The sequence below is a fragment of the Pseudomonas sp. P7759 genome, assembly GCF_013386445.1.
Lineage (GTDB): Bacteria > Pseudomonadota > Gammaproteobacteria > Pseudomonadales > Pseudomonadaceae > Aquipseudomonas > Aquipseudomonas azotoformans_A.
On the sequence record NZ_JACART010000039.1, the window covers coordinates 1 to 54,545 of the forward strand.

Below are 54,545 nucleotides of genomic sequence, written 5' to 3' on the forward strand. Positions count from 1 at the left end.
TGGGGTTTTGTTTTGGGCGGTCGAAAACACAAAGTCGGTCATTTCGACGACCTTCAGTGCTAAAGTCCTGCCTTTCTATGCAATGACCCTGCGCATGGCTATTATGCGTGCCTCATTGTGAGGCGATATTTGCATGCTGACGCTGTTAAAACTTCTGAAAGATGGCCGATTCCACTCGGGTGAAGCGCTTGGCGCCGCCCTGGGTGTCAGTCGCAGTGCTGTCTGGAAGCAACTCCAACACCTGGAAGCGGAACTCAATCTGCCCCTCCATAAGGTGCGAGGTAAGGGGTATCAGTTGGCGTCACCGCTGGTGTTCTTGACTGCTGAAGATATTGCGTTGAATGCGCCCTCCTTAGCGTGGCCCATCCATATCTCTGACTCCGTTGACTCCACGAATGCCGAAGCTTTGCGTCTTGTTGGTGCCGGTTGCGCGGCGCCGCTCCTAGTGCTTGCGGAGCAGCAAACGGCCGGTCGGGGTAGGAGAGGACGGAAGTGGGTAAGTCCGTTCGCACAAAATGTGTATTACAGCCTCGTATTGCGTATTGAGTCGGGCCTTCGGCAGTTGGAGGGACTGAGCCTGGTTGTGGGCTTGGCGGTCATGCAGGCCTTGCGCGAGTCTGGTGTGCGGGACGCCACTCTGAAGTGGCCAAACGACGTTCTGGTAGGGCAGAAGAAAATTGCCGGGATTTTGCTGGAGTTGGTAGGAGACCCTGCAGATATCTGCCACGTTGTCCTTGGAATAGGTATCAACGTGAATATGCAAAGGGCTGACGAGGTGGACCAGCAATGGACTTCGGTGCAGCTGCAGACCGGTTCTCCGGTGGATCGCAATACGCTCGTGGCGCAGTTGGGGTTGCAGCTGCAAAGCTACCTTGAGCGGCACCGGGAGGGTGGTTTTGTCGCACTCAAGGATGAGTGGGAGCAGAATCACGCCTGGCAAGGAAGGCCGGTGTCGCTTATCGCGGGTATCAGCCAAGTCGATGGCATTGTGCTGGGTGTAGATCACCAGGGGGCGCTGCGCTTGAGCGTCGACGGTGTTGAGAAAATATACAGTGGTGGTGAGTTAAGCCTGAGGTTGCGTGATGATTCTTGAGCTCGACTGTGGGAATAGCTTTATCAAATGGCGTGTACTTCATGCCGACAGTGCTCACGCCTCTTCGGAAGGGATTGTTGGTTCGGATCTGGCTTTGATCGAAAGCCTCGTGGCGCTTCCGGGATTGTTGCTGACGCGTTGCCGGCTGGTGAGCGTTCGTGCCCTGGAAGAAACAAGCAAGCTGGTTGCGGCCCTGCATGAGGCTTTCGGCGTTGCTGTCTCCTGTGCGGCTCCCGCGCGCGAGATGGCCGGAGTGCGTAACGGCTACGAAGATTTTGAGCGTCTGGGCCTTGATCGTTGGCTGGCAATGCTGGGGGGGTTCAAGTTAGCGCGCGGTGCTTGCCTGGTGCTCGATTTCGGCACAGCAGCCACGGCGGATTTCATCGCGGCGGATGGTGAGCACCTCGGTGGATTCATCTGTCCAGGTATGCCGCTCATGCGCAACCAACTGCGAACTCATACACGCAAGATACGGTACGACGATGCCGCTGCTGAAAGGGCGCTGGAGCGCCTCTCTCCAGGTCGTACGACCGTAGAGGCAGTGGAGCGAGGTTGTACGCTTATGCTTCGAGGGTTTGTACTCACTCAGTTAGAGCTGGCGCGAAGCTACTGGGGTGATGACTTCACTGTGTTCCTTACGGGAGGGGACGCCGATTTGGTGGCAGATGCGGTGCCACAGGCCCGACTCGTTCCAGATTTGGTTTTTGTCGGTTTGGCGATGGCTTGTCCTTTGTCTTGAGGTGAATATGCGTTGGTTGTTTTTGCTTTTACTTGTCCTCAACGCCTTCTACTACATCTGGCATCAGCAAGAAGCACCGTTGCGCGCCAAAGATGTCACGCCCCTGAGTCTTTACAAGGGGTCGCAGCAGGATATTCGCCTGCTCAGTGAATCGTCTGATGCGGTGATGCGCAGAGATCGTGCAAAAGCATCTGATGCGCAGAATATGTGTTTGTATATCGGTGGTTTTGCGGACCAGCGGCAGGCGCAGTCTGTTGAGCAGCGCCTCACAAGCCTGGATATAAAGGTCAAGATCCAATTGCTCAATACTGCTGAAGCCTCCGGCTATTGGCTGCGCGTAGCCCCTGAAAGCCGACGCCTGGCTGAGGATCTGCCATTTGAAAACCTTGCTAAGGAATTCAATGAGTTAAAACATAAAATAATGTTGTGCGAAGGCGTTGCATCTCTCGAATAGTTTGCATAGAATGGCGCCCGCTTCGCAGTGAAGACCTTTAAGGCCTACAGTGTGAAGCGAAGGTCAACGCAGCTAACCTCATATTTTTAAATGAGAAAATGCTTGACAGAAGGTCGGCGTAATGTAAAATGCCGGCTCGCTTAGGAGGGGTTCCCGAGCGGCCAAAGGGATCAGACTGTAAATCTGACGTCTACGACTTCGAAGGTTCGAATCCTTCCCCCTCCACCATTTTTAGCGTGAGCTGCAAGCTCCGCGGGTATAGTTTAGTGGTAGAACCTCAGCCTTCCAAGCTGATGATGCGGGTTCGATTCCCGCTACCCGCTCCAAGTTTGCAGGTTGTGCAAGGTGTTTCGCTCTTGTAGCTCAGTTGGTAGAGCACACCCTTGGTAAGGGTGAGGTCAGCGGTTCAAATCCGCTCAAGAGCTCCATATGACAAGGCAGATATGAAAATATCTGCCTTTGTTTTAACAGCTGCCTCGGCTTGTTGGTGTTGCGTCTGGCTTTATTGTCGGGTGATTTCAAGTCTAGTGGGGTTGGTTGTTGTAAAGTCTTTTTCAGGCCTGCATAATGGTCGGCCTGATTTTGTTTTAGGTCAGTAGCTCAATTGGCAGAGCGACGGTCTCCAAAACCGTAGGTTGGGGGTTCGATTCCCTCCTGACCTGCCAGATTCACGTGGTGTATCTGGCTTTCTTTTCACAGGATCTTCATAGATGACTCCTAAGGCTGAAGCTCAAAGCTCTCGTTTCGATCTGGTCAAGTGGCTCGCTGTAGTTGCCTTGGTGGTCGTAGGCGTTGTTGGCAATCAGTACTATTCTGCTTCGCCGATCCTGTACCGCGTCCTCGCTTTGCTTGCCCTTGCTGCTGTAGCTGCCTTTGTAGGCCTGCAGACTGCTAAAGGCAAGTCTTTCGCGGTCCTGGTAAAGGAAGCTCGCACCGAAATCCGTAAAGTCGTTTGGCCGACTCGCCAAGAAACCACGCAGACCACGTTGATCGTTGTGGCTGTTGTTCTGGTTATGGCGTTGCTGTTGTGGGGGCTTGATTCCCTGCTCGGCTGGCTTGTTTCCTTGATTGTTGGCTAAGGGTGTCCCGTGGCTAAGCGTTGGTACGTTGTGCATGCTTACTCGGGTTACGAGAAGCATGTTATGCGCTCTTTGCTAGAGCGCGTAAAGCTGGCAGGCATGGAAGATGGCTTCGGCGAAATTCTGGTTCCCACTGAAGAAGTGGTTGAAATGCGGAATGGTCAGAAGCGCAAAAGCGAACGCAAGTTCTTTCCTGGCTATGTGCTGGTTCAGATGGACATGAATGAAGGTACTTGGCACTTGGTCAAGGATACCCCTCGTGTCATGGGTTTCATCGGCGGTACCGCTGATAAGCCTGCTCCTATCACTGACAAAGAAGCAGAAGCTATTCTGCGCCGCGTTGCTGATGGTAGCGACAAGCCTAAGCCGAAGACGTTGTTCGAGCCGGGTGAGGTTGTTCGTGTCACAGATGGTCCGTTTGCTGATTTCAACGGTACTGTCGAAGAAGTTAACTACGAAAAGAGCCGGATCCAAGTGGCAGTGCTCATTTTCGGTCGCTCTACTCCGGTAGAGTTGGAGTTCAGCCAGGTCGAGAAGGTCTAGCTGAGCAAGCATCCCAACCCCGCAGCCTTAGGCTGTGGGGTTTTGTCGTCACTGGGATAAACGCGCAAGTAACCGGGGAGCCTTTCGAGGCGTTTGAACCCGTAATTGGAGTGCCTCATGGCCAAGAAGATTACCGCTTACATCAAGCTGCAAGTGAAGGCCGCTCAGGCCAACCCTAGCCCACCCGTCGGTCCAGCTCTGGGTCAGCACGGCGTGAACATCATGGAATTCTGCAAGGCCTTCAACGCCCGTACTCAGGGTCTTGAGCCAGGTCTGCCGACTCCAGTGATCATCACTGTATACAGCGACCGTAGCTTCACCTTCGAAACCAAGTCGACCCCGGCTTCGGTTCTGTTGAAGAAAGCTGCTGGTCTGACTAGCGGTTCCGCTCGTCCGAACACCGTTAAGGTTGGCACCGTAACTCGTGCTCAGCTGGAAGAAATCGCGAAAACCAAAAACGCGGATCTGACTGCAGCTGATATGGATGCAGCCGTGCGTACCATCGCCGGTTCTGCTCGTAGCATGGGCCTTAACGTGGAGGGTGTGTAATGGCTAAGCTGACCAAGCGTCAAAAGGCTATCGCCGGCAAAATCGAAGCAGGCAAGGCCTACAACTTTGTAGACGCCGCTGCCCTGCTGGCTGAGCTGTCGACCGTCAAGTTCAGCGAGTCCGTAGACGTTGCTGTAAACCTGGGTGTTGACCCACGTAAATCCGACCAGGTCGTTCGTAGCGCAACTGTGCTGCCACACGGTACTGGCAAGACTGTACGTGTAGCTGTCTTCACCCAAGGCCCGGCAGCTGAAGCTGCTCTGGCCGCTGGCGCTGATCGCGTTGGCATGGACGACCTGGCTGCCGAAATGAAAGGCGGCGACCTGAACTATGACGTCGTTATTGCTTCCCCGGATGCAATGCGCGTTGTAGGTCAGTTGGGTCAGATCCTCGGTCCACGTGGTCTGATGCCTAACCCTAAAGTCGGCACCGTAACCCCAGACGTAGCCACCGCGGTTAAAAACGCCAAGGCTGGTCAGGTTCGTTATCGCACCGACAAAAACGGCATCATTCACACCTCCGTTGGCAAAGTCGGCTTCGATGCCGTCAAGCTGAAGGAAAACGTTGAAGCCCTGATCGCTGATCTGAAGCGTATCAAGCCAGCTTCCTCGAAAGGTATCTACGTCAAGCGCGTTACCCTGAGCACCACTATGGGCCCAGGTCTGGTCATCGACCAGGGCTCGCTGGACGTATAAGACACAAGTTGACGCGAGAGATCGCGTCAATTGAAAAAATTGGGGTCCCTGCCTGGCGGGGGCTATCCAAGACCGTAGGCGACGCAAGTCTTAAACCACAAGCCTACGCAGATGGTGCTCCCGGTTCCTTACCGAATCAGACACCAAAACGACATCCGGCTCCGGCCAGATGAAACGGTAACAAGCAGGAGTTAAACCCGTGGCAATTAATCTCGAAGACAAGAAGGCCATCGTCGCTGAAGTCAACGAGGCTGCCAAAGCTGCTCTGTCCGCTGTCGTGGCTGATGCCCGTGGTGTGACAGTAGGCGCTATGACCGGACTCCGTAAAGAGGCTCGTGAAGCTGGCGTATACGTACGTGTTGTACGTAACACCCTGCTCAAGCGCGCTGTTGCTGACACTGAATACAGTGTCCTCAACGACGTGTTCACCGGCCCGACTCTGATCGCGTTCTCCAAAGAACATCCAGGCGCTGCTGCCCGTTTGTTCAAAGAATTCGCCAAGAGTCAGGATAAGTTCGAGATCAAGGCAGCTGCGTTCGAGGGCAAGTTCCTCGCAGCTAACCAAATCGACGTACTGGCAACACTGCCGACCCGCGACGAAGCCATTTCGCAGCTGATGAGCGTGATTCAAGGCGCTACCAGCAAGCTGGCTCGTACTCTGGCTGCAGTTCGCGAGCAAAAAGAAGCTGCCGCAGCCTAAGGCTGAGCAACTTCTCTCGCGTATTTTTGTTTATTTCGATGGCCGCGTAGGCCGTCCCCCAATTCAGGAAATACAGCAATGTCTATCTCCCAAGACGATATCCTCAACGCCGTAGCTGAAATGTCGGTTCTGCAGGTTGTTGAGCTGATCAAAGCTTTCGAAGAAAAATTCGGCGTTTCCGCTGCCGCTGCTTCCGCTGGCCCAGCTGTTGCTGCTGTTGCTGCTGAAGAGCAAACCGAATTCAACGTCATGCTGCTGGAAGCTGGCGAGAAGAAAGTAAACGTGATCAAGGCAGTACGTGAACTGACCGGTCTGGGCCTGAAAGAAGCCAAGGCTGTAGTTGACGGCGCTCCTGCCCAGGTTCTGGAAGCAGTGTCGAAAGACGCAGCTGACAAAGCCAAAGCAGTACTGGAAGAAGCAGGCGCTAAAGTCGAGCTGAAGTAAGCATCGACCTTGCGTCTCCAGCCCAAGCGTTAAGCTGAAGGCTGATGGCTGGTGGCTCTTGCCACCGGCCTTTTTCCGTTCTTGGCTGTCGACTCGGTCGCCGCCATTAACGCGCTGTAGCCACCCGATGCGGTGGTGCAAACCATGGGGTTTGCAAGATTTTCTGGCTGCTCCCGTCGGGAGGGCCAAACAAGCAGGTGACCAAGCTGGGGAACGCTGATGGCTTACTCATATACTGAGAAAAAACGTATCCGCAAGGACTTTAGCAAGTTGCCGGACGTCATGGATGTCCCGTACCTTCTGGCTATCCAGCTGGATTCGTATCGTGAATTCTTGCAGGCGGGAGCGACCAAAGATCAGTTCCGCGACGTGGGCCTGCATGCGGCCTTCAAATCCGTTTTCCCGATCATCAGCTACTCCGGCAATGCTGCGCTGGAGTACGTCGGTTATCGCCTGGGCGAACCGGCATTTGATGTCAAAGAATGCGTGTTGCGCGGTGTTACTTACGCCGTACCTTTGCGGGTAAAAGTGCGCCTGATCATTTTCGACAAAGAATCGTCGAACAAAGCGATCAAGGACATCAAAGAGCAAGAAGTCTACATGGGTGAAATCCCATTGATGACCGAGAACGGTACCTTCGTTATCAACGGTACCGAGCGTGTGATCGTTTCCCAGCTGCACCGTTCCCCGGGCGTGTTCTTCGACCACGACCGCGGCAAGACGCACAGCTCCGGCAAACTCCTGTACTCCGCGCGGATCATTCCGTACCGCGGTTCGTGGTTGGACTTCGAGTTCGATCCGAAAGACTGCGTGTTCGTGCGTATCGACCGTCGTCGTAAGCTGCCGGCCTCGGTACTGCTGCGCGCGCTCGGTTACACCACTGAGCAAGTGCTGGATGCCTTCTACACCACCAACGTATTCAGCCTGAAGGATGAAACCCTCAAGCTGGAGCTGATCGCTTCGCGTCTGCGTGGTGAAATTGCCGTTCTGGACATCCAGGATGAAAAAGGCAAGGTCATTGTTGAAGCTGGCCGTCGTATCACTGCGCGCCACATCAACCAGATCGAAAAGGCCGGTATCAAAGAGCTGGAAGTGCCTCTGGACTACGTCCTGGGCCGCACCACCGCCAAGGTCATCGTTCACCCGGCTACAGGCGAAATCCTGGCTGAGTGCAACACCGAGCTGAACACCGAGATCCTGGCCAAGATCGCCAAGGCTCAGGTTGTTCGCATCGAGACCCTGTACACCAACGACATCGACTGCGGTCCGTTCATCTCTGACACGCTGAAGATCGACTCCACCAGCAACCAATTGGAAGCGCTGGTCGAGATCTATCGCATGATGCGTCCTGGTGAGCCGCCAACCAAAGACGCTGCCGAGACCCTGTTCAACAACCTGTTCTTCAGCCCTGAGCGCTATGACCTGTCTGCGGTCGGCCGGATGAAGTTCAACCGTCGTATCGGTCGTACCGAGATCGAAGGTTCGGGCGTGCTGTGCAAGGAAGACATCGTCGCGGTATTGAAGACCCTGGTCGACATCCGTAACGGCAAAGGCATCGTCGATGACATCGACCACCTGGGTAACCGTCGTGTTCGCTGCGTAGGCGAAATGGCCGAGAACCAGTTCCGCGTTGGCCTGGTACGTGTTGAGCGTGCGGTCAAAGAGCGTCTGTCGATGGCAGAAAGCGAAGGCCTGATGCCGCAAGACCTGATCAACGCCAAGCCAGTGGCTGCGGCGGTGAAAGAGTTCTTCGGTTCCAGCCAGCTTTCGCAGTTCATGGACCAGAACAACCCGCTCTCCGAGATCACCCACAAGCGCCGTGTTTCTGCACTGGGCCCGGGCGGTCTGACCCGTGAGCGTGCTGGCTTTGAGGTTCGTGACGTACACCCGACGCACTACGGTCGTGTTTGCCCGATCGAAACGCCAGAAGGTCCGAACATCGGTCTGATCAACTCCTTGGCCGCTTATGCGCGCACCAACCAGTACGGCTTCCTCGAGAGCCCGTACCGTGTGGTGAAAGACGCTCTGGTCACCGACGAGATCGTATTCCTGTCCGCCATCGAAGAAGCTGATCACGTGATCGCTCAGGCCTCGGCCACGATGAACGACAAGAAAGTCCTGGTCGACGAGCTGGTAGCTGTTCGTCACTTGAACGAGTTCACCGTCAAGGCGCCGGAAGACGTCACCTTGATGGACGTATCGCCGAAGCAGGTAGTTTCGGTCGCTGCGTCGCTGATCCCGTTCCTGGAGCACGATGACGCCAACCGTGCGTTGATGGGTTCCAACATGCAGCGTCAAGCTGTACCGACCCTGCGTGCTGACAAGCCGCTGGTAGGTACCGGCATGGAGCGTAACGTAGCCCGTGACTCCGGCGTTTGCGTCGTGGCTCGTCGTGGCGGCGTGATCGACTCCGTTGATGCCAGCCGTATCGTGGTTCGTGTTGCCGATGACGAAGTAGAAACTGGCGAAGCCGGTGTCGACATCTACAACCTGACCAAATACACCCGCTCGAACCAGAACACCTGCATCAACCAGCGTCCGCTGGTGAGCAAGGGTGATCGCGTCCAGCGCAGCGACATCATGGCCGACGGCCCGTCCACCGACATGGGTGAACTGGCACTGGGTCAGAACATGCGCATCGCGTTCATGGCATGGAACGGCTTCAACTTCGAAGACTCCATCTGCCTGTCCGAGCGTGTTGTTCAAGAAGACCGTTTCACCACGATCCACATTCAGGAACTGACCTGTGTGGCACGTGACACCAAGCTTGGGCCAGAGGAAATCACTGCAGACATCCCGAACGTGGGTGAAGCTGCACTGAACAAACTGGACGAAGCCGGTATCGTTTACGTAGGTGCTGAAGTCGGCGCAGGCGACATCCTGGTCGGTAAGGTCACTCCGAAAGGCGAGACCCAACTGACTCCGGAAGAAAAACTGCTGCGTGCCATCTTCGGCGAAAAAGCCAGCGACGTTAAAGACACTTCCCTGCGCGTGCCGACTGGCACCAAAGGTACTGTCATCGACGTACAGGTCTTCACCCGTGACGGCGTTGAGCGTGATGCTCGTGCACTGTCCATCGAGAAGACCCAGCTCGACGAGATCCGCAAGGACCTGAACGAAGAGTTCCGTATCGTTGAAGGCGCGACCTTCGAACGTCTGCGTTCCGCTCTGGTAGGCCACAAGGCTGAAGGCGGCGCAGGTCTGAAGAAAGGTCAGGACATCACCGACGAAATTCTCGACGGTCTTGAGCACGGCCAGTGGTTCAAACTGCGCATGGCTGAAGATGCTCTGAACGAGCAGCTCGAGAAGGCCCAGGCCTACATCGTTGATCGTCGCCGTCTGCTGGACGACAAGTTTGAAGACAAGAAGCGCAAACTGCAGCAGGGCGATGACCTGGCTCCAGGCGTGCTGAAAATCGTCAAGGTTTACCTGGCAATCCGTCGTCGCATCCAGCCGGGCGACAAGATGGCCGGTCGTCACGGTAACAAAGGTGTGGTCTCCGTGATCATGCCGGTTGAAGACATGCCGCACGATGCCAATGGCACCCCGGTCGACGTTGTCCTCAACCCGTTGGGCGTACCTTCGCGTATGAACGTTGGTCAGATCCTTGAAACCCACCTGGGCCTCGCGGCTAAAGGTCTGGGCGAGAAGATCAACCGTATGATCGAAGAGCAGCGCAAGGTCGCAGACCTGCGTAAGTTCCTGCACGAGATCTACAACGAGATCGGCGGTCGCAACGAAGAGCTGGACACCTTCTCCGACCAGGAAATCCTGGATCTGGCGAAGAACCTGCGCGGCGGCGTTCCAATGGCTACCCCGGTGTTCGACGGTGCCAAGGAAAGCGAAATCAAGGCCATGCTGAAACTGGCAGACCTGCCAGAAAGCGGCCAGATGCAGCTGTTCGACGGCCGTACCGGCAACAAGTTCGAGCGTCCGGTTACTGTTGGCTACATGTACATGCTGAAGCTGAACCACTTGGTAGACGACAAGATGCACGCTCGTTCTACCGGTTCGTACAGCCTCGTTACCCAGCAGCCGCTGGGTGGTAAGGCTCAGTTCGGTGGTCAGCGTTTCGGGGAGATGGAGGTCTGGGCACTGGAAGCATACGGTGCTGCTTACACTCTGCAAGAAATGCTCACAGTGAAGTCGGACGATGTGAACGGTCGGACCAAGATGTACAAAAACATCGTGGACGGCGATCACCGTATGGAGCCGGGCATGCCCGAGTCCTTCAACGTGTTGATCAAAGAAATTCGTTCCCTCGGCATCGATATCGATCTGGAAACCGAATAACACGTGACGCGAATCGAGAGCGGGGCTGTTTAGCCCGCTCTCTGCTCCGCCAGGAGGAAAGGCCTTGAAAGACCTACTGAATTTGCTGAAAAACCAGGGTCAAGTCGAAGAGTTCGACGCCATCCGTATTGGGTTGGCATCGCCTGAGATGATCCGTTCGTGGTCGTTCGGTGAAGTTAAAAAGCCGGAAACCATCAACTACCGTACGTTCAAACCTGAGCGTGACGGCCTGTTCTGCGCCAAGATCTTTGGCCCGGTAAAGGATTACGAGTGCCTGTGCGGTAAATACAAGCGCTTGAAGCACCGTGGTGTGATCTGCGAGAAGTGCGGCGTTGAAGTTGCACTGGCCAAGGTTCGTCGTGAGCGCATGGCGCACATCGAACTGGCTTCGCCGGTTGCCCACATCTGGTTCCTGAAATCGCTGCCGTCCCGTATCGGCTTGCTGATGGACATGACCCTGCGTGATATCGAACGTGTTCTCTACTTCGAGAGCTATGTCGTTATCGATCCAGGCATGACCACCCTTGAAAAAGGTCAGCTGCTGAACGACGAGCAGTACTTCGAAGCGCTGGAAGAGTTCGGCGACGATTTCGATGCCCGCATGGGTGCCGAAGCTGTCCGCGAACTGCTGCACGCTATCGACCTGGAACACGAGATTGGCCGTCTGCGTGAAGAGATTCCGCAAACCAACTCCGAAACCAAGATCAAGAAGCTGTCCAAGCGTCTGAAGTTGATGGAAGCCTTCCAGGGTTCCGGCAACCTGCCAGAGTGGATGGTGCTGACCGTTCTGCCGGTTCTGCCGCCAGACCTGCGTCCGCTGGTACCGTTGGACGGTGGTCGCTTCGCGACGTCCGACCTCAACGACCTGTACCGTCGCGTGATCAACCGTAACAACCGCTTGAAGCGCCTGCTTGATCTGTCCGCTCCGGACATCATCGTGCGCAACGAAAAGCGTATGTTGCAAGAAGCTGTCGATGCCTTGCTCGACAACGGCCGTCGTGGCCGCGCTATCACCGGTTCGAACAAGCGCCCTCTGAAATCCCTGGCTGACATGATCAAGGGTAAGCAAGGTCGTTTCCGTCAGAACTTGCTCGGTAAGCGTGTTGACTACTCCGGTCGTTCGGTAATTACCGTAGGCCCGACCCTGCGTCTGCACCAGTGCGGTCTGCCTAAGAAGATGGCACTTGAGCTGTTCAAGCCATTCATCTTCGGCAAGCTGGAAATGCGCGGTCTCGCGACCACCATCAAAGCGGCCAAGAAAATGGTCGAGCGCGAACTGCCAGAGGTTTGGGACGTTCTCGCTGAAGTGATCCGCGAACACCCGGTTCTCCTCAACCGTGCACCGACCCTTCACCGTCTGGGTATCCAGGCGTTTGAACCGGTACTGATCGAAGGTAAGGCTATCCAGCTGCACCCTCTGGTCTGTGCTGCGTACAACGCCGACTTCGACGGCGACCAAATGGCCGTGCACGTACCGCTGACACTGGAAGCCCAGTTGGAAGCGCGCGCGTTGATGATGTCGACCAACAACATTCTGTCGCCAGCCAACGGTGAGCCAATCATCGTTCCGTCGCAGGACGTTGTATTGGGTCTGTACTACATGACCCGTGAAGCGATCAACGCCAAGGGCGAAGGTCGTGTGTTCGCTGACCTGCAAGAAGTTGACCGTGTGTTCCGTGCCGGCGAAGCCGCACTGCACGCCAAGGTCAAGGTGCGGATCAACGAAACCGTCAACGACCGTGATGGCGGCAGCGTGAGCGGCACCCGTATTGTCGACACTACTGTCGGCCGTGCGCTGCTGTATCAAGTTGTGCCAAAAGGTCTGTCGTACGACGTCGTCAACCTGCCGATGAAGAAAAAGGCGATCTCCAAGCTGATCAACCAGTGCTACCGCGTGGTTGGTTTGAAAGAGACCGTGATCTTCGCTGACCAGTTGATGTACACCGGCTTTGCTTATTCGACCATCTCCGGCGTTTCCATCGGTGTTAACGACTTCGTTATCCCTGATGAAAAAGCCCGCATCATCAATGCTGCTACTGATGAAGTGAAAGAGATCGAAAGCCAGTACGCCTCCGGCCTGGTAACCCAGGGCGAGAAGTACAACAAAGTGATCGACCTTTGGTCGAAGGCGAACGACGAAGTTTCCAAGGCGATGATGGCCAACCTCTCGAAAGAGAAGGTTATCGACCGTCACGGCGTGGAAGTCGATCAAGAGTCCTTCAACTCGATGTACATGATGGCCGACTCGGGCGCACGGGGTTCTGCTGCGCAGATCCGTCAGCTCGCCGGTATGCGTGGCCTGATGGCCAAGCCGGACGGCTCCATCATCGAAACGCCGATTACTGCGAACTTCCGTGAAGGTTTGAGCGTACTTCAGTACTTCATCTCGACTCACGGTGCTCGTAAAGGTCTTGCGGATACCGCGTTGAAAACCGCTAACTCCGGTTACCTGACGCGTCGTCTGGTAGACGTTGCACAAGATCTGGTTGTAACCGAGATCGATTGCGGCACCGAGCACGGCCTGCTGATGACGCCGCACATTGAAGGCGGTGACGTTGTAGAGCCGTTGGGTGAGCGCGTATTGGGTCGTGTTATTGCCCGTGACGTATTCAAGCCAGGCACCGAGGAAGTTATCGTTCCTGCCGGCACCCTGGTAGATGAGAAGTGGGTCGAGTTCATCGAACTCAACAGCATCGACGAAGTGATCGTTCGCTCGCCGATCAGCTGCGAAACCCGCTACGGCATTTGCGCCAAGTGCTACGGCCGTGACTTGGCTCGTGGTCACCAGGTGAACATCGGTGAAGCGGTCGGCGTTATCGCTGCCCAGTCCATCGGTGAGCCGGGTACCCAGCTGACCATGCGTACGTTCCACATCGGTGGTGCGGCAAGCCGGACCTCCGCAGCCGACAGCGTTCAGGTGAAGAATGGCGGTACTGTCCGTCTGCACAACCTGAAACACGTTGAGCGAGTGGATGGCCACCTGGTTGCTGTGTCCCGTTCCGGTGAGCTGGCAATCGCTGATGACTACGGTCGTGAGCGCGAGCGTTACAAGCTGCCGTACGGTGCTGTGATTTCGGTTAAAGAAGGTGACAAGGTCGACGCTGGCGCAATCGTGGCCAAGTGGGATCCGCACACTCACCCAATCGTTACCGAAATGAAAGGTACCGTGACCTACGTGGGCATGGAAGAAGGCATCACGATCAAGCGTCAGACTGACGAATTGACCGGTATGACCAACATTGAAGTACTCGACGCGAAAGATCGTCCAGCTGCCGGTAAAGACATCCGTCCTGCCGTGAAGATGGTCGATGACAACGGCAAGGACTTGTTGCTGCCAGGCACTGACGTAATCGCTCAGTACTTCCTGCCAGCCAACGCCCTGGTCGGTGTAGCGGATGGTGCGAAGATCGCGATCGGTGATGTTATCGCGCGTATCCCGCAAGAAACTTCGAAGACCCGTGACATCACCGGTGGTCTGCCGCGTGTTGCCGACTTGTTCGAAGCCCGTCGTCCGAAAGAAGCGTCGATTCTGGCTGAAGTCAGTGGCACCATCGCGTTCGGTAAAGAGACCAAGGGCAAGCGCCGTCTGGTCATTACTCCGAACGACGGTACCGATCCGTACGAAGAGCTGATTCCGAAGTGGCGTCACCTGAACGTCTTCGAAGGCGAACAGGTAAACCGCGGCGAAGTTATCTCCGACGGCCCGAGCGATCCACACGACATCCTGCGTCTGCTGGGTGTGAGTGCGCTGGCCAAGTACATCGTTAACGAGATCCAGGACGTTTACCGCCTGCAAGGCGTGAAGATCAACGATAAGCACATCGAGACCATCCTGCGTCAGATGCTGCGTAAAGTTGAAATCGCTGAATCCGGCGATTCCAGTTTCATCAAGGGCGACCAGATGGAACTGACTCACGTACTGGTAGAGAACGAGCGTCTGGGCGCGGAAGACAAGTTTGTCTCCAAGTTCACCCGCGTGCTGCTGGGTATCACCAAGGCGTCGTTGTCCACTGAGTCGTTCATCTCGGCGGCCTCCTTCCAGGAGACCACTCGTGTACTGACCGAAGCAGCGGTAACCGGCAAGCGCGATTACCTGCGCGGCCTGAAAGAAAACGTGGTTGTGGGTCGTCTGATCCCGGCCGGTACCGGTTTGGCTTACCACAGCGAGCGTAAGCGTCGCCGTGATGCTGACAAGCCGCTGCGCGTAAGCGCCAGTGAAGTGGAAGCTGCACTGACCGAAGCGCTGAACTCTAGCGGTAACTGAGTTCTGCACTAGATAAGTCTGGGCCCCGGCAGCCCCATTCGTCGGATCGAGGCATTTTCGCCCCGGTTCGGTGAGTGGGGATGTCGGGGCCTTGCCTTGACTGGGGGCAAGATCCTCTTTAGACTCTTGTACCCCTAAATTTGGCGGGAATTCGTTCCTGCCATTTTGCTTTTCTTGCAAGACAATAGCGTCGCAAGACAACAGTGGAGCTAGTAGATGGCAACTATCAACCAGCTGGTACGTCAGCCGCGTAAGCGTATCGTCGAGAAATCCGACGTACCTGCGCTGCAGAACTGCCCGCAACGTCGTGGCGTATGCACCCGTGTGTATACCACCACGCCGAAAAAACCTAACTCGGCACTGCGTAAAGTATGCCGTGTGCGCCTGACCAACGGTTTCGAGGTTTCCTCGTACATCGGTGGTGAAGGTCACAACCTGCAAGAGCACAGCGTGGTACTGATCCGCGGCGGTCGTGTAAAAGACTTGCCAGGTGTTCGTTACCACACCGTACGCGGCTCCTTGGATACTTCCGGCGTTAAAGGTCGTAACCAGGGTCGTTCGAAGTACGGTACCAAGAAGCCTAAGTAGTAGCGGCTTTTTGTAAAACTGAATCATCTTATTTTCTGAGTCGATAAGAGTAAGGTCGGAGGCGTCCCGCAAGGGCACCGATTCCGAACGAACCTGAAGACCGTTTGAGGGCTTATCCATGCCAAGAAGACGCGTAGCAGCCAAGCGCGAAGTGCTTGACGATCCAAAATACGGAAGCCAGATCCTGGCCAAGTTCATGAACCACGTGATGGAAAGCGGCAAGAAAGCCGTTGCCGAGCGTATCGTTTATGGCGCGCTGGAAAAGGTTAAAGAACGCAAGAACAGCGACCCCCTGGAAATCTTCGAGAAAGCTCTCGACGCCATCGCTCCGCTGGTCGAAGTGAAGTCGCGCCGTGTAGGCGGTGCTACTTACCAGGTTCCGGTCGAAGTTCGTCCGTCCCGTCGTAACGCTCTGGCAATGCGCTGGTTGGTAGACTTCGCCCGTAAGCGCGGCGAGAAGTCTATGGCTCTGCGTTTGGCCGGCGAGCTGTTGGACGCTGCTGAAGGTAAAGGTGCTGCTGTTAAGAAGCGTGAAGACGTGCACCGTATGGCTGAAGCTAACAAAGCTTTCTCGCACTACCGCTTCTAATCTTAGCTTCACTAATTTTGCGAGGGCTTTATGGCTCGTACTACTCCGATTAGCCGCTACCGTAACATCGGTATCGTTGCTCACGTGGATGCTGGTAAAACCACCACCACCGAGCGCGTGCTGTTTTACACCGGCAAAAGTCACAAAATGGGCGAGGTGCATGACGGCGCCGCGACCACAGACTGGATGGTTCAGGAGCAGGAGCGTGGTATTACCATTACTTCTGCTGCTATTACCGCCTTCTGGAAAGGTTCCGAGAAGCAGTACAAAGACGAGCATCGCTTCAACGTAATCGATACCCCGGGCCACGTAGACTTCACCATCGAAGTTGAACGTTCCCTGCGCGTACTCGACGGCGCCGTCGTTGTGTTCTGCGGTACCTCGGGTGTTGAGCCTCAGTCGGAAACCGTATGGCGTCAAGCCAACAAGTACGGCGTTCCACGTCTTGTTTACGTAAACAAGATGGATCGTGCTGGTGCCAACTTCCTGCGCGTGATCGGTCAGATCAAGCAGCGTCTGGGTCACACCCCGGTGCCGATCCAATTGGCTATCGGTTCCGAAGACAACTTCCAGGGTCAGATCGATCTGATCAACATGGAAGCTGTTTACTGGAATGATTCCGACAAAGGTATGGTTCCTGTTCGTAAGCCTATCCCTGCAGAACTGCAGGAGCTGGCTGACGAGTGGCGCAACAACATGGTTGAGGCTGCTGCCGAAGCCAACGAAGAGCTGATGAACAAGTACCTCGAAGGTGAAGAACTCACCAACGTGGAAATCAAGGCTGCTCTGCGTCAGCGTACTATCGCTGGCGAGATCGTCTTGGCTGTTTGCGGTTCTTCCTTCAAGAACAAGGGTGTTCCCCTGGTTCTCGACGCCGTTATCGACTACCTGCCGGCTCCAACCGACATTCCTGCTATCAAGGGTACCAACCCTGATAACGAGGAAGAAGAAATGGAGCGTCACGCCGATGACAGCGAGCCGTTCTCGGCTCTGGCGTTCAAGATCGCAACCGACCCATTCGTGGGTACTTTGACCTTCGTCCGTGTTTACTCGGGCGTGTTGGCCTCCGGCGACGGCGTGATCAACTCGGTTAAAGGCAAGAAAGAGCGCGTGGGTCGTATGGTGCAAATGCACGCAAACGCCCGTGAAGAGATCAAGGAAGTGCGCGCTGGTGACATCGCGGCCCTGATCGGCATGAAGGACGTCACCACGGGTGAGACTTTGTGCGACGCTGCCAAGCCAATCATCCTGGTTCGCATGGACTTCCCGGAGCCGGTTATTTCGGTTGCCGTAGAGCCTAAGACCAAGGATGACCAGGAAAAAATGGGTATCGCTCTGGGCAAGCTTGCTCAGGAAGATCCATCTTTCCGTGTCAAGACTGATGAAGAGACTGGTCAAACGATCATCTCCGGCATGGGCGAGCTGCACCTGGACATCCTGGTTGACCGGATGCGCCGTGAGTTCAACGTCGAAGCCAACATCGGTAAGCCTCAGGTTTCCTATCGTGAGCGCATCACGAAGAATTGCGAAATCGAAGGCAAGTTCGTTCGTCAGTCCGGCGGTCGTGGTCAGTTCGGTCACTGCTGGATCCGTTTTGCTCCTGCTGACGAAGGTCAGGAAGGTCTGCAATTCGTGAACGAAGTAGTTGGTGGTGTGGTTCCTAAGGAATACATCCCGGCTATCCAGAAGGGCATCGAAGAGCAGATGAAGAACGGTGTTGTTGCCGGCTATCCGCTGATCGGCCTGAAAGCAACCGTTTTTGACGGTTCTTACCACGACGTCGACTCCAACGAGATGGCGTTTAAGGTGGCTGCCTCCATGGCAACCAAGCAACTGGCCCAGAAGGGCGGTGGTGAGTTGCTTGAGCCGATCATGGCGGTAGAAGTTGTTACACCTGAAGACTATATGGGTGATGTCATGGGCGACCTTAACCGTCGTCGCGGCATGATCTTGGGTATGGAAGACACGGTTTCCGGCAAAGTGATTCGCGCCGAGGTTCCGTTGGGTGAGATGTTCGGTTATGCGACCGACGTTCGCTCCATGTCCCAGGGTCGCGCAAGCTACTCTATGGAATTCAAAAAATACAACACAGCTCCGGCGCACATCGCTGAAACTGTATCCAAAAAACAAGGCTGATTCAGTCCTTTAGGCAAGGAGTTAATTGTCGTGGCTAAAGAAAAATTTGATCGTTCCCTACCGCACGTCAACGTTGGCACCATCGGTCACGTTGACCACGGTAAAACCACTCTGACTGCTGCTCTGACTCGCGTTTGCTCCGAAGTTTTCGGTTCCGCAATCGTTGATTTCGATAAAATCGACAGCGCACCAGAAGAAAAAGCTCGTGGTATCACCATCAACACCGCGCACGTTGAATACAACTCGCTGATCCGTCACTACGCTCACGTTGACTGCCCAGGTCACGCTGACTATGTGAAGAACATGATCACCGGTGCTGCTCAAATGGACGGCGCTATCCTGGTTTGCTCGGCCGCTGATGGTCCGATGCCACAAACCCGTGAGCACATCCTGCTGTCCCGTCAGGTAGGCGTTCCGTACATCGTGGTTTACCTGAACAAGGCTGACCTGGTAGACGACGCTGAGCTGCTGGAACTGGTTGAGATGGAAGTGCGCGATCTGCTGAGCACTTACGACTTCCCAGGTGACGACACTCCGATCATCATCGGTTCTGCTCGTATGGCTCTGGAAGGCAAAGACGACAACGAAATGGGCACCACGTCCGTTCGTAAACTGGTTGAGACTCTGGACAGCTACATTCCAGATCCAGTCCGTGTTATCGACAAGCCGTTCCTGATGCCAATCGAAGACGTATTCTCGATCTCCGGTCGCGGTACTGTTGTAACTGGTCGTATCGAGCGCGGTATCGTCAAGGTTCAAGATCCACTGGAAATCGTTGGTCTGCGTGACACTACCGTCACCACCTGCACCGGTGTTGAAATGTTCCGTAAACTGCTCGACGAAGGTCGTGCTGGCGAGAACTGCGGCGTTCTGCTGCGTGGTACCAAGCGTGACGACGTTGAGCGTGGCCAGGTTCTGGTTAAGCCAGGTTCGGTTAAGCCGCACACCAAGTTCGAAGCTGAAGTGTACGTGCTGAGCAAAGAAGAAGGCGGTCGTCACACTCCGTTCTTCAAAGGCTACCGTCCACAGTTCTACTTCCGTACTACCGACGTAACTGGTAACTGCGAACTGCCGGAAGGCGTAGAAATGGTAATGCCAGGCGACAACATCAAAATGGTTGTCACCCTGATCAAAACCATCGCTATGGAAGACGGTCTGCGTTTCGCAATCCGTGAAGGCGGCCGTACCGTTGGTGCTGGCGTTGTAGCTAAAATCATCGAGTAATTATCTCTTCTGAGATAGCTCTGATGTTTTGAAAAGGCCCCCGCTCAGCGGGGGCCTTTTTTATTGGGTTGACACCTATCAGGGCCGTCTATAGAATTGCGCCTCCTTTTAACGGGCGTATTGCGCTCGCTGGGAATAGCAGCCGGAGTCTGAAATCCAATGCAAAATCAGCAAATCCGTATCAGGTTGAAGGCTTTTGACCATCGCCTGATCGACCAATCCACCCAGGAAATCGTGGAAACCGCGAAACGTACTGGTGCACAAGTGCGTGGTCCAATTCCACTGCCTACCCGTAAAGAGCGGTTCACCGTTCTGGTCTCCCCGCACGTCAACAAAGACGCGCGTGACCAGTACGAGATCCGTACTCATAAGCGCGTACTGGACATCGTCCAGCCAACGGATAAAACCGTTGATGCACTTATGAAGCTCGATCTGGCGGCCGGTGTGGAAGTACAGATCAGCCTCGGCTAAGACTTGGGTCTTAGTCGTGTAACGCTCTGAAATGGGCGGCCATAGCGGGTGAAAGCCCCGTACACTCATGAGGTTTACAACATGACTATTGGTGTAGTCGGTCGTAAATGCGGTATGACCCGTATTTTCACCGAAGAAGGTGTCTCCATTCCGGTCACGGTCATTGAGATCGAACCGAATCGCGTCACCCAGTTCAAAACTGAAGAGACCGATGGCTATCGTGCAGTGCAAGTCACTGTCGGCGAGCGTCGTGCTTCGCGTGTGACTGCTGCTCAGGCGGGTCACTTCGCTAAAGCAAACGTTGCAGCTGGTCGCACTGTCATGGAGTTCCGTCTCGAAGACGGCGACTACCAGGCTGGCGATCTGATCAACGCTGAAATCTTCGCCGCTGGTCAACTGGTTGATGTAACCGGTCAGTCCAAAGGTAAAGGCTTCCAGGGTACGATCAAGCGTTGGAATTTCCGTGGCCAAGACAACACTCACGGTAACTCCGTTTCCCACCGCGTCCCGGGCTCTATTGGCCAGTGCCAGACTCCTGGTCGTGTATTCAAGGGCAAAAAAATGTCCGGTCATATGGGCGCTGAGCGCGTGACCGTGCAGTCCCTCGAAGTAGTGCGCGTCGACGCTGAACGCAATCTGTTGTTGGTCAAGGGTGCTGTTCCTGGCGCTACTGGCGGCAACCTGGTTGTACGTCCGGCGGCCAAGGCTCGCGGTTAAGGGGAAGCTGACATGCAATTAAATGTAAATGACGCTCAAGCGATCGAAGTTTCCGAACTGACGTTTGGCGGCGAGTTCAACGAGACGCTGGTTCACCAAGCAGTCGTGGCCTACATGGCTGGCGGCCGTCAAGGTAGCAAGCAGCAAAAGACCCGTTCCGACGTTCGTGGTGGCGGTAAGCGCCCTTGGCGTCAGAAAGGTACTGGCCGTGCTCGTGCTGGTACTATCCGTAGCCCAATCTGGCGCGGCGGCGGTACCACTTTCGCAGCTCGTCCACAGGATCACTCGCAGAAGCTCAACAAGAAGATGTACCGCGCAGCCCTGCGCTCCATCCTTGCTGAACTCGTGCGTACTGACCGTCTGGTCGTGGTTCAGGACTTCGCTGTTGAAAGCCCGAAAACCAAAGATCTGCTGGGCAAACTGAACAACATGAGCCTGACCGATGTTTTGATCGTGTCTGAAGCTGTTGATCAGAACCTGTACCTGGCTGCTCGCAACCTGCCACACGTTGATGTACGTGACGTGCAAGGTTCCGATCCAGTTAGTCTGATCGCATACGACAAGGTGTTGATCACCGTGTCGGCCGTGAAGAAATTCGAGGAGCTGCTGGGATGAACCAGGAACGCGTATTTAAAGTTCTGCTTGGCCCGCACGTTTCCGAAAAGGCTACGGTTCTGGCTGACAAGAAAGGCCAGTTCGTTTTCAAGGTTGCAACTGACGCAACCAAGCTGGAAATCAAGAAGGCCGTCGAAAGCCTGTTCAGCGTGAAAGTAGAGCGTGTTACTACCCTGAATGTTCTGGGTAAGAGCAAGCGCACTGCTCGCGGTCTGGGCAAGCGTAATGACTGGAAGAAGGCAGTTATCTCCCTTCAGCCAGGCCAAGATCTCGATTTCAGCAGCAGTGCTGAGTAAGGAAGGGGTGCATCATGGCAATCGTTAAATGCAAACCGACTTCCCCTGGCCGCCGTTTTGTGGTCAAGGTGGTCAACCAGGAGCTGCATAAAGGCGCTCCTCACGCACCGCTGCTCGAGAAAAAATCGAAGTCTGGTGGTCGTAACAACAATGGTCGTATTACCACTCGTCACATCGGTGGTGGCCATAAGCAGCATTATCGTCTGGTCGACTTCCGTCGCAACGACAAAGATGGCATCGCTGCCACTGTCGAGCGTATCGAATACGATCCAAACCGTACTGCTCACATCGCTCTGCTGCTGTACGCAGATGGCGAGCGTCGCTACATCATCGCCCCTAAAGGCGTGAGCGCTGGCGACCAGCTGATCGCAGGTGCTCTGGCACCGATCAAGCCGGGCAACGCTCTGCAACTGCGCAACATTCCAGTTGGTAGCACCGTACACGGCATCGAATTGAAGCCAGGTAAAGGCGCGCAAATCGCTCGTTCCGCTGGTGCTTCGGCTCAGCTGATCGCTCGTGAAGGTGTCTACGTGACCCTGCGTCTGCGTTCTGGTGAGATGCGTAAAGTGCTGGCTGAATGCCGCGCGACCCTGGGCGAAGTCTCGAACTCCGAGCACAGCCTGCGTTCGCTGGGTAAAGCTGGTGCCAAACGCTGGCGTGGCGTTCGCCCAACCGTTCGTGGTGTTGCCATGAACCCGGTTGACCACCCACACGGTGGTGGTGAAGGTCGTACCTCTGGTGGTCGTCATCCGGTATCGCCATGGGGCTTCCCGACTAAGGGCGCGAAGACTCGTGGTAATAAGCGTACCGACAAAATGATCGTCCGTCGTCGCAAGTAAATAGAGGGATACGACAGTGCCACGTTCTCTGAAAAAAGGTCCTTTTATTGATCTTCACCTACTGAAGAAGATCGAAGTGGCGGCGGAAAAGAACGATCGCAAACCAGTTAAGACCTGGTCGCGTCGTTCGATGATCCTGCCACAAATGGTCGGTCTGACCATCGCTGTACACAACGGTCGCTTGCACGTCCCAGTTCTCGTGAACGAAGACATGGTCGGCCACAAACTAGGCGAGTTTGCCGGTACCCGCACTTATCGTGGGCACGTGGCAGACAAGAAAGCCAAGCGTTAAGGGGTTAGGAAATGGAAGTAGCCGCTAAGTTGTCGGGCGCTCGAATCTCCGCCCAGAAAGCCCGCTTGGTCGCCGACCAGATCCGCGGGAAGAAGGTGGGCGAAGCGCTCAACCTGTTGGCTTTCAGCAGTAAGAAAGCCGCCGAGATCATGAAGAAAGTGCTGGAGTCGGCCGTAGCCAACGCCGAGCATAACGAAGGCGCAGACGTTGATGACCTGAAGGTCAGCACCGTTTTCGTCAACGAAGGGCGTTCGCTGAAGCGCATCATGCCACGTGCCAAAGGCCGTGCTGATCGCATCGTCAAGCGGTCTTGCCATATCACTGTCAAGGTTGCTGACAAGTAACGGAGTCGAAGAGATGGGTCAGAAAGTACATCCCATTGGCATTCGCCTGGGAATCGTCAAGGAGCACACCTCCGTCTGGTACGCAGACGGTCGGACTTATGCGGACTATTTGTTCGCTGATCTGAAGGTGCGTGAGTATCTCCAAGACAAACTAAAAAGCGCGTCCGTAAGCCGTATCGATATCCATCGTCCGGCCCAAACTGCACGTATCACCATCCACACCGCTCGTCCAGGTATCGTTATCGGGAAGAAAGGTGAAGATGTTGAGAAACTGCGTCAGGACCTGACCAAGCAAATGGGTGTGCCTGTGCACATCAATATCGAAGAGATCCGCAAGCCGGAGCTCGACGGTATGCTGGTTGCGCAGAGCGTAGCTCAGCAGCTGGAGCGTCGCGTTATGTTCCGTCGCGCTATGAAGCGCGCTGTACAGAACGCCATGCGCATTGGTGCCAAAGGCATCAAAATCCAAGTGAGCGGTCGTCTCGGCGGTGCTGAAATCGCACGTACTGAATGGTATCGCGAAGGTCGTGTGCCACTGCACACCCTGCGTGCCGACATCGACTATGCCAACTACGAAGCTCACACCACTTACGGTGTGATCGGTGTAAAGGTTTGGATCTTCAAAGGCGAAGTAATTGGTGGTCGCCAAGAAGAACTGAAACCACAAGCACCAGCGCCTCGTAAAAAAGCTGCTAAGTAAGGGGTACGCCAAATGTTGCAACCTAAGCGTACGAAGTTCCGCAAGCAGATGACAGGCCACAACCGTGGTCTGGCTCAGCGCGGTAGCAAAGTCAGCTTCGGCGAGTTCGCGCTGAAGTCTGTAGCTCGTGGTCGTCTCACCGCTCGTCAGATCGAGTCAGCGCGTCGTGCTCTGACCCGTCACGTTAAACGTGGCGGCAAGATCTGGATCCGTGTATTCCCGGACAAGCCGATCTCCAAAAAACCTCTCGAGGTTCGTATGGGTAAAGGTAAGGGTAACGTGGAATACTGGGTAGCCCAGATTCAGCCAGGCAAAGTCCTGTATGAAATCGAGGGTGTTTCTGAAGAGCTGGCGCGTGAGGCTTTCGCCCTGGCTGCTGCAAAGCTGCCGCTCGCCACCTCCTTTGTTAAACGGACGGTGATGTGATGAAAGCGAATGAACTTCGTGAAAAATCCGCACAGCAGCTGAACGAGCAACTGCTCGGCCTGCTGCGCGACCAGTTCAATCTGCGTATGCAGAAAGCAACTGGCCAGTTGGGGCAGTCTCATCTGCTCTCGCAAGTTAAGCGTGACATCGCTCGCGTGAAGACTGTGCTCAACCAGCAGGCAGGTAAGTGATCATGGCTGAAGCCGAAAAGACTGTCCGTACGCTGACTGGCCGTGTTGTCAGCGACAAGATGGACAAAACCATCACCGTTCTGATCGAGCGTCGCGTTAAGCACCCGATCTACGGTAAATATGTTAAGCGTTCGACTAAGCTGCACGCGCACGACGAAACCAATCAGTGCCACATCGGCGACAAAGTCACTATTCGTGAAACTCGTCCGCTGGCCAAGACCAAGTCTTGGGCACTGGTTGATGTTCTCGAACGCGCTGTGGAAGTCTAAGGACTAGGGGTCGGAGAAATTATATGATTCAGACTCAATCCATGCTCGATGTGGCCGATAACAGCGGCGCTCGCCGTGTTATGTGCATCAAGGTGCTGGGTGGCTCCCATCGTCGTTACGCTGGTATCGGTGACATCATCAAAGTTACCGTCAAGGAAGCAATTCCTCGCGGTAAAGTGAAAAAAGGCCAAGTGATGACTGCTGTTGTAGTCCGCACTCGTCACGGCGTACGTCGTGCTGATGGCTCCATTATCCGCTTTGATGGCAACGCTGCTGTTCTTCTGAACAACAAGCAAGAGCCGATCGGCACCCGTATCTTTGGGCCAGTGACCCGTGAACTTCGTACTGAGAAGTTCATGAAGATCGTCTCGCTCGCCCCAGAAGTGCTGTAAGGAGATCCGACATGCAAAAGATTCGTCGTGACGACGAGATCATCGTGATCGCCGGCAAAGACAAAGGTAAGCGCGGTAAGGTGCTTAAGGTTCTCGCTAATAACCGTCTGGTTATCGGTGGTCTGAACCTGGTCAAGCGTCATACCAAGCCTAACCCGATGTCGGGCGTGCAGGGCGGTATCGTCGAGAAAGAAGCTCCGCTGGACGCTTCTAACGTCGCCATCTTCAACGGCGAAACCAACAAGGCTGACCGCGTTGGTTTCAAAGTAGAAGACGGTAAGAAAATTCGTGTCTTCAAGTCGACCCAAAAAGCGGTTGATGCTTGAACACTGCTAGGTAGATTAGACCATGGCACGACTACAAGAGATTTACCGGAAGGAAATCGCCCCTAAGCTTAAGGAAGAACTTAAGCTTGGGAACGTGATGGAAGTTCCGCGCGTTACCAAAATCACCCTGAACATGGGTCTGGGCGAAGCGATCGGCGACAAAAAAGTCATCGAGCACGCTGTTGCTGACCTGGAAAAGATCACCGGCCAGAAAGTCGTTGTGACCTACGCTCGCAAATCCATCGCTGGCTTTAAAGTCCGTGAAGGTTGGCCGATCGGCGTCAAAGTGACCCTGCGCCGTGAGCGTATGTATGAATTCCTGGATCGTCTGCTGTCGATCTCCCTGCCTCGGGTCCGCGACTTCCGCGGCCTGAATGCCAAGTCCTTCGATGGTCGTGGTAACTACAGCATGGGCGTGAAAGAGCAGATCATCTTCCCGGAAATCGACTACGACAAGATCGATGCTCTCCGCGGTCTGGACATCACCCTGACCACCACTGCCAAGAACGATGATGAAGGTCGCGCCCTGTTGCGTGCTTTCAAATTCCCGTTCCGCAACTGATTGGAGTAGGACCATGGCCAAGATGAGCATGAAAAACCGCGAGCTGAAGCGTCAGCTCACGGTTGCCAAGTACGCCAAGAAGCGTGCAGCACTGAAAGCAATCATCGTTGATCTGAACGCAAGTCCAGAAGCACGTTGGGAAGCTACAGTAGCTCTGCAGAAGCAGCCACGTGACGCAAGCGCTTCGCGCATGCGTAACCGCTGCCGCCTGACCGGTCGTCCACACGGCGTTTACCGCAAGTTCGGCCTCGGCCGTAACAAACTGCGTGAAGCGGCAATGCGTGGTGACGTACCAGGTCTGGTTAAAGCCAGCTGGTAAGTACTTTCAACGTCCTGGCGGCCTGAATCGCAAGATACTGACCGCCGGTGACCTTGAATCTGGAACAAGCCCCTTTTGGGGCTTGTTTCATTTCCGGAGTGTGTCTAAAATACGCGGCTCGCCTGAGCCCGTGTTTTTTACCCGGAGATTCTCGGCGACATATGTAGCCGCAAGGCTAATTTTTTTGTATTAGGAGCGTCTAGCCCATGAGTATGCAGGACCCGTTAGCGGACATGCTAACTCGTATCCGTAATGCCCAGATGGCTGAAAAGTCCGTCGTAAGCATGCCATCTTCCAAGTTGAAGGTAGCTGTTGCCAAAGTCCTGAAAGACGAAGGCTACATTGCGGGTTATCAGATCAGCAGCGATGTAAAAGCACTGCTGTCCATCGAGCTGAAGTACTTCGAAGGCCGTTCGGTCATCGAGGAAGTGAAGCGCGTTAGCCGTCCAGGCCTGCGTCAGTACAAGTCCGCTGAAGATCTGCCGAAAGTTCGTGGCGGTCTGGGCGTGTCTATCGTCTCCACCAACAAAGGTGTGATGACGGATCGTGCTGCGCGCGCTGCCGGTGTCGGCGGCGAAGTTCTTTGCACTGTGTTCTAAGGGGGGATAAGCATGTCTCGCGTCGCTAAGAACCCCGTTAAGCTGCCAGCCGGTGTCGAAGTCAAATTCGCAGGCCAACAGCTTTCGGTGAAGGGTGCCAAGGGCACTCTTGAACTGAACATCCATTCGTCCGTTGAGATCGTTGAAGAAGCTGGTGAGCTGCGTTTCGCTGCTCGCAATGGCGATCAACAAACTCGCGCAATGGCCGGTACCACGCGTGCGTTGGTAAACAACATGGTCCAAGGCGTAAGCCAAGGCTTCGAGCGTAAGCTCCAGCTGGTCGGTGTTGGTTACAAAGCGCAAGCAAAAGGCACGGTTTTGAACCTGGCCCTTGGCTTCTCGCACCCTGTGGATTACGAACTGCCAGCGGGCATCACTGCTGAGACCCCTAGCCAGACCGATATCCTGATCAAGGGCATCGATAAGCAGCTGGTAGGTCAAGTGGCCGCTGAGATCCGCGACTTCCGTCCACCAGAGCCGTACAAAGGCAAAGGTGTGCGCTACGCGGACGAAGTCGTCCGTCGTAAAGAAGCCAAGAAGAAGTAGGGCATAGCAAATGACCGACAAAAAAGTTACTCGACTGCGTCGCGCTCGCAAAGCACGCCTGAAAATGCACGAACTCGAAGTCGTGCGTCTCTGCGTGTTCCGCTCGTCGCAGCACATCTACGCCCAGGTCATCTCGGCCGACGGCAACAAAGTCCTGGCAAGCGCCTCGACTTTGGATAAAGAACTGCGTGATGGTGCCACTGGCAACATCGACGCGGCCACAAAGGTTGGCCAGCTGGTCGCTACGCGTGCTAAGGCCGCTGGCGTCTCGCAAGTGGCTTTCGACCGCTCTGGCTTCAAGTACCACGGTCGCGTGAAAGCGCTGGCTGATGCTGCTCGTGAAGCTGGGCTGGAGTTCTAAGTTATGTCAAATAACGACCAAAAGCGCGACGAAGGCTACATTGAGAAGCTGGTTCAAGTTAACCGCGTAGCCAAAACCGTTAAAGGCGGCCGTATCTTCACCTTCACCGCGTTGACCGTGGTAGGTGATGGTAAAGGCCGTGTTGGCTTCGGCCGTGGCAAGTCACGTGAAGTGCCTGCTGCGATCCAGAAGGCAATGGAAGCTGCTCGTCGCAACATGATCCAAGTTGATCTGAACGGCACCACGCTGCAGTACGCAATGAAGTCCGCCCATGGCGCTTCGAAGGTGTACATGCAGCCTGCTTCTGAAGGTACCGGTATCATCGCTGGTGGCGCTATGCGTGCTGTCCTCGAAGTTGCTGGCGTTCAGAACGTTCTGGCCAAGTGCTACGGCTCGACTAACCCGGTAAACGTGGTTCACGCCACTTTCAAAGGTTTGAAAGCTATGCAATCTCCTGAGTCCATCGCTGCCAAGCGTGGTCTGACTGTCAAGGAGATCTTCTGATCATGGCTACCGTTAAAGTAACGCTGATCAAAAGCATGACCGGCCGCATCCCTAACCACAAACTGTGTGTTAAAGGTCTGGGTCTGCGTCGCATCGGTCACACTGTAGAAGTCCTGGATACTCCCGAGAATCGCGGGATGATCAACAAGGCTTACTACATGCTGCGTGTAGAGGGTTAATCGATGAAACTCAATGATCTGAGTCCAGCGCCGGGTTCCCGTCGCGAAAAGCATCGTCCGGGCCGTGGTATCGGTAGCGGTTTGGGTAAGACTGGTGGCCGTGGCCACAAAGGTCAAACCTCCCGCTCCGGTGGCACCATCGCTCCAGGCTTTGAAGGCGGTCAACAGCCGCTGCATCGTCGCCTGCCTAAGTTCGGTTTCGTATCCCTGAAAGCCATGGACCGCGCAGAAGTGCGTCTGTCCGAGCTGGCTAAAGTGGAAGGCGACATCGTTACTGTGCAGACCCTGAAAGATGCCAACGTGATCAACGTCAACGTACAGCGTGTGAAAATCATGCTGTCCGGTGAAGTGACTCGCGCTGTCACTATCGGCAAGGGAATCGGCGCCACCAAAGGTGCGCGTTCGGCTATCGAAGCAGCTGGCGGCAAGTTCGAGGAATAAATGGCTAAGCAAGGTGCTCTCTCAGCGCTCGGCAAAGGCGGTATGTCTGAACTTTGGGCTCGTCTGCGTTTTCTGTTCCTGGCGATTATCGTCTACCGAATAGGCGCACACATCCCGGTTCCAGGTATCAACCCGGACCGACTCGCAGACCTGTTTCGACAGAATGAGGGGACCATTCTTAGCTTGTTCAACATGTTTTCCGGCGGCGCGCTGGAACGGATGAGCATCTTTGCACTGGGGATCATGCCGTACATTTCGGCATCGATCATCATGCAACTGATGACCGCCGTCAGCCCGCAGCTGGAGCAGTTGAAGAAGGAAGGTGAAGCTGGCCGTCGCAAGATTAGCCAGTACACCCGCTACGGCACTGTCGTCCTCGCCCTGGTCCAAGCTATCGGCATGTCCGTTGGCCTGGCTGGGCAGGGCGTTGCGTTCACTGGTGACTTTGGCTTCCATTTCGTCGCGGTATCCACATTTGTGGCTGGTGCGATGTTCATGATGTGGCTAGGTGAGCAGATTACTGAACGTGGTGTTGGTAACGGTATCTCGATGTTGATTTTCGCAGGTATCGTCGCCGGTCTTCCGAGAGCGATTGGGCAGTCTTTCGAGTCTGCACGTCAGGGTGATATCAACATTTTCGCCCTGGTTGCCATCGGTTTGCTGGCAGTAGCGATTATCGGTTTTGTGGTGTTCATTGAGCGTGGTCAGCGTCGTATTGCTGTTCACTACGCCAAGCGTCAGCAGGGCCGTAAGGTCTTTGCTGCGCAGACCAGCCACTTGCCGCTGAAAGTGAATATGGCCGGTGTTATTCCGGCAATTTTCGCGAGCAGCATTTTGCTGTTTCCGGCTTCGTTGGGTACCTGGTTTGGTCAGTCCGAAAATATGGGCTGGCTGCAGGACCTCTCTCAGTCGATCGCTCCTGGTCAGCCGTTGAATATTCTGCTGTTTAGTGCAGGGATTATTTTCTTCTGCTTCTTCTATACGGCGTTGATGTTCAATCCGAAAGACGTAGCGGAAAACCTGAAGAAGTCCGGTGCCTTTATTCCGGGCATCCGTCCAGGTGAGCAGTCTGCACGCTACATTGATGGCGTTCTGACTCGTTTGACCCTGTTCGGTGCTCTATATATGACGGCCGTGTGCTTGTTGCCCCAGTTCCTGGTGGTTGCAGCAAACGTTCCGTTCTACCTTGGCGGGACCTCGTTGCTGATCGTGGTCGTGGTTGTGATGGACTTCATGTCCCAAGTACAATCGCACCTCGTTTCGCACCAGTACGAATCCCTGATGAAGAAAGCCAACCTGAAGGGCTACGGCAGCGGCATGTTGCGCTGAGTACCCCATAAGGTTCGAGGAGTTGGTGATGAAAGTTCGTGCATCGGTGAAAAAGCTGTGCCGTAACTGCAAGATTATTCGCCGCGAAGGTGTTGTTCGAGTAATTTGCAGCGCGGAACCGCGTCACAAACAGCGCCAAGGCTGAGTGTGATCCGCTTGAAGCCCGGCAGCTAGTGCGCTGCCGGGTTGATTATTTGTTATTACAGCGATATTATCTCGCGCCCTATTTCTTGGCTTCCGGGGCGTAGGTAGCTGTCAATTGGAGTCCCACTGAATGGCCCGTATTGCAGGCGTTAACATTCCAGATAACAAGCACACTGTTATCTCGCTGACCTACATCTATGGTGTTGGTCGCACTACTGCGCAGAAAATTTGCGCAGTTGCTGGGGTAAACCCAGCCGCTAAGATCAAGGATCTGAGCGACGAGCAGATTGAACAGCTGCGTGGCGAAGTGGCGAAGTTCACCACTGAAGGTGACCTGCGTCGCGAAATCAACATGAAAATCAAGCGTTTGATGGACCTCGGTTGCTATCGCGGTCTGCGTCATCGTCGTGGTCTTCCAGTACGCGGTCAGCGTACCAAGACTAACGCGCGTACCCGTAAAGGTCCGCGTAAGCCGATCCGCAAGTAATCGCCCCAGCGAATCGACAGGAAAATTATCATGGCAAAACCTGCTGCTCGTCCTCGTAAAAAAGTTAAAAAGACAGTGGTTGATGGCATCGCCCACATCCATGCTTCTTTTAACAACACAATCGTGACCATCACCGACCGTCAAGGTAACGCGCTTTCTTGGGCTACCTCCGGTGGTTCGGGTTTCCGCGGTTCCCGCAAGTCCACCCCGTTTGCTGCTCAAGTAGCTGCTGAACGTGCTGGTCAAGCTGCGCTGGAATATGGCCTGAAAAACCTCGACGTTAACGTCAAGGGTCCAGGTCCAGGTCGTGAGTCTGCTGTCCGTGCTTTGAACGGCTGTGGCTATAAGATCGCCAGCATCACCGACGTGACGCCAATCCCGCACAACGGGTGCCGTCCGCCGAAGAAGCGCCGCGTGTAATCCAGGAGATTGTAAAGAATGGCTCGTTACATTGGTCCAAAATGCAAACTCGCTCGTCGCGAAGGCACCGATCTCTTCCTGAAGAGCGGCGTGCGCGCGATCGAATCGAAGTGCAACATTGAAGCAGCACCTGGTATCCACGGCCAACGCCGCGGTCGCCAGTCCGATTACGGCACCCAACTGCGTGAAAAGCAGAAGGTCCGTCGTATCTACGGCGTTCTCGAGCGTCAGTTCAGCGGCTACTACAAAGAAGCTGCTGGCAAGAAAGGTGCAACCGGTGAAAACCTGCTGCAACTGCTCGAATGCCGTCTGGACAACGTTGTATACCGTATGGGCTTTGGTTCGACTCGTGCCGAATCCCGTCAGCTGGTATCGCACAAGTCGATCAGCGTTAACGGTCAGACCGTAAACGTTCCGTCCTACCAGGTTCGTGCTGGTGACGTGGTCGCAGTTCGCGAGAAAGCAAAAAACCAACTTCGCATTGTCCAAGCTCTCGATCTGTGTGCCCAACGTGGCCGCGTAGAATGGGTAGAAGTAGACACTGAGAAGAAGTCGGGCGTTTTCAAGAACGTTCCTGCTCGCAGTGATCTGTCCGCCGACATCAACGAAAGCCTGATTGTCGAGCTCTACTCCAAGTAAGGGCTAGAAAATAGGTGCATCCATGCAGATTTCGGTAAATGAGTTCCTGACACCCCGCCACATTGATGTGCAGGTTGTCAGTCCAACCCGCGCCAAAATTACTCTCGAGCCTCTCGAGCGTGGTTTTGGCCACACCCTGGGCAACGCGCTGCGCCGCATCCTGTTGTCCTCAATGCCCGGCTGTGCAGTAGTCGAGGCCGAGATTGACGGTGTGCTCCACGAGTACAGCGCCATCGAAGGTGTACAGGAAGACGTAATTGAAATCCTGTTGAACCTTAAAGGTCTGGCTATCAAGCTGCACGGCCGTGACGAAGTTACGCTGACCTTGTCGAAGAAGGGTTCGGGGGTGGTTACCGCTGCCGATATTCAGCTGGATCATGATGTCGAGATCGTTAACCCCGATCACGTAATCGCTAACCTGGCGTCTAACGGCGCCCTGAACATGAAGCTCACCGTAGCTCGTGGTCGTGGTTATGAACCGGCCGACTCGCGTCAGAGCGATGAAGACGAAAGCCGCAGCATTGGTCGCTTGCAGCTTGACTCTTCGTTCAGCCCGGTTCGCCGTATCGCATACGTGGTGGAAAACGCCCGTGTCGAGCAGCGTACTAACCTGGACAAGCTGGTTATTGATCTGGAAACCAACGGTACTCTGGATCCTGAAGAGGCTATCCGCCGCGCTGCAACCATTCTGCAACAGCAGTTGGCTGCGTTCGTCGACCTCAAAGGTGACAGCGAACCAGTGGTAATCGAGCAGGAAGACGAGATCGATCCGATCCTGCTTCGCCCGGTTGACGATCTGGAACTGACTGTACGTTCGGCTAACTGCCTTAAGGCGGAAAACATTTACTACATCGGCGACCTGATTCAGCGTACCGAAGTAGAACTGTTGAAGACTCCGAACCTGGGCAAGAAATCCTTGACTGAAATCAAGGACGTTCTGGCCTCCCGCGGTCTGTCCCTCGGCATGCGCCTCGACAACTGGCCGCCTGCAAGTCTTAAGAAGGACGACAAGGCGACTGCCTGATCGTCGTAATCACCGAACGTGAGTTTGGTAAGGAATGAACCATGCGTCATCGTAAAAGTGGTCGTCACCTGAGCCGTACCAGCTCGCACCGCAAGGCCATGTTTCAAAACATGGCGGTGTCGCTGTTCGAGCACGAGCTGATCAAAACTACACTGCCGAAAGCTAAAGAACTGCGTCGCGTTGCTGAGCCGCTGATCACTTTGGCCAAGACAGACAGCCTGGCTAACCGCCGTCTGGCTTTCGACCGTACTCGTTCGAAAGCTATCGTTGGTAAGCTCTTCAACGACCTGGGCAAGCGTTACGCTACCCGTGAGGGTGGCTACCTGCGCATCCTCAAGTGCGGTTTCCGCGCTGGCGACAACGCGCCTATGGCGTACGTCGAGTTGGTTGATCGTGCTACTGCCGGCGAAGCTGTAAGCGCCGAGTAAGACGACAAGCTGTAACGAAGAACCGGGCCTAGTGCCCGGTTTTTTGTGCCCGTGATAAAAGCGTGTTCGATACAAGCTTCCAGAGATTGTGCTTGGCACTATGGGGGTTGGAGTGTTCGGTAGAAAATATCTATTGATGACTACAATTTAATGAATTTGTAGACGTCATATTGATGATCAATACTCCTCCCAAGCCGATTAGCCGGCAGTTCCAAGTCCGACCTGAGGGAAATTGAGCATGAGCCAGAATAAAATCCTTACCACCGCCAGCGGCGCCCCCGTTGCGGACAACCAGAATTCACGTTCCGCAGGCCCACGCGGCCCGTTGCTGCTCGACGATTTTCATCTGATCGAGAAGCTCGCTCACTTCAACCGTGAAAATATCCCTGAGCGCCGTGTGCACGCCAAGGGTTCGGGTGCCTACGGCACTTTCACGGTCACCCAAGACATTACGCAGTACACCAGCGCCAAGCTGTTCGAGTCGGTGGGCAAGCAAACCCCTACCTTCCTGCGGTTTTCCACCGTAGGCGGCGAGCGTGGTTCGGCAGATACCGAGCGCGACCCACGCGGTTTCGCGTTGAAGTTCTATACCGAAGAAGGCAACTGGGACATCGTGGGTAACAACACCCCGGTGTTCTTCATTCGCGATCCTTTGAAGTTCCCGGACTTCATCCACACTCAGAAGCGTTTGCCGCAAAGCAACCTGAAAAGTGCGCAAATGATGTGGGATTTCTGGTCGCACTCCCCAGAGGCACTGCACCAGGTCACCATCCTGTTCTCGGACCGTGGCATCCCTGATGGCTACCGTCACATGCACGGCTTCGGCAGTCACACCTACAGCCTGATCAGCGCCAAGGGCGAGCGTCACTGGGTCAAGTGGCACTACAAGACCAAGCAGGGCATCAAGAATCTGGCGCCGGCTGAAGCTGCTCGCCTGGCCGGTACTGACCCTGATTACGCCCAGCGTGATCTGTTTGGCGCGATCGAGCGCGGTGATTTCCCGAAATGGCGCGTCTGCATCCAGATCATGACCGAGGCCCAGGCCAACGCTCATTACGAGAACCCTTTCGATGTGACCAAAACCTGGTCGCAGAAGGAATTCCCGCTGATCGAAGTTGGTGAGCTGGAGCTGAACCGTAACCCGCAGAACTACTTTGCTGAAGTCGAGCAAGCCGCATTCGGCCCAAGCAACATGGTTCCAGGCGTCGGCCTGTCGCCAGACCGCATGCTGCAAGGTCGTGTGTTCGCGTACGCCGATGCCCACCGCTATCGCGTTGGCACCAATCACCAGCAACTGCCGGTGAATGCCCCGCGTAACCAGGTGAATAGCTACCAGCGTGATGGTTCAATGGCCTTCGGTAGCAACGGCGGCGCAGCGCCTAACTACGAGCCAAACAGCTACGCCGATGCACCAAAGCAAGCACCCCAGTATGCGGAGCCTGCATTGGCTCTGAGTGGCGCGGCTGACCGTTACGATCACCGTGAAGACACTGATTACTACAGCCACGCCGGTGCGCTGTTCCGCCTGATGAACGATGAGCAGAAAGCTTTGCTCACCAACAACATCGCCGGCGCGATGGGTGGCGTTTCCAGTGATGTGGTTCAACGTCAACTGCAGCACTTCTACAAGGCCGATCCGGCTTATGGAGAAGCAATCGCAAAGGCGCTGGGTGTATCGCTTAACTGACTCTAAACGATAAGCAGAACCGCCCTCATTTGGGCGGTTTTTGCGTTATTTCAGCTACTTTTCTCCGAAAAACATCACTTTTCTGCCGTTGATCCCGTGACCTTCAAGTCATCATGGTTCAAACTACAGACTTTCAAGCAGGGAGATGTAGGGCGATGCAAGGTCACCCCGACGTAATCGATTACCTCAACACGTTGCTGACGGGCGAACTGGCTGCTCGTGACCAATATTTCATCCATTCGCGCATGTACGAAGACTGGGGCTTTACCGAGCTCTACGAACGTATCAACCACGAGATGGAAGAAGAGGCACAGCACGCCGACGCACTGATGCGCCGTATCCTCATGCTCGAAGGCACGCCGCGTATGCGTCCGGATGACCTGGATGTGGGTACTACGGTCCCTGACATGCTCGCTGCCGACCTGCGCCTCGAGTACAAGGTCCGTGCCGCGCTCTGCAAGGGCATCGAGCTCTGTGAGCAGCACAGCGACTTCGTCACCCGTGAAATCCTGCGGGTGCAGTTGAACGACACAGAAGAAGATCACACCTACTGGCTGGAAAAGCAGTTGGGCCTGATCAAGCTGATTGGTCTGGAAAACTACCTGCAATCGCAGTTCTGATTCCCGGCCACAAAAAAGCCCCTGTCACCGTAAAGTGACAGGGGCTTTTCATTGGGCCCGAAAAAGTCAGGCCCGGTCGCGTTCCAGCAATGGTTTCAAGTAGTAACCGGTGTGCGACTGCGGCATTTCGGAAACCTGCTCCGGCGTGCCCACGGCAATGATCTGGCCACCTTTGGAGCCGCCTTCCGGCCCAAGGTCCACCAGCCAATCGGCCGTCTTGATCACATCAAGGTTGTGCTCGATCACCACCACGGTGTTGCCGTGGTCGCGCAGGCGGTGCAGCACGTCCAACAGCTGCTGGATATCCGCGAAGTGCAGGCCGGTGGTCGGCTCATCGAGGATATACAGGGTCTTGCCCGTATCGCGCTTGGACAGCTCGCGAGACAACTTCACCCGCTGCGCCTCACCCCCCGACAGCGTAGTCGCTGACTGGCCCAGCTTGATGTAGGACAAGCCCACGTCCATCAGTGTTTGCAGCTTGCGCGCCAACGCCGGGACCGCGTCGAAGAACACCCGTGCTTCCTCGATGGTCATCTCCAGGGTTTCGTGGATGCTCTTGCCCTTGTACTTGATCTCCAAGGTTTCGCGGTTATAGCGCTTGCTCTTGCACACATCACACGGCACGTAGATGTCCGGGAGAAAGTGCATTTCAACCTTGATCAAGCCATCGCCCTGGCACGCTTCACAGCGCCCGCCCTTGACGTTGAACGAGAACCGGCCTGGCCCGTAACCCCGAGAGCGGGATTCCGGAACCCCGGCAAACAGTTCACGAATAGGCGTGAACAAACCGGTGTAGGTTGCCGGGTTGGATCGTGGCGTCCGGCCAATCGGGCTCTGGTCGATATCGACCACTTTATCCAGGTGTTCCAGGCCTTTGATGCTGTCGTGCGCCGCTGCTTCCAAGGTGGTCGCGCCGTTCAGGGCGGTGGCACTCAAGGGGAACAGCGTATTGTTGATCAGCGTCGATTTCCCCGAGCCGGAAACACCGGTCACACAGGTCAGCAAGCCCAGTGGGATTTCCAGGTCGACATTGCGCAAGTTGTTACCGCGTGCGCCCTTGAGGTGCAGTGCCAGCTTCTTGTTACGCGGTGTACGTTTGGCCGGCACTGCGATCTTCACACGGCCAGATAAGTACTTACCGGTCAGCGAATCCGGATGCGCCATGACCTCAGCCGGCGTGCCTTCAGCGACAATGTGCCCGCCATGCACGCCCGCGCCCGGGCCGATGTCGACCACATAATCCGCCAGGCGAATCGCATCTTCATCGTGCTCGACCACAATCACCGTGTTGCCGATATCCCGCAGGTGTTTCAACGTGCCCAGCAGGCGATCGTTGTCACGCTGGTGCAAGCCAATCGACGGCTCATCGAGGATGTACAACACACCCACGAGACCAGCACCAATCTGGCTGGCCAGGCGAATCCGCTGGGCTTCACCGCCGGACAGGGTATCGGCGCTGCGATCCAGCGACAGGTAATCCAGGCCCACGTTGACCAGGAACTGCAACCGCTCGCGAATTTCCTTAAGGATCTTGTCGGCGATCTCCCCACGGCGCCCGGTCAGCTTGAGCACGCCAAAGTACTCGCAGGCATCCCCGATCGGCAGGTTGGTCACCGCCGGCAAGGTCTTCTCGCCCACCCACACATGCCGCGCCTCACGACGCAGGCGAGTGCCGCGGCAATCCGGGCAAGGTTGGGTGCTGAGAAACTTCGCCAACTCTTCACGCACGCTGGCCGATTCGGTCTCGCGGTAGCGGCGCTCCAGGTTCGGCACAATGCCTTCGAACGGGTGGGAGCGCTTGACGATATCGCCACGGTCGTTCAGGTATTTGAAGTCGACGTTCTGCGAGCCGCTGCCGTGCAGGATGACCTTCTGCTGATCCGCCGGCAGTTGGTTGAACGGTACTTCCAGGCTGAACTTGTAGTGCGAAGCCAACGACCCGAGCATCTGGAAGTAGTAGACGTTGCGCCGGTCCCAGCCGCGTATCGCGCCCTCCGCCAGCGTCAGGTCGCCATTGACCAGGCGCTTGATGTCGAAGAACTGCTTCACGCCCAGGCCGTCGCACGTCGGGCAGGCGCCGGCCGGGTTGTTGAAGGAAAACAGTTTGGGTTCCAGTTCGCTGATGGCATGGCCGCAGATCGGGCAGGCAAAGCGCGCGGAGAAGATGATCTCTTCGCCCGGCTCGTCGTCCATCGGTGCAACCAAGGCGATGCCGTCGGCCAGCTTCAGGGCGGTCTCGAAGGATTCCGCCAGGCGTTGTTGCAGGTCGGCGCGCACCTTGAAGCGGTCGACGACCACATCAATCGAGTGCTTCTTCTGTTTGTCGAGCTTCGGCGCTTCGTCCAGCTCATAGAGCTTGCCGTTGATGCGCGCGCGTACAAAACCCTGGGCCCGCAGCTCTTCGAAGACGGAAAGGTGTTCACCCTTGCGCTCGCGGATCACCGGCGCCAGCAGCATCAGCTTGGCGCCTTCCGGCTGGGCCAGCACCAGGTCGACCATCTGGCTGACGGTCTGGGCTTCCAGGGGAATGTCGTGGTCCGGGCAACGCGGAATACCCACGCGTGCGTACAGCAGGCGCAGGTAGTCGTAGATTTCAGTGATGGTGCCCACGGTGGAACGCGGGTTATGGGAGGTCGACTTCTGCTCGATGGAGATCGCTGGCGACAGGCCTTCAATGGTGTCGACGTCGGGTTTTTCCATCATCGACAGGAACTGGCGGGCATAGGCCGACAGCGATTCCACATAGCGACGCTGGCCTTCGGCATACAGCGTGTCAAACGCCAGGGACGATTTGCCGGACCCGGACAAGCCGGTGATGACGATCAGTTTGTCCCGGGGCAGGGTCAGGTCGATGTTCTTCAGGTTATGGGTTCTAGCCCCACGAATCAGGATCTTGTCCAAGATGGCCTCGCACGGCGGGCGTAAATAATGCCGGAGTATACGGCTAAAGACTGGATGAATATACACTGTCAAAAGGCCGCTTGCAGCCTTAGATGAAAGCTGCGCGGCAAACCGCCGCATATACCCTCTCAATCGATGGGACTGGTAGAATCGCCGCCGGTTCACACGAGGTTTTTCCATGCACGATCCCCACAGCGAACGCATGAGTAGCGGCGAGACCCGAGCGGCAAGCGGTCTGGCCCTGGTGTTCGCCTTCCGTATGCTGGGCATGTTTATGGTGTTGCCGGTGTTGGCGACCTATGGAATGGATCTCGCAGGCGCGACCCCCGCATTGATTGGCCTGGCTATTGGCGCCTACGGTCTGACCCAGGCGATTTTCCAGATTCCCTTCGGGATCATTTCCGACCGCATTGGCCGCCGCCCGGTCATCTACCTCGGGCTGATCGTGTTCGCCCTCGGCAGTGTGCTCGCGGCTCAGTCCGATTCCATCTGGGGCGTGATTGCCGGACGTATCCTACAAGGCGCCGGAGCGATTTCTGCGGCGGTGATGGCCTTGCTGTCGGACCTGACCCGCGAACAACACCGCACCAAGGCCATGGCCATGATCGGCATGACTATCGGCCTGTCGTTTGCCGTGGCCATGGTGGTCGGTCCCTTGCTGACCCGTGCGTTCGGCTTGCATGGACTGTTCCTCGCCACCGGCGGTATGGCGTTGTTCGGCATCGTGATCGTGGCCTTCATGGTGCCGCGCTCCACCGGCACATTGCAGCATCGCGAGTCGGGCGTCGCACGCAAGGCGCTCTTGCCGACGCTCAAGCACCCGGACCTGCTGCGCCTGGATTTAGGTATCTTCGTATTACACGCGATGCTGATGTGCAGCTTCGTCGCCTTGCCCCTGGCCTTGGTGGAAAAAGCCGGCCTGCCCAAGGAGCAGCACTGGTGGGTCTACCTCACTGCGCTGTTGATTTCGTTCTTCGCCATGATCCCGTTCATCATCTATGGCGAGAAAAAACGCAAAATGAAACGAATCCTGCTCGGCGCCGTCACGACGCTGATGCTCACTGAGCTATTCTTCTGGCAGTTCGGCGACAGCCTGCGGGCGCTGGTAATCGGCACGGTGGTTTTTTTCACCGCGTTCAACCTGCTGGAGGCTTCATTGCCTTCGCTGATCAGTAAAGTTTCACCGGCCGGCGGCAAGGGCACGGCGATGGGGGTGTATTCCACCAGCCAGTTCCTCGGTTCTGCACTGGGCGGCATCATGGGGGGCTGGATGTTCCAGCATGGCGGTTTGTCGGTTGTCTTCCTCGGATGCGCCGGGCTGGCTGCACTTTGGCTGGCCTTTGCTGTTACCATGCGCGAACCTCCCTACGTCACAAGTCTGCGTTTGCCGCTATCGCCTGAGGCGATCCGCGAAAGCGGTCTGGTAGAGCGCCTCAAGGCAGTCGTAGGGGTAACAGATGCAGTCGTGGTCGCGGAAGAGGCGGCCATTTACATCAAATTGGACACCGAATTATTGGATCGCGCGACGCTCGAGCAACTGGTCAACCCAGTGCCGACAGCGCGCCCAGCCTAGGAGAACGTTATGGCCCGTGGGGTTAACAAAGTCATATTGGTCGGTACGTGCGGCCAGGATCCCGAAGTTCGCTACTTGCCTAACGGTAACGCCGTGACCAACCTGAGTCTGGCGACCAGCGAACAGTGGACCGACAAGCAGACTGGCCAGAAGGTCGAGAAAACCGAATGGCACCGCGTGTCGATGTTCGGCAAGGTCGCTGAGATTGCTGGCGAATACCTGCGCAAAGGTTCGCAGGTCTACATCGAAGGCAAGCTGCAGACCCGCGAGTGGGAAAAAGACGGCATCAAGCGTTACACCACCGAAATCGTGGTCGACATGCAGGGCACCATGCAACTGCTGGGCGGCCGTCCACAGGGCGACCAACAGGGCCAGGGCGGCATGTCCAACTCGGCACCGCGTCCACAGCAGTCCCGTCCACAGCCAAGCCAGCAGCCACAGCGTGAGTCGCGTCCAGCGCCACAACAGGCTGCTCCGCAACCGGCTGCGGATTTCGACAGCTTTGATGACGATATCCCGTTCTAGGATTTAAAATCCGGAACACGCAAACCCCCGTTTGACTCAGGTCTCGGGGGTTTTTTATTGGCCGTGATCAGCTTCAGTCGACGCGGCGATGAAAACCAAATCCTTGAACCGGCGTAACACCGCCGAACCGTCATCGATCCGCGTCGCCAAATGCAGCGGTGCCACCAGGCTGCGGCACTCCGTCAATTCCCGATACACGATGCCGTCCCCGCGCAACCGCTGCATCGACGCCGGCACGATGGACACGCCAAGTCCCGCCGCCACCAGGCTCAATGTCGCGGTCATGCGTGGGGCTTCCTGCACCACTTGCGGGCTGAACCCAGCTTCGCGGCACGCCACCAGGATTGCGTCATACAACCCCAGGCCCACGCGCCGGCGATAAAGCACGAAGGATTCGGTCGCCAGTGCCTTCAAGGGCAGGGGACAGCCTGCATCAAGCGCCAGCGGATGATCGGTGGGCAGCGCCAGCAGCATCGGTTCCACCAGGATGGGTTCGTCCTGCAGCGACTGTGTCCCGCTGAGAGGCGAGCGGATAAACGCCGCGTCGAGTTTTTCGTGTACCAATGCGTCCAGCAACTCGCCGGTGCCGGCTTCCTCTAGCACGACGGTTACGCCGACAAAGGTTTCGCGAAACAGCCGCAGCACACTCGGTACAAAAGGATGCAAGGCAGCCGAACTCGTAAAACCAATGGCCAGCCGGCCACGTTCACCGCGTGCGGCACGGCGGACTACATCCGCGACGCCTTCAGCCTGTGCGAGGATTTCCCGCGCCTCATCCAGCAACGCGAGCCCGGCGGTGGTGGGGCGAACGCCACGGGGCAGGCGCTCCATCAACACCACGCCCAATTCGGCCTCAAGGCTTTGCAACATCCGCGTCAACGGTGGCTGCTGCATGCCCAGGCGTTCGGCTGCGCGGGTGATATAGCCTTCTTCTGCGATGGCAACGAAGGCCTTGAGTTGGCGAAGCTCCAGCATAGGAATACTTTTGAGGTATGGGAGGGCTTCAATCCTGGCATTTGTTCTCATGGCTCACAAGATTTAGGCTGTGGCCAACCTCAAAAAGAAGGAAAGCCGTGATGACCTGGTCAGCCAAGCAATACACGATGTTCGAACAGCAGCGCACCCGTCCCGTCCGTGACCTGGTCGCGGCCATTGCGAATACCGAGGTGCGCAACGCCGTCGACCTGGGCTGCGGCCCCGGCAACTCCACTGAAGTGCTGGCGGAGCGCTTCCCGCAGGCACACGTCACCGGCATGGACAGCTCCGATGACATGTTGGTGGACGCCCGCAAACGGCTGCCGGGGCTGAACTTTGAACTGGCGGATATCGGTGACTGGAAACCTGCGCAAGCCTTCGATGTGATCCTGGCCAATGCATCCCTGCAATGGTTGCCGGACCACGCCACGCTTTACCCGCATCTGGTCCACCAACTGGCGCCGGGTGGCACGCTGGCGGTGCAAACCCCGGACAATCTCGATGAGCCCGCCCACCGGCTCGCCCGCGAAGTCGCGGCGGAGGGGCCATGGTCGGCCAAGATCGGAACGGTCAAACATAACGAGCGCCACACGGCGAGCTACTACTACGAACTGCTGAGCAAACATTGCAGCACCGTCGATGTATGGCGCACCACCTACCAGCACCCGCTGGCGGATCACGCGGCAGTGGTGGAGTGGTTCAAGGCGTCGGCGCTGAGGCCGTTCCTCGCGCCTTTGACCGATAGCGAAAAAGCCGCTTTCCTACAGGAATACCAGGCGCGAATTATTAAGGCCTATCCCGCATTGGCTGATGGCACGGTGTTGCTGCCGTTTCCGCGCCTGTTCATCATCGCGACTCGCTAACGCCTAAAAGCCAAGTGGCGGTCAAGCCGCCGCTTGTGCCTTCAAGTACTCATCCGCCGACACCACACCCGCATACCCAAACGCCAGCGAGGCCATGTACGCCCCATGCACCTGCGCCGCTGGAATCACCTGCCCATTGAATTCCAGGTCCCGCGTGGCACACGCGTCATGAATCACCGTGACCTTGTAGCCCAGATCCGCCGCCGCCCGCACCACAGCGTCGATACACATATGACTCATGCTGCCCACCACCACCAGGTCGGTGATGCTGCGTTGTTCCAGCAGTTCGCGTAGCCGGGTTTCGCGAAACGCATTCACAAAGTGTTTAAGCACCACCGGCTCATTGCCTTCGTTCAACACTTTGCTGTGCAGATGCGCACCCTCGGAGCCCGGTGTGAAGAACGGCGCGTCCTCGGAGGTGAACTCATGACGCACATGAATCACCGCATCGCCCGCCTGGCGAAACGCCTGCAGCACTTGCGCGGCCTTGTCTGCCGCGGCGTCGACGCCGTCGAGTGGCCACTTGCCCTGAGGGAAGTAGTCGTTCTGGATATCGATTAGGATGAGCGCTTGCTTGGCCATGTGTGTTGCCTCGTGATGGGTTGATGGGCCCAGTATCTTAGCTGGCGCCTTCACCGGGGATTGGCTGCACCGACAATAACAGGGGGAAAACTGACAATGGTGGTCGTCGAACTGGGCGTGTTGATCTACCAGGGTGCGCAGTTGGCGGCCGTGCATGGCTTGACCGACCTGTTCGGCGTGGCCAACCGCATCGCCGCCGAGCATCAGTCCGCGCAATTGCCGTTGCTGCGGGTCAGCCATTGGCAGGTAGATGTTACCGGTAAACCGGCGCGTGTATTCAGCAGCCATCCTGGCTCCGAGCAACCGATGATGGCTGTGCTGGTGCCACCGTCGATTGGTGAGTTTACAGAGGAGCAGGCGCCCCCCGCGCTATTGGAGTGGATTCGCCAGCAACACGCGGCAGGTACTGTGCTGGGCGGTGTATGCATTGGCTCGATCATGCTGGCGCGCAGTGGGTTGCTCGACGGACGCAGCGCCACCACCCATTGGTCTTCCGCCAAATCCTTCGCCGCCCGTTACCCGGCGGTGCGCCTGGAGGCGGATAAACCCATCGTCGATGACGGCGACTTGATCACCACCGCCGGCTTGATGGCCTGGTCCGAACTCGGCCTGCGCCTGGTCGACCGCCTGATGGGCCCGAGCATCGCGGCCGATACCGCGCGTTTCCTGGTGATCGAGCACAGTGACAGCGCCAGCCAATGCGGCAGTAACTTTGCGCCGATTCTCGGCCACGGCGACGCGGCCATCCTCAAGGTTCAACACGGGTTGCAGGCCAGCGGCGCGGTGGATGTATCCCTGGCGGCGATGGCTCGGGAAGCCGGTTTGGAAGAGCGCACCTTCCTACGGCGCTTTCGCAGCGCCACGGGTTTGAAGCCCACCGAATACTGTCAGCACCTGCGGGTGGGCAAGGCGCGGCAGATGCTCGAATTCACCAACGGCACCATCGACCATATCGCCTGGACCGTCGGCTACCAGGATCCGAGTGCCTTTCGCGCCCTCTTCAAGAAGATCACCGGACTGACGCCCAGCGATTATCGCAGCCGTTTCGGCGTGTGAATCGTGCAGAACACCGCCGCGTTATCGGGTGGTCGTGCAGAATAAAACAGGCCATCTGCCATCGTTTTTCCGGCAACCGATTGATTTGAATGCAATCTCGCCCGAACGCGCCTTGGCCTGATCTCTGCAACGTTCCGTCTACACACATGGCGGGATGGCCAAGGGGGACGCATGACCCCGACTCAACGCAAGAAGCTGGTGGTTGCTCACTCCATACGCGAGGGCGCGCCGCTGCATGAGATCGAAACCAACCGCGCTCTGGCGCGCTGGCTGGCGCAGATCCTTGGGCTCAAGTTCGGCGGCAGCTATGACACTGATCTGCACGCGGGGCGGGCCCTTTATCTGCTGCCCACACAGACCCTGGTCGGCCCGGCCCAAGCCCGAGCGCTGAATATCAAGGGGCCGGAGGATTTGTGGGGCGGTTACGTCGACCACGACTTCATCTGCACCAAAGCCATCAGTCATGGCTTGCTCGGTCCTGAAGCCAAAGCGCCGCAAGGTTGGTCGGCGTTGTTTTGCGAGCGTGTACGAAAAGTCGTGCTGGACGGTCTGAGCGTCTTTGCACTGGAAGACGCGCGGCCCGCCGCCACACGCTTGCTCTACAGCGGTCCCATCCGCTTGAAACCCGTGCACGCCTGCGCCGGCCGAGGCCAGGAAGTTATCCACAGCCTGGACGAATTCGAAGCGGTGCTGGCGCGACCGGATGCCGCGAAACTCTTCAACGAAGGCGTGGTGCTGGAGCAGGACCTGCACGATGTGGTCACCCACAGCGTTGGCCAAAGCTTTATCGGCGATCACGTGTTCAGCTACTGCGGCGAGCAATACCTGACGAAGGACGGGCAGGGCGAAGAGGTCTACGGCGGCTCCAAGCTGTTGGTAGTGCCCGGTGACTACGACGACCTGCTGCAACTCGAACTGCCCGACGACGTACGTGAAGCCATCGAACAAGCCCAGGTCTTCGACACCGCGGCCGACGAAGCGTACCCCGGTTTCTACGCATCGCGGCGCAACTACGACATCGCTCAGGGCCTGGACAGTGACGGCCAACGCCGCAGCGGTGTACTCGAACAATCCTGGCGCATGGGCGGGGCCAGCAGCGCGGAAGTCGCGGCGCTGCAAAGTTTTATCAACAACCCTAGCCTGCGTGCGATCCATGTGTCCTCGGTGGAAACCTACGTGGACCAACCGCTGCCAGCCAATGCCATCGAGGTGTATCGCGGTCCGGCGGAAAACAGCGAGTTTCTTCTCAAGTACGTGACGGTTAAGGCTTATGACGGCTAAAAGCGAAAGCATTGCGATCGATATCGACGACGAACAGATGAGCGGCACCTTCCTCAGCCCTAAATCCAAAGTCCCCGGCGTGTTGTTTGTGCACGGTTGGGGCGGCAGCCAGGAGCGAGACCTGGAACGCGCCAAAGGCATCGCCGGCTTGGGTTGCGTGTGCCTGACTTTCGACCTGCGCGGGCACGCCGGCACGGGCATTCCATTGTCCCGCGTCACCCGCGAAGACAACCTGCGCGACCTGCTGGCGGCCTATGACCGTCTGCTGTCGCACCCGGCCATCGACACCTCGGCGGTGGCGGTGGTGGGCACCAGTTACGGCGGTTACCTTGCGGCGATTCTCACCTCGTTGCGCCCGGTGCGCTGGCTGGCGCTGCGCGTACCGGCGTTGTACCGCGATCAGGAATGGCTCAAACCCAAGCGTGATCTGGATAAGGCCGACCTGATGGATTACCGCAGCACCTTGGTCCACGCCGAAACCAATCGCGCCTTGCACGCGTGTTCGGCCTTTACCGGTGATGTGTTGATCGTCGAATCGGAAACCGATGACCACGTGCCCCACGCCACCATCATGAGCTACCGCGCGGCGTGCCAGCAGACCCACTCACTGACCCATCGCATCATCGACGGCGCCGACCATTCCCTCAGCGATCCGGTGTCCCAACAGGCCTACACCTCAATCCTGGTGGACTGGATCACCGAGATGGTGGTGGGCGAACGGTTGAGCATCATTCAGTCCCAGTAAAGCGTTCAAGCGGGTGTTTTCTTCACCCGCAACGCCTTCGCCTTGGCCTCCACACCGAGGTACATCACCAGCGCGATCAGCAGCGGCAAGATGAAGTAAATCGCCCGATACGCGATCAACCCGGCAAGCAAGCTGCCCCGCGACGCCTCATGCTGCAACAGCGCAATAAACACCGCCTCCAGCACGCCCAGCCCGGCCGGAATATGGGTGAGCACTCCGGCAATCGCGCTGATCAGCAACACACCCAGCACCAGCGGATAATCCAGCTTGGCCGGCAATAAGGTGAAGATCACCGCCGCCATCAGAGACCAATTCAATGCGCCGAGCAGCAATTGCAAGCACGCCATGCGCACGGACGGCAGGTTGATTTCCATGCCGCGAATCGTCCACGCACGCTTTTTCGAAAACTGGCAGGCCACCAGATAACCGAGGCTGGCCAGTACCAACAACGCGCCAATGCCTTGCAAGGCCGTGGTGCTGACCTTCCACCCCGGCGGCATGGTCACCAGACCGCTGCTGAACACCACCCCGGCAATCGCCATGTAGCCAAACCAATTGGTGGCCAGGCTCAGGCCGAGGATCTTGGCGATATTGCCGGTGCTCACGCCCAAGCGCGAATACAGGCGATAACGCATGGCGATGCCGCCGACCCACGCGCTCAGGTTGAGGTTGAACGCGTAGCTGATGATGCCCACCGGCAGGATTTGCTTCCACACCAGGTTCTGGCGGATGTAGGTGCGGCCGATCAAGTCGAAGCTGGCGTACACCAAAAAGCTGCACAGCGTCAGTGCGCCGGCGATCACCAGTGTGCGCACCTTGAAGTCGCCCAGGGTCTGCACCACTTCGCTCCAATCGATGCGCCGCGCGAGCAGGGTGAAAAGCACGATCAGCGCCAGGAAAAAAGCGATGGTCAGCGGTTTCTTCCAGCGTGTGAACCGGGATTCAGCGGTCATTGGCCTGGCTCTCGATGGGTTTCAAGCGTGGCTTGTGCGCCGGTAACCAACCGGTCAAGGCCGGGAAGTGGCGCATCACATGAAACACCAGGAAGCCCACGGTCAATCGCCACAGCCACAGGCGCGGTTTGCGGTTTTCCGGCATGGTCTGGCAATGATTGTGGGCAAGTGTTTCCAGGCGTTCGAACAGTTGTTGATTGAACGCGCGGTCACGAATCAACACGTTGGCTTCCAGGTTCAGCGACAGGCTCAACGGGTCCAGGTTGCTCGATCCCACGGTGCTCCATTCGTCATCCACCAACGCCACCTTGCCATGCAGCGGGCGCTGGCAGTATTCGTGGATCACCACGCCGTCCTTGAGCAGATAGTCGTAGAGCATGCGCGCCGCCAGCTTGGCCAGCAGCACATCGGGCTGGCCCTGCATGATCAGTTGCACCTGCACGCCACGGCGCGCGGCATTACGGATTTCCCGCAACAGGCGGTAGCCGGGGAAGAAGTAGGCGTTGGCGATCACCACACGCTGTTGCGCCTTGCTCAGCGCGTGGATGTACGCCTCTTCAATGTCATCGCGATGCTGCACGTTGTCGCGGTAAATCAGGCGCACCAGGCCATCGCCCTGGTCGGTGGACCACAACGAAGGCCGCTGCTGGCGCCGCCGCCAGCCACGTCGCGTGCGCACCTGGCGACCACTTTGCGCCAGGGCGAAATGATGCAGGTCCGCCACCGCCGGCCCCACCACCTGCACCGCGTAATCCTGCTTGGCTTCGGGGCCGAAATCGCCCAAGTGATCGGCGGAAAAGTTGATCCCGCCGATAAACGCCACTTCTGCATCCACCACCACAATCTTGCGGTGCAGGCGACGAAACCAGTTGGTGCGAAAACCCAGGGTCTTGGACGCCGGGTCAAACATCTGCACCGTCACTCCGGCGTCCGCCAATTCGCCCAGAAACGACGGGCTCAGTTCGCCGCAACCAAAGCCATCGAGGCTCACCACCACCTTCACACCACGCTGCGCAGCCTCGATCAGGATGCCGTGCAGTTCATGGCCCACCTTGTCTTCGAAAAGGATAAAGGTCTCCAGCAGAATCTCCCGTCGGGCCGCGCGCAGGGCTTCGAACACCTTGGGAAAATACGCCTCACCGTTCTCCAGCAACTCGACCTGGTTACCACTCTGCCAGCCGTAATCCAGGTCGCGGGCCTTGGCTTCGTCCGGCGGCTGGTCGGTGGAGATATGTTCCACAGCCACGTTCATAGCTCGACCTCCACCGACAGCGGCACATGATCGGACAAGTGAGACCACGGCCGCGTCGTCAGCACCCGAGGGTTATGCACCTTCAGATTGCGCACATAAATCCGGTCCAGCGGCAGCAATGGCAGGCGTGCCGGGAAGGTGCGTGCCGGTTTGCCCATGGATTCAATAAACACCTCCTTCAAGCCCGCCTTGCTCAGGTCGGCCTTTTGGCGCCAATCGTTAAAATCACCGGCCACGATCAGCGGGGCGTCGGCCGGAATCTCGCTGATGCGCTGCTCAATCAAGCGCAATTGCTGCTGGCGGTGCACTTCGCGCAAGCCCAAGTGGATGCAGATTGCATGGATCTCCTGACCGGTGCCCGGCAGGCGCAGCACGCAATGCAGCAGGCCACGGTTTTCATGGCCGCTTTGGGAAATATCGAGATTGTCGTAGCGCACGATCTGGAATTTCGACAGCAACGCGTTGCCATGGTCGCCATGGGGGTAGACCGCGTTGCGGCCATAGGCGAACTGCGGCCAGATGCTGTCGGCGAGGAACTCGTATTGCGGCATGTTCGGCCAGTCGCTGAACCGCTGTGGATGGCGCTCGTGGGTGCCATGGATTTCCTGCAAAAACACCATGTCGGCGCCCACGCTACGCACCGCTTCACGCAGCTCGGGCAGGATGAAACGTCGATTCAGGGCGGTAAAGCCCTTGTGGATATTGACCGTCAGCACCGTGAAGCGAGTGATGGCGACGCTGGGGGTGATGGGCACCCAGTCGGGGATCGCAGCCATGATTGCTCCTGTGAAAGAAGTGGGGGCCTGGCCCCCGTTTATGGCTGACTGTGATTTTTGACGGAAAGTTTCCAGCGTCCTACAGACGGCATAAAGATGCCGCTGAAGGGGAACGATCAAAGCGCAAACCCGTCAGTTCCTTACAGACCCTTCTGAAGGAGCTCGGTGTTTTGCTGAATCTCAAGACTGCATTACTGCTCGGCGCGCTGCTGTTTTGCGGCAGTGGCGCGCTGCAAGCGGCGGCCACCGCGCCGGAACCTGAAGCGCCGGCCAAGCCGGAACTGCTGGTGGAGGGCGGGCTGCTGGGGGCGATCAGTTCCAGCATCGACGACGTACAGCAAAAGCTCGACCTCAATCAGAACCTGATCGACGAATGGCGCCTGCGCGCGGACCGAGCGGCCGACGAGGTCGGGCGGCTGGTCAACCAGACCGCTGCGCGTTCACCCTGGAGCGTGGCGGGGGATTTCCTGCTACTGTCCGGCGTGTGGGTAGGCGCTTTTGTGGCGCTGACGCTGTTGGGGCGATTTATCGTACAGCGCCTGGGGCGCCGCACCTTCTTCGAACGGCGCGAACGCCTGCTGGCGGTGCTCGGGTATGTAATTCCCTACACGATTCCCGCGCTTGTCTGTCTGCCGCTGACGCTTTACGTCAGTCACTTCCTGCCCACCTCTGTAGGTCGCGCGCTGGCGCTGTGTTTTGCCTACGCCACCAGCAGCGGCATCTTTTCCACCTCAATGCTGTTGTGCGTGATTGTCATGTTCAATGTCGGGCACAAGCGCCCGGCGGTTCGGATCATTCGCAGCTACTGCCCCAAGCCGTTGTTCCTGATCGGCTTCCTCGCCGCCCTCAGCGACGCGCTGACCAGCCCGCAGATCGCCCGCCAGCTCGGTGGCAATATCACCAGCAGCATCGCGGTGTTTACCGGGCTGTTCGCGGCGGTGATTTTCGGCATGTTGGTGGTCCGCCTGCGCCGCCCGGTGGCCCACCTGATTCGCAACCGGCCATTGGCTCAACGCCTTAAACATCCGGCGCTGCAACAATCGCTGCGGATATTTTCTGGCCTGTGGTATTGGCCGATCCTGTTGATGGTGCTGGTGTCGGCGATCAACCTGATCGGCGCCGGTGACGACAACCAGAAAGTCCTGCGTTGCGCGCTGTTCACTACGATCCTGCTGATCGGCACGGTGTTCCTCAGTACGGTGCTGCAACATCTGTTCAAGTCCCGCAGCCAAGTGGCGATCCAGCGCAGCAGCGCCTACAAGGAACGCTTCCTCAGCCTGTTGCACGCGATCCTGCGCATTGTCATGGCCATCGCGTTTATCGAAATCCTCGGGCGGATCTGGGGCGTGTCGCTGTTCGAATTCGCCCAGCGCAACTCGGTGGGCCGGGCAATCAGCGATTCTCTCAGCAGCATCGGCCTGATCCTGTTGATGACCTGGCTGTTCTGGGTGGTGCTAGACACGGCGATCCAGGAAGCGCTGAAACCGCCGGTCAACAAGCGCTCCAGTCGCCAACCGAGCACGCGGGTGAAGACCATCCTGCCGCTGCTGCGTAATGCGGTGAAGATCATCCTGGTGGTGATCTGCGCGATCACCACCATGGCCAACCTCGGGATCAACGTCGCGCCGCTGCTGGCCGGTGCCGGGGTGGTCGGCCTGGCCATTGGTTTTGGCTCGCAGCAGTTGGTGCAAGATGTGATCACCGGGCTGTTCATCATCATCGAAGACACGCTGTCCATCGGCGACTGGGTGGTACTCGACTCCGGTCACGCCGGCACCGTCGAAGGCCTGACCATCCGCACCTTGCGCCTGCGCGACGGCAAGGGTTTTGTGCACTCGGTGCCATTCGGGCAGATCAAGGCAGTCACCAACCAGTCGCGGCAATTTGCCTATGCGTTCTTCTCGGTGCAGTTCACCTACGACACGGATGTGGACAGGGCGGTTGAGCTGATCCGCGAGGCAGGGCAGTCGATCCGGGATGACGTGTTCCTCAAGTACAACCTGCAAGGCCCGCTGGAAGTCTTCGGCGTCGACAAGATGGACCTCAACGGCGTGGTGCTCACGGCGCAGTTCCGCACGGTGTCGGGCGGGCAATACGCGGTGAGCCGCGCGTTCAACCAGCGCCTGAAAAAGCTTGTGGATAACTGTGACGAGGTGCATTTCGCGCAGACTTATCCACAGCAGGTCATGGTGCCGGCGCGGACGGCCCTTGAGCATGAACCTACCGAGGCTGGCGCGAAGATAGTTAATCCGTGACGGTTGCGCTACAAACCCGCAAAATGCAACGATTCTGGCCAAGACCAGAAAACCTTCGTTCCAAACAGACCGGGCCTGCTCAATCTATGCGAATGCGCCTTATGTTACTGGGCGGCGGGAATGCCCTCGGGCAGGCGCTGATTCGCCTCGGTGCAGAGGAAGACATCGGTTTCCTCGCACCCAAACCGCCCCAAGACGGCTGGGATGCCGCGAGCCTCACCCAATTGCTCGACGACACCCGTCCCGATGCGTTGATCAACCTCGCCTACTATTTCGACTGGTTCCAGGCCGAAGCGGTCAGCGAAACCCGTCTGGCTGCCCAGGAGTTCGCCATCGAACGCCTGGCCGAGTTGTGCCAGCACCACAACATCACTTTGCTGCAACCGTCCAGCTACCGCGTGTTCGATGGCTCCCGCGCCACTGCGTACAGCGAAAAAGACGAGCCGGTGCCCCTGGGCCTGCGCGGCCAGGCGTTGTGGCGCATCGAGCAGAGCGTGCGCGCCACCTGCCCGCAGCATGTGTTGCTGCGGTTTGGCTGGCTGCTGGATGACAGTGTCGACGGCACCCTCGGGCGTTTTTTGGCTCGGGCCGAGAAACCGGATGAATTGCTGATGGCGGACGACCGTCGCGGCAACCCGACGCCGGTGGATGATGCGGCGCGGGTGATCATCTCGGTGCTCAAGCAACTCGATTGTGCGGCGCCGCTGTGGGGCACCTATCACTACGCCGGCCAGGAGGCGACCACACCGTTGGCGCTGGGCCAGGCGATCCTCACCGAAGCGCGCAACTTTCACCCGCTGGCGATCGAATCCCCCACCGCCCAGGCTCACGCGGCCCGGCCGGATGCGAGCGAAGAACCGCAACACGCGGTGCTCGCCTGCAAGAAAATCCTCCACACCTTTGGCATCAAGCCACGGGCATGGCGGGCGGGGTTGCCGGCGTTGCTGGATCGGTTTTACCGCCACGGCCAATAAAAAAAGGCGCCTGAAACAGGCGCCTTTTTTTGTGCGGCGGATTTAGAACTTGTAGCCAATACCCACCATGTAAACCATCGGGTCCACATCAACGTTCACCTTGGCGCGAGTGCCCGGTGCCACGCCGTTGTTTTCCACGGTGGCCTTGGTGCTGATGTCGATGTAGCGCGCCTGGGCGTTGATCATCCACTTATCGTTGATCATGTAGTCCGCGCCGATCTGTGCGGCCCAGCCCCAGGAGTTTTCAGCCTTGAAGTTGCTGAAACCTGCGCCCTGGGCACGGCTGCCGACGTGTTCGTCGTAGATCCAGGTGTAGTTGATACCGGCGCCCACGTACGGTTGGAAGGCCGACTTGTTGTCGAGTGGGTAGTACACGACACTCAAGGTTGGCGGCAGGTGTTTCAGGGTGCCGAGCTTGCCGTTGGCCGGGCTCAGGGCGGTGCCCTTGATCTTCACATCATGCTCGAACGGCGTGGCGGCCAGCAGCTCGATACCGACGTGGTTGGTCAGCATGTAGGCGAAGTTCAGGCCCAGTTGGGTGTCGCTGCTCATGGTCGCCTTGCCGCCCAGGTTGGTGCCGGCCAGCGGGCCCTGGTCAACCTTGACGTGGCCGCTGTCCGCCTTCGGGTTCACGGTGATTGCACCGGCGCGCACCAGAATGTCGCCCGCTTCGTGAGCGTGTGCAACGGGGGCGACGAGGGCGAGCGCGAAGAGGGACGCGCCGAGCAGAGACTTGTTCATGGGAGCTCCAAAGGACGTTTAAAAGTTGTACGTCCAATGGTAAAGATCGTTCCGTCCGGTCTTTTGACTCAGCTCAATGAAAGGGCGATCAGCCTTATTCAGGCAGTTCGTACATGTAAATTTTCTCGGCTTCCATCTGGTAACCGGCATCGGCCAGCTCGCTGGTGGACGGTTTGACCTGCATCGCGCCTTCGATCCAATACGGCTGGTAGAGCTCATCGAGCTTCACGCCGATTTCGCTTTTGACATGCACGATCTGGTTCGACGGCGGCGGCGGCACATGGATGCACGCGCCGAAATACGGCACCAGCAAGAATTCGGTGGTGCGCCCGTTTTCGCTGACTTCCAGAGGCACGATGTAACCGGGCAAGCGAATATGCTGGCCGTTGAGCGCAGGCACCACTGGCGCGTTGGGCATTTCCTGCTTGGCCGCCGGCGCCGACTCCAACGCATCCGCCATGCTGGAAAGGTTGTGCAGAGGCTGCATGTTCGGCACTTCCGGTTCGGCATCCGGTGGAATCAGCTCCGACCACGTCAGCTCTTTGGGCTCGGCGGCCCAGGCGGGCAGGGCGATCAGCAGAAACAATGCAAACAGGATGCGACGCATCAAGGCCTTCCTCATAAACGTATGGACAGGCCATCGGCCAGGGATTGCCGATAGGCGCGCCACGCGGGCACGCTGCCCATCAACAGCGCGGCGCCCAGGATACCGGCGAGCAGCGTCCATTCATATTCGCTGGGCCACGACATCGGCAGGTCCAGGCCGTAGTTGGCCTGCAGATACCCGCGCGAGGCGGCGATGCACACATAGAGCAAGCCAACGCCGGCCACCACGCCAGACAACGCCAGGGCGAAGGCTTCGAAGATCAGCAGTGTCGCGATATGCCACGGGCGCGCACCCACCGAACGCAAGATCGCCATTTCGCGGCGCCGTTCGTTGAGGCTGGTAAGGATCGCCGTGAGCATGCCGATCAAGCCGGTGAGCACTACGAACAGCGAGATCACGAACAGCGCTTTTTCGGCGGTGCCCATCATGCTCCACAGCTCTTGCAACGCCACGCCGGGCAGGATCGCCAGCATCGGCTCGCCACGGAACTCGTTGATCTCCCGTTGCAGGGCGAAGGTGGAAATCTTGTTGTTCAGGCCGAGCATGAACGCGGTAATCGCCTGCGGCGTGAGGTCCATGTTGCGCGCCTGGTCGGCACTGATGCGGCCTTTGCCCTGGGCCGGCACGCCGTTGTGCCAGTCGATATGGATCGCCTCCATGCCGCCGAGGCTGATGTGTAATGTGCGGTCAACCGGCGTGCCGGTGCGCTTGAGGATGCCGACCACGGTGAAGGGTTTGTCATCGTGTTTCACCAGGCTGACCACTGCCACGCCATGGGCCAGCACCAGTTTGTCGCCGAGTTTGTAATGCAGGGCGTCAGCCACTTCGGCACCGAGCACCACTTCAAACGGGTCGGTGGCGAAGGCGCGGCCGCTGGCCAGTTCGAGGTTTTGCTTGCGGCCGTACTGGTAGTGCTCGAAGTAGGATTC

General features: G+C 57.2%; 62 protein-coding genes and 4 tRNA genes (1 of these 66 running past the window's edge). 57 read left to right on the top strand and 9 right to left on the bottom strand.

What is annotated here, in order from left to right:
* The first annotated feature begins 133 nt into the window (after nt 1–133).
* The 49 genes from birA to bfr all read left to right on the top strand — a co-directional run bounded on the left by birA (nt 134) and on the right by bfr (nt 35,557).
* Nucleotides 134–1,093, top strand: a complete 960-nt coding sequence (gene birA / locus HX823_RS23875; RefSeq protein WP_177077059.1) for a bifunctional biotin--[acetyl-CoA-carboxylase] ligase/biotin operon repressor BirA — start codon at nt 134–136, stop codon at nt 1,091–1,093.
* Nucleotides 1,083–1,832, top strand: a complete 750-nt coding sequence (locus HX823_RS23880; protein WP_038842504.1) for a pantothenate kinase — start codon at nt 1,083–1,085, stop codon at nt 1,830–1,832. Before birA ends, HX823_RS23880 begins: the two co-directional genes overlap by 11 nt.
* Before the next feature lie 7 nt (nt 1,833–1,839).
* Nucleotides 1,840–2,286, top strand: coding sequence for a hypothetical protein (locus HX823_RS23885; RefSeq protein WP_038842506.1), 447 nt, complete (start codon nt 1,840–1,842; stop codon nt 2,284–2,286).
* Between the two features lie 143 nt (nt 2,287–2,429).
* Nucleotides 2,430–2,514 (top strand) — tRNA-Tyr (locus HX823_RS23890).
* 24 nt (nt 2,515–2,538) lie between these two features.
* Nucleotides 2,539–2,612, top strand: a tRNA-Gly gene (locus HX823_RS23895).
* 26 nt (nt 2,613–2,638) lie between these two features.
* Nucleotides 2,639–2,714: transfer RNA gene (locus HX823_RS23900), tRNA-Thr, on the top strand.
* A 161-nt stretch (nt 2,715–2,875) separates the two neighbouring features.
* Nucleotides 2,876–2,951: transfer RNA gene (locus HX823_RS23905), tRNA-Trp, on the top strand.
* 45 nt (nt 2,952–2,996) lie between these two features.
* Nucleotides 2,997–3,365, top strand: coding sequence for a preprotein translocase subunit SecE (gene secE / locus HX823_RS23910; RefSeq protein WP_003194658.1), 369 nt, complete (start codon nt 2,997–2,999; stop codon nt 3,363–3,365).
* A 9-nt stretch (nt 3,366–3,374) separates the two neighbouring features.
* Entirely contained in the window at nt 3,375–3,908 is a 534-nt protein-coding gene (gene nusG, locus HX823_RS23915) for a transcription termination/antitermination protein NusG (RefSeq protein WP_003176436.1), read from the top strand.
* A gap of 117 nt (nt 3,909–4,025) precedes the next feature.
* Nucleotides 4,026–4,457 carry a 50S ribosomal protein L11 gene (gene rplK, locus HX823_RS23920; RefSeq protein ID WP_003176435.1) on the top strand — a complete coding sequence of 144 codons (432 nt, stop codon included), beginning with the start codon at nt 4,026–4,028 and terminating at the stop codon, nt 4,455–4,457.
* Nucleotides 4,457–5,152, top strand: coding sequence for a 50S ribosomal protein L1 (gene rplA / locus HX823_RS23925; RefSeq protein ID WP_033900028.1), 696 nt, complete (start codon nt 4,457–4,459; stop codon nt 5,150–5,152). The genes rplK and rplA overlap by 1 nt, the downstream gene beginning before the upstream one ends.
* Before the next feature lie 199 nt (nt 5,153–5,351).
* Nucleotides 5,352–5,852, top strand: a complete 501-nt coding sequence (gene rplJ, locus HX823_RS23930; protein ID WP_016969477.1) for a 50S ribosomal protein L10 — start codon at nt 5,352–5,354, stop codon at nt 5,850–5,852.
* 78 nt (nt 5,853–5,930) lie between these two features.
* Nucleotides 5,931–6,296 (top strand): 50S ribosomal protein L7/L12, encoded by a 366-nt coding sequence (gene rplL, locus HX823_RS23935; protein ID WP_003210093.1) that lies wholly within the window; start codon nt 5,931–5,933, stop codon nt 6,294–6,296.
* A 219-nt stretch (nt 6,297–6,515) separates the two neighbouring features.
* The gene (rpoB, locus tag HX823_RS23940) at nt 6,516–10,589 is read left to right on the top strand and encodes a DNA-directed RNA polymerase subunit beta (RefSeq protein WP_010206926.1); all 4,074 of its coding nucleotides are present in this window, start codon (nt 6,516–6,518) and stop codon (nt 10,587–10,589) included.
* Nucleotides 10,590–10,653: 64 nt separating this feature from the next.
* The gene (gene rpoC / locus HX823_RS23945) at nt 10,654–14,853 is read left to right on the top strand and encodes a DNA-directed RNA polymerase subunit beta' (protein WP_016977596.1); all 4,200 of its coding nucleotides are present in this window, start codon (nt 10,654–10,656) and stop codon (nt 14,851–14,853) included.
* A gap of 216 nt (nt 14,854–15,069) precedes the next feature.
* Nucleotides 15,070–15,441, top strand: coding sequence for a 30S ribosomal protein S12 (rpsL, locus tag HX823_RS23950; RefSeq protein ID WP_002555494.1), 372 nt, complete (start codon nt 15,070–15,072; stop codon nt 15,439–15,441).
* Between the two features lie 118 nt (nt 15,442–15,559).
* Entirely contained in the window at nt 15,560–16,030 is a 471-nt protein-coding gene (gene rpsG, locus HX823_RS23955; RefSeq protein ID WP_002555493.1) for a 30S ribosomal protein S7, read from the top strand.
* 30 nt (nt 16,031–16,060) lie between these two features.
* Nucleotides 16,061–18,166: an elongation factor G gene (gene fusA / locus HX823_RS23960; RefSeq protein WP_033900034.1), complete on the top strand. Its 2,106-nt coding sequence runs from the start codon at nt 16,061–16,063 to the stop codon at nt 18,164–18,166.
* Between the two features lie 30 nt (nt 18,167–18,196).
* Entirely contained in the window at nt 18,197–19,390 is a 1,194-nt protein-coding gene (gene tuf, locus HX823_RS23965; protein ID WP_003176426.1) for an elongation factor Tu, read from the top strand.
* Nucleotides 19,391–19,549: 159 nt separating this feature from the next.
* Nucleotides 19,550–19,861 carry a 30S ribosomal protein S10 gene (rpsJ, locus tag HX823_RS23970; protein ID WP_003186070.1) on the top strand — a complete coding sequence of 104 codons (312 nt, stop codon included), beginning with the start codon at nt 19,550–19,552 and terminating at the stop codon, nt 19,859–19,861.
* Nucleotides 19,862–19,942: 81 nt separating this feature from the next.
* Nucleotides 19,943–20,578: a 50S ribosomal protein L3 gene (gene rplC, locus HX823_RS23975; protein ID WP_003194649.1), complete on the top strand. Its 636-nt coding sequence runs from the start codon at nt 19,943–19,945 to the stop codon at nt 20,576–20,578.
* 12 nt (nt 20,579–20,590) lie between these two features.
* Nucleotides 20,591–21,193: a 50S ribosomal protein L4 gene (gene rplD / locus HX823_RS23980; RefSeq protein ID WP_003176424.1), complete on the top strand. Its 603-nt coding sequence runs from the start codon at nt 20,591–20,593 to the stop codon at nt 21,191–21,193.
* A complete protein-coding gene (rplW, locus tag HX823_RS23985; protein ID WP_002555488.1) occupies nt 21,190–21,489 on the top strand; it encodes a 50S ribosomal protein L23 in 300 nt (99 codons plus the stop codon). The genes rplD and rplW overlap by 4 nt, the downstream gene beginning before the upstream one ends.
* A 14-nt stretch (nt 21,490–21,503) precedes the next feature.
* Nucleotides 21,504–22,328, top strand: a complete 825-nt coding sequence (rplB, locus tag HX823_RS23990) for a 50S ribosomal protein L2 (protein WP_003186055.1) — start codon at nt 21,504–21,506, stop codon at nt 22,326–22,328.
* 16 nt (nt 22,329–22,344) lie between these two features.
* Nucleotides 22,345–22,620 carry a 30S ribosomal protein S19 gene (gene rpsS / locus HX823_RS23995; protein ID WP_003232420.1) on the top strand — a complete coding sequence of 92 codons (276 nt, stop codon included), beginning with the start codon at nt 22,345–22,347 and terminating at the stop codon, nt 22,618–22,620.
* A gap of 11 nt (nt 22,621–22,631) precedes the next feature.
* Nucleotides 22,632–22,964, top strand: a complete 333-nt coding sequence (gene rplV / locus HX823_RS24000; RefSeq protein ID WP_003103908.1) for a 50S ribosomal protein L22 — start codon at nt 22,632–22,634, stop codon at nt 22,962–22,964.
* A gap of 13 nt (nt 22,965–22,977) precedes the next feature.
* Nucleotides 22,978–23,664, top strand: a complete 687-nt coding sequence (gene rpsC / locus HX823_RS24005) for a 30S ribosomal protein S3 (protein WP_003176422.1) — start codon at nt 22,978–22,980, stop codon at nt 23,662–23,664.
* Between the two features lie 12 nt (nt 23,665–23,676).
* Entirely contained in the window at nt 23,677–24,090 is a 414-nt protein-coding gene (gene rplP, locus HX823_RS24010; RefSeq protein ID WP_003176421.1) for a 50S ribosomal protein L16, read from the top strand.
* Nucleotides 24,090–24,281, top strand: coding sequence for a 50S ribosomal protein L29 (gene rpmC, locus HX823_RS24015; RefSeq protein ID WP_002555481.1), 192 nt, complete (start codon nt 24,090–24,092; stop codon nt 24,279–24,281). The genes rplP and rpmC overlap by 1 nt, the downstream gene beginning before the upstream one ends.
* A gap of 2 nt (nt 24,282–24,283) precedes the next feature.
* On the top strand, nt 24,284–24,550 hold the full coding sequence (gene rpsQ, locus HX823_RS24020; RefSeq protein WP_003176419.1) for a 30S ribosomal protein S17: 267 nt from the start codon (nt 24,284–24,286) through the stop codon (nt 24,548–24,550).
* Between the two features lie 23 nt (nt 24,551–24,573).
* Nucleotides 24,574–24,942: a 50S ribosomal protein L14 gene (rplN, locus tag HX823_RS24025; RefSeq protein ID WP_002555479.1), complete on the top strand. Its 369-nt coding sequence runs from the start codon at nt 24,574–24,576 to the stop codon at nt 24,940–24,942.
* An 11-nt stretch (nt 24,943–24,953) separates the two neighbouring features.
* Entirely contained in the window at nt 24,954–25,268 is a 315-nt protein-coding gene (gene rplX, locus HX823_RS24030) for a 50S ribosomal protein L24 (RefSeq protein ID WP_003176416.1), read from the top strand.
* Between the two features lie 22 nt (nt 25,269–25,290).
* Nucleotides 25,291–25,830, top strand: coding sequence for a 50S ribosomal protein L5 (gene rplE / locus HX823_RS24035; RefSeq protein WP_003194642.1), 540 nt, complete (start codon nt 25,291–25,293; stop codon nt 25,828–25,830).
* Nucleotides 25,831–25,843: 13 nt separating this feature from the next.
* The gene (rpsN, locus tag HX823_RS24040; protein ID WP_003176414.1) at nt 25,844–26,149 is read left to right on the top strand and encodes a 30S ribosomal protein S14; all 306 of its coding nucleotides are present in this window, start codon (nt 25,844–25,846) and stop codon (nt 26,147–26,149) included.
* A gap of 206 nt (nt 26,150–26,355) precedes the next feature.
* Entirely contained in the window at nt 26,356–26,748 is a 393-nt protein-coding gene (rpsH, locus tag HX823_RS24045; protein WP_010206883.1) for a 30S ribosomal protein S8, read from the top strand.
* 12 nt (nt 26,749–26,760) lie between these two features.
* Entirely contained in the window at nt 26,761–27,294 is a 534-nt protein-coding gene (gene rplF, locus HX823_RS24050) for a 50S ribosomal protein L6 (RefSeq protein WP_003194640.1), read from the top strand.
* Nucleotides 27,295–27,304: 10 nt separating this feature from the next.
* Nucleotides 27,305–27,655: a 50S ribosomal protein L18 gene (rplR, locus tag HX823_RS24055; protein ID WP_003186037.1), complete on the top strand. Its 351-nt coding sequence runs from the start codon at nt 27,305–27,307 to the stop codon at nt 27,653–27,655.
* A 3-nt stretch (nt 27,656–27,658) separates the two neighbouring features.
* On the top strand, nt 27,659–28,159 hold the full coding sequence (rpsE, locus tag HX823_RS24060) for a 30S ribosomal protein S5 (RefSeq protein WP_003176409.1): 501 nt from the start codon (nt 27,659–27,661) through the stop codon (nt 28,157–28,159).
* Between the two features lie 2 nt (nt 28,160–28,161).
* A complete protein-coding gene (gene rpmD, locus HX823_RS24065; protein WP_003186033.1) occupies nt 28,162–28,338 on the top strand; it encodes a 50S ribosomal protein L30 in 177 nt (58 codons plus the stop codon).
* A gap of 3 nt (nt 28,339–28,341) precedes the next feature.
* Nucleotides 28,342–28,779 (top strand): 50S ribosomal protein L15, encoded by a 438-nt coding sequence (gene rplO / locus HX823_RS24070; RefSeq protein ID WP_003176407.1) that lies wholly within the window; start codon nt 28,342–28,344, stop codon nt 28,777–28,779.
* Nucleotides 28,780–30,108: a preprotein translocase subunit SecY gene (gene secY / locus HX823_RS24075; protein WP_003194637.1), complete on the top strand. Its 1,329-nt coding sequence runs from the start codon at nt 28,780–28,782 to the stop codon at nt 30,106–30,108. It begins immediately after the preceding gene.
* Between the two features lie 28 nt (nt 30,109–30,136).
* Nucleotides 30,137–30,253, top strand: coding sequence for a 50S ribosomal protein L36 (gene rpmJ / locus HX823_RS24080; RefSeq protein WP_002555468.1), 117 nt, complete (start codon nt 30,137–30,139; stop codon nt 30,251–30,253).
* Between the two features lie 129 nt (nt 30,254–30,382).
* Nucleotides 30,383–30,739, top strand: coding sequence for a 30S ribosomal protein S13 (rpsM, locus tag HX823_RS24085; RefSeq protein WP_003194635.1), 357 nt, complete (start codon nt 30,383–30,385; stop codon nt 30,737–30,739).
* 30 nt (nt 30,740–30,769) lie between these two features.
* Nucleotides 30,770–31,159 (top strand): 30S ribosomal protein S11, encoded by a 390-nt coding sequence (gene rpsK / locus HX823_RS24090; RefSeq protein ID WP_002555466.1) that lies wholly within the window; start codon nt 30,770–30,772, stop codon nt 31,157–31,159.
* A gap of 18 nt (nt 31,160–31,177) precedes the next feature.
* Complete coding sequence (gene rpsD, locus HX823_RS24095) at nt 31,178–31,798, top strand: 30S ribosomal protein S4 (protein ID WP_003176404.1); 621 nt, start codon at nt 31,178–31,180, stop codon at nt 31,796–31,798.
* Between the two features lie 22 nt (nt 31,799–31,820).
* A complete protein-coding gene (rpoA, locus tag HX823_RS24100) occupies nt 31,821–32,822 on the top strand; it encodes a DNA-directed RNA polymerase subunit alpha (RefSeq protein ID WP_003176403.1) in 1,002 nt (333 codons plus the stop codon).
* Between the two features lie 41 nt (nt 32,823–32,863).
* Nucleotides 32,864–33,250, top strand: coding sequence for a 50S ribosomal protein L17 (gene rplQ, locus HX823_RS24105; protein ID WP_003176402.1), 387 nt, complete (start codon nt 32,864–32,866; stop codon nt 33,248–33,250).
* 238 nt (nt 33,251–33,488) lie between these two features.
* Nucleotides 33,489–34,937 (top strand): catalase, encoded by a 1,449-nt coding sequence (locus HX823_RS24110; RefSeq protein WP_061434343.1) that lies wholly within the window; start codon nt 33,489–33,491, stop codon nt 34,935–34,937.
* 155 nt (nt 34,938–35,092) lie between these two features.
* Entirely contained in the window at nt 35,093–35,557 is a 465-nt protein-coding gene (bfr, locus tag HX823_RS24115) for a bacterioferritin (RefSeq protein WP_033900044.1), read from the top strand.
* 66 nt (nt 35,558–35,623) lie between these two features.
* Here the strand turns inward: bfr and uvrA are convergent, their stop codons facing one another.
* On the bottom strand, nt 35,624–38,458 hold the full coding sequence (gene uvrA / locus HX823_RS24120) for an excinuclease ABC subunit UvrA (protein WP_028618130.1): 2,835 nt from the start codon (nt 38,456–38,458) through the stop codon (nt 35,624–35,626).
* 178 nt (nt 38,459–38,636) lie between these two features.
* Here uvrA and HX823_RS24125 point away from each other — a divergent pair, with 178 nt between their 5' ends.
* Nucleotides 38,637–40,031, top strand: a complete 1,395-nt coding sequence (locus HX823_RS24125) for an MFS transporter (RefSeq protein ID WP_010206876.1) — start codon at nt 38,637–38,639, stop codon at nt 40,029–40,031.
* A 9-nt stretch (nt 40,032–40,040) separates the two neighbouring features.
* Entirely contained in the window at nt 40,041–40,556 is a 516-nt protein-coding gene (locus HX823_RS24130) for a single-stranded DNA-binding protein (RefSeq protein ID WP_017849542.1), read from the top strand.
* 54 nt (nt 40,557–40,610) lie between these two features.
* On the opposite strand, the gene HX823_RS24135 is transcribed toward HX823_RS24130, so the two are convergent.
* The gene (locus HX823_RS24135; RefSeq protein WP_177077061.1) at nt 40,611–41,531 is read right to left on the bottom strand and encodes a LysR family transcriptional regulator; all 921 of its coding nucleotides are present in this window, start codon (nt 41,529–41,531) and stop codon (nt 40,611–40,613) included.
* A gap of 101 nt (nt 41,532–41,632) precedes the next feature.
* Between HX823_RS24135 and tam the strand changes: the two genes are divergently transcribed.
* Entirely contained in the window at nt 41,633–42,394 is a 762-nt protein-coding gene (gene tam / locus HX823_RS24140; RefSeq protein ID WP_177077063.1) for a trans-aconitate 2-methyltransferase, read from the top strand.
* Nucleotides 42,395–42,415: 21 nt separating this feature from the next.
* Here tam and HX823_RS24145 read toward each other — a convergent pair whose 3' ends face one another.
* Nucleotides 42,416–42,976, bottom strand: a complete 561-nt coding sequence (locus HX823_RS24145) for a cysteine hydrolase family protein (RefSeq protein WP_033897983.1) — start codon at nt 42,974–42,976, stop codon at nt 42,416–42,418.
* Between the two features lie 96 nt (nt 42,977–43,072).
* Here HX823_RS24145 and HX823_RS24150 point away from each other — a divergent pair, with 96 nt between their 5' ends.
* From HX823_RS24150 to HX823_RS24160, 3 genes are all read left to right on the top strand, one after another.
* Nucleotides 43,073–44,032, top strand: a complete 960-nt coding sequence (locus HX823_RS24150; RefSeq protein ID WP_038850127.1) for a GlxA family transcriptional regulator — start codon at nt 43,073–43,075, stop codon at nt 44,030–44,032.
* Nucleotides 44,033–44,203: 171 nt separating this feature from the next.
* Nucleotides 44,204–45,313 (top strand): DUF3182 family protein, encoded by a 1,110-nt coding sequence (locus HX823_RS24155; RefSeq protein WP_177077065.1) that lies wholly within the window; start codon nt 44,204–44,206, stop codon nt 45,311–45,313.
* Nucleotides 45,303–46,058: a S9 family peptidase gene (locus HX823_RS24160; RefSeq protein ID WP_033897979.1), complete on the top strand. Its 756-nt coding sequence runs from the start codon at nt 45,303–45,305 to the stop codon at nt 46,056–46,058. The genes HX823_RS24155 and HX823_RS24160 overlap by 11 nt, the downstream gene beginning before the upstream one ends.
* Nucleotides 46,059–46,063: 5 nt before the next feature.
* Here the strand turns inward: HX823_RS24160 and HX823_RS24165 are convergent, their stop codons facing one another.
* The 3 genes from HX823_RS24165 to HX823_RS24175 are packed head-to-tail and all read right to left on the bottom strand — an operon-like array spanning nt 46,064 to nt 49,039.
* Nucleotides 46,064–47,011 carry a lysylphosphatidylglycerol synthase domain-containing protein gene (locus HX823_RS24165; RefSeq protein WP_177077067.1) on the bottom strand — a complete coding sequence of 316 codons (948 nt, stop codon included), beginning with the start codon at nt 47,009–47,011 and terminating at the stop codon, nt 46,064–46,066.
* The gene (gene clsB, locus HX823_RS24170) at nt 47,001–48,263 is read right to left on the bottom strand and encodes a cardiolipin synthase ClsB (protein ID WP_177077069.1); all 1,263 of its coding nucleotides are present in this window, start codon (nt 48,261–48,263) and stop codon (nt 47,001–47,003) included. Before clsB ends, HX823_RS24165 begins: the two co-directional genes overlap by 11 nt.
* Nucleotides 48,260–49,039, bottom strand: a complete 780-nt coding sequence (locus HX823_RS24175) for an endonuclease/exonuclease/phosphatase family protein (RefSeq protein WP_038850123.1) — start codon at nt 49,037–49,039, stop codon at nt 48,260–48,262. The genes clsB and HX823_RS24175 overlap by 4 nt, the downstream gene beginning before the upstream one ends.
* Nucleotides 49,040–49,209: 170 nt before the next feature.
* Here HX823_RS24175 and HX823_RS24180 point away from each other — a divergent pair, with 170 nt between their 5' ends.
* Together HX823_RS24180 and HX823_RS24185 are read left to right on the top strand one after the other, a co-directional pair.
* Complete coding sequence (locus tag HX823_RS24180; protein ID WP_038850121.1) at nt 49,210–51,294, top strand: mechanosensitive ion channel family protein; 2,085 nt, start codon at nt 49,210–49,212, stop codon at nt 51,292–51,294.
* Nucleotides 51,295–51,380: 86 nt separating this feature from the next.
* Nucleotides 51,381–52,268: a sugar nucleotide-binding protein gene (locus tag HX823_RS24185; protein ID WP_080642437.1), complete on the top strand. Its 888-nt coding sequence runs from the start codon at nt 51,381–51,383 to the stop codon at nt 52,266–52,268.
* Nucleotides 52,269–52,310: 42 nt separating this feature from the next.
* Here the strand turns inward: HX823_RS24185 and HX823_RS24190 are convergent, their stop codons facing one another.
* The 3 genes from HX823_RS24190 to HX823_RS24200 all read right to left on the bottom strand — a co-directional run.
* Nucleotides 52,311–53,009 (bottom strand): OmpW family protein, encoded by a 699-nt coding sequence (locus HX823_RS24190; protein WP_016978527.1) that lies wholly within the window; start codon nt 53,007–53,009, stop codon nt 52,311–52,313.
* A gap of 94 nt (nt 53,010–53,103) precedes the next feature.
* Nucleotides 53,104–53,616, bottom strand: coding sequence for a DUF3299 domain-containing protein (locus tag HX823_RS24195; RefSeq protein ID WP_038850116.1), 513 nt, complete (start codon nt 53,614–53,616; stop codon nt 53,104–53,106).
* Nucleotides 53,617–53,627: 11 nt separating this feature from the next.
* Nucleotides 53,628–54,545: the 3' portion of an ABC transporter permease gene (locus HX823_RS24200; protein ID WP_016978529.1), read on the bottom strand. Its footprint extends 348 nt past the window's final position; only the last 918 of its 1,266 coding nucleotides appear in the window; its start codon lies off the right edge, out of view — the gene reads right to left on this strand; it ends in the stop codon at nt 53,628–53,630.

Bases quoted from the DNA above. Each gene is read 5' to 3' on its own strand.
- birA (WP_177077059.1), top strand. From the start codon at position 134: ATGCTGACGCTGTTAAAACTTCTGAAAGATGGCCGATTCCACTCGGGT.
- HX823_RS23880 (WP_038842504.1), top strand. From the start codon at position 1,083: ATGATTCTTGAGCTCGACTGTGGGAATAGCTTTATCAAATGGCGTGTA.
- HX823_RS23885 (WP_038842506.1), top strand. From the start codon at position 1,840: ATGCGTTGGTTGTTTTTGCTTTTACTTGTCCTCAACGCCTTCTACTAC.
- secE (WP_003194658.1), top strand. From the start codon at position 2,997: ATGACTCCTAAGGCTGAAGCTCAAAGCTCTCGTTTCGATCTGGTCAAG.
- rplK (WP_003176435.1), top strand. From the start codon at position 4,026: ATGGCCAAGAAGATTACCGCTTACATCAAGCTGCAAGTGAAGGCCGCT.
- rplA (WP_033900028.1), top strand. From the start codon at position 4,457: ATGGCTAAGCTGACCAAGCGTCAAAAGGCTATCGCCGGCAAAATCGAA.
- rplL (WP_003210093.1), top strand. From the start codon at position 5,931: ATGTCTATCTCCCAAGACGATATCCTCAACGCCGTAGCTGAAATGTCG.
- rpoB (WP_010206926.1), top strand. From the start codon at position 6,516: ATGGCTTACTCATATACTGAGAAAAAACGTATCCGCAAGGACTTTAGC.
- rpsL (WP_002555494.1), top strand. From the start codon at position 15,070: ATGGCAACTATCAACCAGCTGGTACGTCAGCCGCGTAAGCGTATCGTC.
- rpsG (WP_002555493.1), top strand. From the start codon at position 15,560: ATGCCAAGAAGACGCGTAGCAGCCAAGCGCGAAGTGCTTGACGATCCA.
- fusA (WP_033900034.1), top strand. From the start codon at position 16,061: ATGGCTCGTACTACTCCGATTAGCCGCTACCGTAACATCGGTATCGTT.
- rpsJ (WP_003186070.1), top strand. From the start codon at position 19,550: ATGCAAAATCAGCAAATCCGTATCAGGTTGAAGGCTTTTGACCATCGC.
- rplC (WP_003194649.1), top strand. From the start codon at position 19,943: ATGACTATTGGTGTAGTCGGTCGTAAATGCGGTATGACCCGTATTTTC.
- rplD (WP_003176424.1), top strand. From the start codon at position 20,591: ATGCAATTAAATGTAAATGACGCTCAAGCGATCGAAGTTTCCGAACTG.
- rplW (WP_002555488.1), top strand. From the start codon at position 21,190: ATGAACCAGGAACGCGTATTTAAAGTTCTGCTTGGCCCGCACGTTTCC.
- rplB (WP_003186055.1), top strand. From the start codon at position 21,504: ATGGCAATCGTTAAATGCAAACCGACTTCCCCTGGCCGCCGTTTTGTG.
- rplV (WP_003103908.1), top strand. From the start codon at position 22,632: ATGGAAGTAGCCGCTAAGTTGTCGGGCGCTCGAATCTCCGCCCAGAAA.
- rpsC (WP_003176422.1), top strand. From the start codon at position 22,978: ATGGGTCAGAAAGTACATCCCATTGGCATTCGCCTGGGAATCGTCAAG.
- rplP (WP_003176421.1), top strand. From the start codon at position 23,677: ATGTTGCAACCTAAGCGTACGAAGTTCCGCAAGCAGATGACAGGCCAC.
- rpmC (WP_002555481.1), top strand. From the start codon at position 24,090: ATGAAAGCGAATGAACTTCGTGAAAAATCCGCACAGCAGCTGAACGAG.
- rpsQ (WP_003176419.1), top strand. From the start codon at position 24,284: ATGGCTGAAGCCGAAAAGACTGTCCGTACGCTGACTGGCCGTGTTGTC.
- rplN (WP_002555479.1), top strand. From the start codon at position 24,574: ATGATTCAGACTCAATCCATGCTCGATGTGGCCGATAACAGCGGCGCT.
- rplX (WP_003176416.1), top strand. From the start codon at position 24,954: ATGCAAAAGATTCGTCGTGACGACGAGATCATCGTGATCGCCGGCAAA.
- rplE (WP_003194642.1), top strand. From the start codon at position 25,291: ATGGCACGACTACAAGAGATTTACCGGAAGGAAATCGCCCCTAAGCTT.
- rpsN (WP_003176414.1), top strand. From the start codon at position 25,844: ATGGCCAAGATGAGCATGAAAAACCGCGAGCTGAAGCGTCAGCTCACG.
- rpsH (WP_010206883.1), top strand. From the start codon at position 26,356: ATGAGTATGCAGGACCCGTTAGCGGACATGCTAACTCGTATCCGTAAT.
- rplF (WP_003194640.1), top strand. From the start codon at position 26,761: ATGTCTCGCGTCGCTAAGAACCCCGTTAAGCTGCCAGCCGGTGTCGAA.
- rplR (WP_003186037.1), top strand. From the start codon at position 27,305: ATGACCGACAAAAAAGTTACTCGACTGCGTCGCGCTCGCAAAGCACGC.
- rpsE (WP_003176409.1), top strand. From the start codon at position 27,659: ATGTCAAATAACGACCAAAAGCGCGACGAAGGCTACATTGAGAAGCTG.
- rpmD (WP_003186033.1), top strand. From the start codon at position 28,162: ATGGCTACCGTTAAAGTAACGCTGATCAAAAGCATGACCGGCCGCATC.
- rplO (WP_003176407.1), top strand. From the start codon at position 28,342: ATGAAACTCAATGATCTGAGTCCAGCGCCGGGTTCCCGTCGCGAAAAG.
- secY (WP_003194637.1), top strand. From the start codon at position 28,780: ATGGCTAAGCAAGGTGCTCTCTCAGCGCTCGGCAAAGGCGGTATGTCT.
- rpmJ (WP_002555468.1), top strand. From the start codon at position 30,137: ATGAAAGTTCGTGCATCGGTGAAAAAGCTGTGCCGTAACTGCAAGATT.
- rpsM (WP_003194635.1), top strand. From the start codon at position 30,383: ATGGCCCGTATTGCAGGCGTTAACATTCCAGATAACAAGCACACTGTT.
- rpsK (WP_002555466.1), top strand. From the start codon at position 30,770: ATGGCAAAACCTGCTGCTCGTCCTCGTAAAAAAGTTAAAAAGACAGTG.
- rpsD (WP_003176404.1), top strand. From the start codon at position 31,178: ATGGCTCGTTACATTGGTCCAAAATGCAAACTCGCTCGTCGCGAAGGC.
- rpoA (WP_003176403.1), top strand. From the start codon at position 31,821: ATGCAGATTTCGGTAAATGAGTTCCTGACACCCCGCCACATTGATGTG.
- rplQ (WP_003176402.1), top strand. From the start codon at position 32,864: ATGCGTCATCGTAAAAGTGGTCGTCACCTGAGCCGTACCAGCTCGCAC.
- HX823_RS24110 (WP_061434343.1), top strand. From the start codon at position 33,489: ATGAGCCAGAATAAAATCCTTACCACCGCCAGCGGCGCCCCCGTTGCG.
- bfr (WP_033900044.1), top strand. From the start codon at position 35,093: ATGCAAGGTCACCCCGACGTAATCGATTACCTCAACACGTTGCTGACG.
- HX823_RS24125 (WP_010206876.1), top strand. From the start codon at position 38,637: ATGCACGATCCCCACAGCGAACGCATGAGTAGCGGCGAGACCCGAGCG.
- HX823_RS24130 (WP_017849542.1), top strand. From the start codon at position 40,041: ATGGCCCGTGGGGTTAACAAAGTCATATTGGTCGGTACGTGCGGCCAG.
- HX823_RS24135 (WP_177077061.1), bottom strand. From the start codon at position 41,531: ATGCTGGAGCTTCGCCAACTCAAGGCCTTCGTTGCCATCGCAGAAGAA.
- tam (WP_177077063.1), top strand. From the start codon at position 41,633: ATGACCTGGTCAGCCAAGCAATACACGATGTTCGAACAGCAGCGCACC.
- HX823_RS24145 (WP_033897983.1), bottom strand. From the start codon at position 42,976: ATGGCCAAGCAAGCGCTCATCCTAATCGATATCCAGAACGACTACTTC.
- HX823_RS24150 (WP_038850127.1), top strand. From the start codon at position 43,073: ATGGTGGTCGTCGAACTGGGCGTGTTGATCTACCAGGGTGCGCAGTTG.
- HX823_RS24155 (WP_177077065.1), top strand. From the start codon at position 44,204: ATGACCCCGACTCAACGCAAGAAGCTGGTGGTTGCTCACTCCATACGC.
- HX823_RS24160 (WP_033897979.1), top strand. From the start codon at position 45,303: ATGACGGCTAAAAGCGAAAGCATTGCGATCGATATCGACGACGAACAG.
- HX823_RS24165 (WP_177077067.1), bottom strand. From the start codon at position 47,011: ATGACCGCTGAATCCCGGTTCACACGCTGGAAGAAACCGCTGACCATC.
- clsB (WP_177077069.1), bottom strand. From the start codon at position 48,263: ATGAACGTGGCTGTGGAACATATCTCCACCGACCAGCCGCCGGACGAA.
- HX823_RS24175 (WP_038850123.1), bottom strand. From the start codon at position 49,039: ATGGCTGCGATCCCCGACTGGGTGCCCATCACCCCCAGCGTCGCCATC.
- HX823_RS24185 (WP_080642437.1), top strand. From the start codon at position 51,381: ATGCGAATGCGCCTTATGTTACTGGGCGGCGGGAATGCCCTCGGGCAG.
- HX823_RS24190 (WP_016978527.1), bottom strand. From the start codon at position 53,009: ATGAACAAGTCTCTGCTCGGCGCGTCCCTCTTCGCGCTCGCCCTCGTC.
- HX823_RS24195 (WP_038850116.1), bottom strand. From the start codon at position 53,616: ATGCGTCGCATCCTGTTTGCATTGTTTCTGCTGATCGCCCTGCCCGCC.